We start from the raw sequence: 55587 nt of genomic DNA on the forward strand, positions 1-55587 counted from the left end.
GCTCAGGGTGGTGATGAGCGGGGTTTTGCCACTGTTTGGCGGGCCTTGCAGCCTGCCGTTCTCCGGTATCTGCGGGTTGTCGTCGGTGATGCCGCCGAGGATGTCGCTTCCGAGACCTGGTTGCAGGCCGCCCGGGATCTGCATCGGTTCTCCGGTGATTTCGGGGCTTTCCGGGGGTGGCTCTTCCGGATCGCCCGGCATCGCGGGATCGATGAGCGGCGGCGGCTGGGCCGTCGTCCTGAGGATCCGGCCGGGTCGGTGAATGCCGAGCTCCGGGCCCGGGATGCCGCCGCCGAGGCGTTCGAGGGTTCCGATACGCGGTGGGCGCTGGGGCTGATCGCCTCGCTGCCCGCTGATCAGGCCGAGGCCGTCATGTTGCGGGTGGTCGCCGGGCTGGATGTCGCCACCACGGCCAAGGTTCTCGGGAAGCGGTCCGGTGCCGTGCGGATCGCCACGATGCGGGGGTTGCGGCGGCTGGCCGCGCATCCGCAGGTGCAGGCGCGTAATGCGCCGGTGGCCGGTTCGCCGGTTGATCCGGCTCTGCCGGAGGGGGTGTAACGCGGTGGGGACATGGAGCGCTCTTCGGTCTGCGATGTCGATGAGGCGAGCCCGCCGGATCGGTCTCTCCGAGGCTGATCGGCTTGTAGCCGGTGCACGGCCGGACCCTGGCATGGAGGGTCTGGCCGAGCTGCTCGACGCCGCCAGGGCTTCCACCCCCGGGGAGGATCTGGCCGGCGAGCGGGCGGCTGTGGCCGGTTTTCTCGCCGCCCGGCAGCGTGCTGTACCGACCGCGCCGCCGAGGAGGGACCGTGCGGTCAGGACGTTCGCGATGAAGGTGGCTCTCGGATTCGCTGTCCTGGCTTTCGGTGGCACCGCCTTGGCGGCGCGGGCGGGCAGTCTGCCTCCGTCGGTGCAGGAACGCGCGCACGACATCTTCTCGGACGTGGGGGTGCCGGCTCCGGACCCGTCGACGCAGCCCACTGCTGGTGGCGGGACCACGTCAGCCGTACCGTCTCCGCTGCCGAAGCCGTCGCGCAGCGTGACTTCCTCGCCTGCCGTGACCGCTGTCCTGGATCTCTGCCGGGTCTGGGATGCCGCCCGGCAGGAGCCGCCCGGTAAGGCCGTGCCGGCGCCGGCCCGGCGGGCGCTGGCCGCGGCGGCCGGCGGGATGCCGAAGATCGACGATTTCTGCGCCGAGCTGCTCGGCAAGCCGGCCGTTACGAGCAAACCCTCTGACACCGGTACGCCCACAGAGAAGCCGAAGCCGACGCCGCCGTCCCCGGGTAAGCCTTCGGTCCCGCCCAGCCACCCCGGTAAGGGGCACGGCAAGCCCTCAGGTCCGGCCAAATGAATGCCCCTGCGGCGTTCCTTACTTGATCACTTCGACGCCGGCGAAGGTGCGCTTGCCGCGGCGCAGGACCAGGAAACGGCCCTGCAGCAGGGCCGACTCCGGGACGGTGGCCTCGGGGTCGGTGAGGCGCTCGTTGTTCAGGTACGCGCCGCCCTCGGCGATCGTGCGGCGCGCCTCTCCCCCGCTCTTGACCAGGCCGGACGTCTGGAGCAGGGCCGTCACGGTCGGGAGCTCACCGCGTACCTCCGTCAGGCCGGCCTCGGACAGCGCGGCCCGCAGCGTGTCCGCCGAGAGCTCCTCCAGCGATCCCCGGCCGAACAGCGCCTGGCTGGCGGTGACCGCCTGCCGGGCCTCCTCCTCGCCGTGCACCAGCGCGGTGATCTCGAAGGCCAGCTCGCGCTGGGCCAGCCGGGCCTGCGGCCGCTCGGCGGTCGCCTTCTCCAGCTCCTCGATCTCCTCGCGGCTCTTGAAGCTGAAGTAGCGCAGGTACTGCGAAATGTCCCGGTCGTCGGCGTTGACCCAGAACTGGTAGAACGCGTACGGCGAGGTCATCGTGGGGTCGAGCCAGGTGGCGCCGCCCTCGCTCTTGCCGAACTTGGTGCCGTCGGCCTTGAGGACCAGCGGGGTGGTGAAGGCGTGCACCGGGCCGGCGCCGCGGCGGCGGACGAAGTCGACCCCGGCGGTGATGTTGCCCCACTGGTCGGAGCCGCCGAACTGCAGCGAGCAGCCGTGCCGGCGGTGCAGCTCGTGGAAGTCGTTGGCCTGCAGCAGCTGGTAGCTGAACTCGGTGAAGCTGATGCCGGTCTCCAGGCGGTTCTTCACCACGTCGCGGGCCAGCATCTTGTTGACCGGGAAGTGCTTGCCGACGTCGCGCAGGAAGTCGATCACCGACAGGTCGCCGGTCCAGTCCAGGTTGTTGACCATGGTGGCGGCGTTCTCACCCTCGTACGTGACGAACGGGGCGAGCTGGTCGCGGATGCGCAGCACCCAGCCGGCGGTCACCTCGCGCGGGTTGAGCACGCGCTCGGCGGACTTGCCGCCCGGGTCGCCGATCTGGCCGGTCGCGCCGCCGACCAGCAGCAACGGGCGGTGCCCGGCCAGCTGGAGGCGGCGGGCGGTGACGACCTGCATGAGGTTGCCGACGTGCAGGGAGGCGGCGGTCGGGTCGAAGCCGACGTAGAACGTGATCGAGCCGCCGTCGAGGTGCTTGCGCAGCTCCTCGGGGTCGGTGGAGTCCTGGATCAGTCCGCGCCACTGCATGTCGTCAACGAGAGTCACCGGGAAATTGTCCCGCATCGGGCCGGGCCGCTCACACCGGGTTTCGGGATGCCGCGGGCGCGGCCGGGTGCGAGGCTGGGGCGATGAGTCGCCTGGGTTCCGCCGCACCACCCGTCGAGCTGTCCAAGAAGCAGGCCAAGGAGCGGCTGGAGACCGCCCAGCAGCGGCTGCTGCGCCTGCGGTTGCTGCTCGGCGGCCAGATCGGCAACAAGAAGATCGGACCGCCGCTCTGTGTCCTCTTCGAGGGCTGGGATGCCTCCGGCAAGGGCGGGGCGATCAAACGGCTGGTCGCGCCGCTGGACCCGCGGCACGTCCGGGTGTCGCAGTTCGCCGCGCCGACCTACGACGAGAAGCGGCACCACTTCCTCTGGCGCTTCTGGCCCAAGCTGCCCGGCTGGGGTGGCATGACGGTGCTGGACCGCTCCTGGTACGGCCGTGTCCTGGTCGAACGCGTCGAAGGCTTCGCCACCACGAAACAGTGGACCCGCGCGTACGACGAGATCGCCGAGTTCGAACGGACGCTGACCGCCGAGGGCGCGATCCTCATCAAGTTCTGGATGCACGTCTCGGAGGACGAGCAGCTGCGCCGGTTCGAGGATCGGGCCGGCGACCCGTTGCGCCGGTGGAAGCTCACGGACGAGGACTGGCGCAACCGGGACCGTCGCGCCGACTACGAGGTCGCGGTGGCGGAGATGCTCGACAAGACGGACAGGTCGCGGGCGCGCTGGCACGTCATCGCCGGTGACGACAAGCACTACGCCCGCTTGGCCGTCGTGGAGCGGGTCTGCAAGACCGTCGAGAAGGCGCTCACCCGGCACGGCTACGACATCCACGACGCCGACTGAGCCCGGCGCTGACTGAGCACGGGCGCGGCAACGGGGCAGAGCGATTTGCCGATCTCTTGTATGGTGCCCCGTCGTGAAGACCATCTTGCGCGCACTCGGCGCGGCTTTCGTCAGCGCCGCCGTGCTGGCAGTTCCCTCCGTGGCTCAGGCGGCCGACGAAACGCCGCTGTTCGGCGCGCTGACCGAACGCGACGCCAACGGACATTCCGTCACCTACCCGATCCGCGCGGGCGAGACCATCCCGGTCGTGCTGGGCGTGACCAACCGCGGCACCGCGCCTTCGCCGGGCGTCGTGGTCAACATCCGGGTGTTCAACGAGCTGCACCTGCCCCGGGCCTTCACCAACTGCTGGTACTACACCGACAGCAACCTCGACGGCGCCTGGTGCGAGTTCGACGGGGAGCTGCCCGTCGGCGGCACCTACGCGCTCTCGCCGTTCCAGGTCTCCGCCGACGCGGACGCGAAGGCCTTCAGCGGCAGTGTCGTCTTCCAGTGGTTCCCGAAGGACTGGGTGGACAAGAACGGCGGCATCAAGGAGTCGGCCGAGGAGCACGGCGGCCCGGGCACGACGCCGGTGGCGGGCACCGGGGGCAAGCTGGCCCTCGAGCCCAAGGAGCTGCCCGTGCCGGCGCGGACCGAGCGGGTCGGTTTCGCGTACGTCAAGCTGACGGCCCCGGCGACGACGCCGCCGACCACCGCACCGACCACCGCGCCCACCTCGGCGCCGACCGCCACCCCGACCGGCACGGACGCCGCCCCGGCCACCACCCCGCCGGCCGACGGCGGCAGCGGCGGCGGACTGCCGGTGACCGGCATCAACGCTGTCGCGATCGCGGGTGTCGGCGGTCTGCTGCTCGTGGCCGGTGTGGTCGCCTTCCTGTTCACCCGCCGCCGCAACAAGTTCACCGCCTGAGCGGTCAGGCGGCCGGGGCGTAGGCGGGTAGCCCCAGCGCCGTACGGATGGACGCCTGCACCTCGTCGGCGGAGGGGCGGGCGTCCACGTCGTGCACGACCTCCTTGCGGCCGAACAGCTCCAGCACCGGCCGGGTCTTCTCGTGGTAGTCGCGCAGCCGGGCCGCGAGAGCCTCCGGGGTGTCGTCCGCGCGGGTGATCAGCTCGGTGCCGCAGATGTCGCAGCGACCCTCCACCTCGGGCCGGTCGGCGATCAGGTTGTAGTCCATCCCGCAGCCCGGGCAGAGCCGGCGGCTGAGCACCCGGCGGCGGACCTCGTCGTCGGGCAGCTCCAGGTGGATGACGCCGTCGATGTCGTAGCTCTCCATGAAGAACTCGGCCTGCCGGCCGTTGCGCGGGAACCCGTCGATGACGAAGCCGAAGTTCCAGTCGTGCTGGTCCAGGCGGTCGCGGACCACGGACTCCACCATGTCGTCGCCGACCAGCTCGCCGGCGTTCATGGCCCGTCGCACCTGGGCGCCGAGCTTGGTGTGGCGCTGCACGTGCCAGCGGAAGATGTCGCCGACGCTGATGTGCACCAGGTCCAGGTCCTTGCTGAGCAGCTCGGCCTGGGTGCCCTTGCCGCTGCCCTGCACGCCCATGATCACGTACTTGCGCATGGTGTCGTCCTCTCTCAGTCCGCGGCGCCCACGCGGAGCGGGCCGGGGGCCTTGCGTCCGTCGAGCGCGGACGGGTCGATGCTCCACCCGTCGGCGACCCGCAGCACGTCCTGTTCGGAGACCAGCACCGTGCTCTCCTCGTCCACGCTCTCCTCGCCCAAGAAGCTGGCCGGCAGCCCGGCGGCTCGCTCGGCCGGGTCGGGGTCGCCGTGCCACGAGGTGACGTCGCCCGTCTGTCCGACGTAGCCGAACGTGCGGACCAGCTCGCCGTCGACGGCCCGTTGCCAGCGGTGCGACTCGGTCACCCGGTGGGTGGCGTAGAACTGCACCTCGGTGTGCAGGCGCGCGGAGAGCTCCACGACGTCCACCACGGTGTCGGGGCGCAGCAGGTAGCGGCCGGCTGCGAGCACCCAGGACGTGTCCCGGGCGCCCGGCAGCGCGGGCGTCACCGCGACGCGGTCGTCGCTCAGGTGCGCCAGGTCGATGCCGGCGCGCCAGGACACCTCGCCGAGGTCGCGCAGGCCGAGCGCGGCGAGCACCTGCTCCGGGTCGCCGTCGCGCACGGCGAGCCACGCCTGCTTACCGCCGAAACCGACCATAACGTCCGTATCCATGTTCACCACGGTAGTGGTCAACTCACCGGGGTGACCGGTTATGCCCAGCCGTGATCGCTGCGCAGCACACCGGCGACGCGGTCGAAGCGGACGCGGTCCAGCACCGCGCCCTCGCGGCGGATGCCGTCCTCGTCGACCTCGAGGACCCGGTCGAGGCGGATCCAGCTGGGCCGCGAGTCGCGGTCCCAGTCACCGGGGCCGAGGGCGAGCCAGTTGCGCTGGCCGTCGCGCTCGGTCTGGCTGGAGAGCATCAGGCCGAGCAGGGTACGGCCGTTGCGCCCGACCACGAGCACCGGCCGGTCCTTGCCCTGCGACGGGTCGTCCTCGTACTTCACCCAGGTCCACACGATCTCGCCCGGATCGGCGTCGCCGTCGAGGTTCGGCGAATACTCGAGGTGGCGCCCGCGCTGGGCGGTGGGGACCTGCCGCGGCGGGGCGGGGTGCGCGGTGCCCTGCGGGGCCGGGGTACGGCGGCCCGCGACCCGGCGCAGCGTGCTGGTGATGCCGTTGAGGAGTCTGCTCACCCGCGCACTGTATCGACAGGCCCTACGCTGACGGCATGACTCCCGGCGTGGACGCGTGGCAGCCGTACTCGCCGCAGGAGCTGGCCGACCGGCTGGCCGGGCTGCCCGTCACCTGGGCTGTGGCCGGCGGGTGGGCGGTTGATCTGTTCCTCGGCCGGGTCACCCGCGACCATCACGACATCGAGCTGGTCCTGCCCGCGTCGGACTTTGGGCAGCTCACCCCGCTGTTCCCGGGCTGGGAGTTCCACGTGCCGCAGTCCGGGACCCTGACGCCCGCCGACCCGGTGAGCCTGGCCGCCGAGTTCCAGACCTGGGCCCTGGACCCGGCGATCGGGAGGTGGCGCTTCGACGTGTTCCGGGAGCCGCACGACGGGGACACCTGGATCTGCCGGCGCGACGAACGGATCCGCCGCCCGTACGCGGAGGTTGTGCAGCGCACGCCGGACGGGATCCCCTTCGTCGTCCCGGAGGTGGTCCTGTTGTTCAAGGCGAAGGCCGCCCGGGACAAGGACGAGCAGGACCTGGCCGCGGTGCTGCCGGAGCTGTCGGCCGGCCGCCGGGCCTGGCTGGACGCGGCGCTGGCCCTGGCCCATCCGGACCATCCCTGGCGGGCCCGGCTGGCTCACTCCGCCGAGCGGTAGGCGACCTCGGGGTCGAGCAGTGCTGCCCAGGACGGGTGCCACGCCGGCTCCCGCGCCTGCACCTCGGCCCGCAGGTTGCTGCGCCACGGACCCGAGATGCCGTTGTCCTCCCACCAGTCCGGCCACGAGTCGTAGCGGCGTTCCACCGTCACCCCGTGCGCGGTCGTCTCGACGAACAGGAACAGCCAGCGCCCCGAGGCGTCAGCGGCCTCGGCCGACCGCAGCCGGCGGACCAGATCACTCAGCTCCCCGAACGCGCCGAACCTGCCCTCACCGGGCCGGTCGGCCGGGGCACCCTCGCCGGGCTGGGCGGCGAGGCTGCTGTCGTCGGCGTACACCCGCAGCGTGCAGCGGCCGTCACCGCCCGGCGCGCGGCTGCGCATCCAGGTGACCAGGGCGCCCAGCTCGCCGGTGGGCACCGGCTCGGGCCGTTCGCGTTCGGGCTCGGTGTGCATGGCGGCCCAGATCAGCCGGTCGTGCTCGTGGTCGCTGAGCTTGCGGACCCGCCGCCGGGCCGGTCGCCGGCCCGCGGGTGTCTGCGGCACCGAGGTGCCCGGCGCCACGCCACCGCGCACGGCGACGGCCAGGCCCGCGGCGGCGTCCAGGGCCGGATCGGCGAGCCGGGCGAGCAGGCCGGCCAGGGCGGTCCCGTCCAGCTCACGGCGGGTGCCGACCGTCAGCAGCCGTACGGCGGCAGCCCGCACGTCAGCCCGCTCGTCGGCGGTGTCGAGGTCGTGCTGCCCCCACTCGAAGACCACGTCGACCAGCGCGGCCACCGTGGCGTCCGCGTCCAGCACGGCGCCGGCCGTCGCAGCGAGCCCGTCCTGTACGCCGTCCGGATACTCGGCCCGGCGCCAGCCGCCGCCGTCGTGCCAGAGCACGTAACCGAGCTGGTCCTCGGCGGCGTACGGCACCAGGTCGTCCCAGGGCAGCCAGTCGGGCGCACCGGCGAGCAGGTCCAGCGGTGGGTCGGTGTGGGTGGTGGCGCTGTACTCGTGGTCGCAGCCGTACAGGACGGCGCGGCCGCCCTCGATCAGCGCCAGGTGGGCCCAGTTGCCCCCGCCGTCGTCGTGGTGCGCGCCGGTGTCACCCACCGACCAGACGTCGTCCCACCCGATGGCGCTCAGCGCGGCGGCCAGCGTGACCCAGCGGGTCCACACTTGGCCGGGCTCGGGCAGGTCAACGGGGATGATCACGACCACAGGCTATTGCCCCCTCGGACTTTGCTCCTGTCGGAAAGTTGCCACCTGCACCGCCAGCCATTGATGACTGACCCCAGGTCAGGCACGCTCCTCTGTGTAGTGCCCAGATCGCTCAACGTGAGCAGGATCGCCCGGAAGGTGCGTGCGTCGATGCTGCTGCCGCGGACCGAGCACCTCCCGGCCCGCCCGGCCTGGGACTGCCAGGTCTGCGCCGACCCGTGGCCCTGCCCGCAGGCCAGGACCGACCTCGCCGAGCAGTACGCCCGCTTCCCGGCCGGCCTGGCCATCTACATGGCCTCGGTGATGTACGACGCGATCGGCGACCTCACCACCGTCGGCGAACCGACCCCGGCCGACCTCTACGAACGCTTCCTGGCCTGGGTCGGTTAGCCGAGGCTGAGGGCCATGCCGAGGGAGATGGGGGCGGTGTCGACGAAGCCGTGGCGGGCGTACAGGCGGCGGCCCGGCGCGTCGGCGAGCAGGTTGACGTAGGCGTCCGGCGGGGCCACCTGCTTGATCCGGGCCAGCAGCGCCGTCAGCACCACGTCGCCGAGGCCGCGGCGCTGGTGGTCGGGCAGGACCGCCATGTCGACGATGTGGAAGTACCAGCCGCCGTCGCCGATGATCCGGCCCATGCCGGCCGCCGTACCGGTTTGCGTGTGCACGATGTGGCAGGCGTACCAGCTGCCCGGCAGCGCCGCGACCGCCTGCTCCCGGGTCTTGGGCGACAGTCCGCTGTCGCGCCGCAGCGTCAGGTACGCCTCGACCGGTGGCGGCCCTTCGACCAGCTGATAGCCCTGCGGCAGCTCCCTGTTCATGTCCCGATCCTCGCAGAGGCGATGATCTCCGGCATGACCTCCGGCCGGCACGTGCCCTTCGACAGCCTCTGCAACTTCCGCGACCTGGGCGGCTACGCGACCAGCGACGGGCGGACCACCCGCTGGCGCACGCTCTACCGCGCTGATTCCCTCGGCCGGCTGGCCGGGGAGGACGACCTGCGGCGCTTCCGGGAGCTGGGCGTCGGCACGGTCATCGACCTGCGCTATCCGTGGGAGATCGCCGCGGCCGGCCGGCTGCCCGCCACCGACGGGGTGACCTGACTCAACCTGAGCATCGAGCATCGCCCCTACGACCAGTCGCAGATCGATCCGGACCTCGACCCGTGGCGCTATCTGGCCGACCGGTACGCCGAGGTGGCCGCCGACGGCACCGCCGAGCTGCGGCAGGCCATCGAGACCATCGCCGCCGCCGACGCGCCGCTGGTGTTCCACTGCGCCTCGGGCAAGGACCGCACCGGGCTGCTCGCCGCGCTGGTGCTGGCGCTGCTGGACGTGCCGGTCGAGACGATCGCCGCCGATTTCGCCCTCACCGAGCTGGCCACGCCGCGGCTGCGGGAGCGGTGGCTGGCCGAGCATCCGGGCCGGGAGCTGCGCTGGCCCGGCTACGGCCGGGCGCCGGCCGAGCTCATCCGGATGGTCCTGGCCGAGCTCACCGCCGGGCACGGTTCGGTGCACCGGTACGCGGCCGAGCGGCTGGAGCTCGACGACAGCGTGGTGGCCGCCCTGCGTACCCGGCTTCTTATGTCTTCGTGAGTCGATCCTTAAGCGCTCCTGAGGTGGCCCCCGCGCGGGGCCGGCGGGCCGCATAGTCGCTTGTGTTGCCGTCCCCCACCCGGCTTCCTGCCGCGCCCGCGCGGCCGCGACCCGCTACTCCCGAGGTGACCGTCCGTGCCGATGCCCGCTGCCCAGAGATTCCGGTACACCCTGGTGGCGGGAGCCACCGCCGTGGTGATCGGGGTGGGTTTCACGGTCGTCGGCTTCAACCGGCAGGCCGCACCCCCGGCAACCCGTACCGCCGCGGACGTCCCCCTGGTCGTGGCCGACCCGGCCGGTGAGCCGGACACCGGCACCGATCTGCTGGACGAGACGATCCTGCCCAGCTCGGCGACCCCGTCACCGTCCCCGTCGGTGACGAGCGCCACCCCGGTGACCAAGGCGCCGACCAAGGCCGCGAAGAAGCCGGCGACGCCCTCGAAGCGCCGGACGACCGCGCCGGCGGACAAGCCGAAGCCGAAGAATGCCCCGGCGACCAGCGGCTCGATCCTGGACCAGGTGCTGGACCACATCAACGCGGCCCGCGGCGACGAGGGGCTGGCGGCGTTGTCGCTGGACAGCTCGCTGTCGAAGGCGGCGGCCCTGCACAACCAGCGGATGATCGACGGCTGCGGGCTCAACCACCAGTGCTCGGGCGAGGGCGGCATCGGCGACCGGTTCAGCGCGCAGGGTGTGCAGTGGCGTTCGGCGGGCGAGAACATCGGCTTCGGCTTCGCGGGCTCCGCGGACTCGGAGATCGTCAAGGCGGCCAACGGGCTGTGCGACAGCATGCTGGCCGAGGTGCCGCCGGCCGACGGGCACCGTAAGAACCTGCTCAGCAAGGACTTCAAGCGGATCGGGCTCAGCGTCGTCCGCGAGTCGGGCGGCAAGGTGTGGCTGACCCAGGACTTCGTCGGATGACCGGCCGGTGGCCCAGCGGCCCGGCCCGGCGCCGCCGCCTGCGGGACATGTTCGGCCCGACGCGCCCGTTCGGCCCGAACCGGCCGGGCGGGCAGTGCGGCCCGGTCAAGCGCACCCGGCCGGCCGGCCCTCGGCGCCCGGCCAGCTGACCCTCCGCCACCAACCCCGTACGGGGTTGCGGACGCCCGGCATACTCGGCGCGGCAGTGACAGACACGCCTGCCGCCGCCGACGGATCCCGCGCCCAGCCCTGCGGTTCCACTGTCTACAGTGGAGCCATTTTTGCGTCCGATCGGCGGTGCGGGCGGCATTTCACCACGGGGGAAACACCATGCCGGCCATGTCTCGTCGTACGGCGCTGAGCCTGCTCGCGCTCACCGCCGTCAGCACATCGGGTTCCTGCGGTACGGCCGGTGCACAGCCGGCCCACCACGACAGCAGAGGAAAAGGACGGGCCGCCAACCCGGTGGTCCTGGAGAACATGCTCGACGGGGACAGCGGGTGGCAGCTGGCCGGCGTACGGAGCTCGGGCGACGTCACGCGCCAGGTCCAGGGGTACGCGTCCCGCACGTCGGTCAACGTCGGCGAGTCGCTCGACTTCCACGTCTCGGTGGCCGGTGACCGGGCGTTCACCGTCTCGATCTACCGGCTCGGCCACTACGGCGGCGCGGGTGGCCGGCGCCTGCTGACCAGCGGCAGCCTGCGCGGCACCGAGATGCCCACGCCCCCCGCCGACCCCGACACGGGCCTGATCGAGTGTGACTGGCCCGTCTCCTGGACGTTGGCCGTCCCGGCCGACTGGACCTCCGGATACTTCCTGGCGGTGTTCGACACCGACGACGGCTTCCGCAGCTGCACACCGTTCGTGGTGCGCGACGACGGGCGCAAGGCCGACTTCGTCGTCGTGGTGCCGTTCAGCACCTACCAGGCGTACAACTTCTGGCCGGCCGACGGGCGGACCGCGAAGAACCTCTACAAGGGCTACGTCCGGCCCGGCAAGGTCGGCGGCATCCCGGAGCGCGCCTTCCAGGTGTCCTTCGACCGCCCCTACTCCGGCGGCGGGATGCCCAGCTGGTCCGACCTGGACATCGCCGCCGCCCGCTGGCTCGAGGCCACCGGCTTCGACGTGGCGTACGCCTCCAGCCTGGACCTGCACGAGCAGCGCATCCCGGCCGGCAAGCACGCCGCATTGATCTTCCCCGGCCACGACGAGTACTGGTCGAAAGCCATGCGCGACAGCACGGAGAGCGCCGTCGACGGTGGCACGCACCTGGCGTTCCTGGCAGCGAACAACATCTACTGGCACGTGCGGTTCGACCCCGCGCGGGACGGGCGCCGCAACCGGGTGGTGACCTGCTACAAGGACACCCCGGACCCGGGAGCGGACGGGAACGGGCCGACCTGCAACTGGCGCAAGATCGGCAAGAAGCACAGCCACGCCGAGCAACGGCTGCTGGGCGTGCAGTACAACGGGATGCTGGCCGACCCGCTGCCGCTGGTGATCAGCAAGAGCAGGCACTGGTTCTGGGCGGGCACCGGGGTCCGCGACGGCGACACCGTCCCCGGGCTCGTGGCGGTCGAGGCCGACGGCTGGAACCCGAAGATCAAGCTGTCCCGCCGGGCGAACCAGACACTGCTGTCCGAGACCCCGTACGAGGACCGGCTCGGCCGCGGGGCGCGGGTGCAGAACACCAGCCTCTACGAGACCGCCCGCGGCACGCTGGTCTTCGCGGCGGGGACGTTCCATTGGAACCTCGCCCTGGTCGACTCGGCGTACACCGACGTACGGATCCAGCGGGCGACGCGGAACCTGCTCACCCGCATGCTGGTCGGCTCGCGGGCCTAGGGGATGTCTCGCGGGGACCGGCCGGCGTAGCGGCCGCTGGGCCGGAAGCGGCTCGGCTCGTCGGCGTACTCCTCCAGGGCGTGGGCGAGCCAGCCGGCGGTCCGGGCGACGGCGAAGATCGCCTCCCCGGCGTCGGCGGGCATGCCGGTGGCCTGGGTGAAGGCGGCCAGGGCGAAGTCGACGTTCGGCGCGGCGCCGGAGTGCCGGGCCATGGCCGCCCGGACCGCCTGCGCGTCCGCGGTGGCCGGCGACTCCCCCAGCAGACCGAGCAGGACCACCGCGCGGGGGTCGCCGGCCGGGTAGAGCTGCTGACCGAAGCCCGGGACCCAGCCGTCCGCGCGCAGCCGGTCGGCGATCGTGCCGACCGGATCACCCGAGCGCGTCGCCTCGGTCAGCAGCCGGACCACGAGGTCGCTGGCCCCGCCGTGCAGCGGGCCGTCGAGGGCGGCCAGGCCGGCCTGGACGACGGCGTACGGGTGCGCCCGGGTCGAGGCGGCCACCCGGGCCGCGAAGGTGGAGGCGGCCAGGTCGTGATCGGCCAGCAGGACCAGGGCGGCGTTCAGGGTGACGAGGTCGGCCGGGGTCGGCGGGCGCTGACTCAGCCGCGCCCACAGAACACCGGCGAGGTCCGGGCTTTGCGAGGGCTGCGATTGCACGGGCAGCGCCGCGACCATGGTGGCGATGATCGTGCGGCCGCGGGCGATCACCGCGGCCGGCGTGGTGTCGAAGCGCAACCGGTCCGCGGCGGCGATCGCGGCGACCGTCACCCGGAGCCGGTCGGCCGCCCGCGCGTTCGCCGGCAGGGGCGCCGTCACCGCCTCGGCCAGCGCCAGCAGCTCGGGGTCGGGCTCCATCGGGACGTGCTCCAGCCGCCCGGTCCACAGCAGGGTGGCCACCGACTCGAAGGACGTCGTGGTGGCGAGCTCGCGAGCGCGGTGGCCGCGGTAGAAGAGGTCGTCGCCGGTGATCAGGGTGATGCCGGTGTGGATGGCCGGGGCGTCCGGCGCGGCCGCGGGACGCCGGCGCCGGGCGGCGAAGGCCGTGACCTCGGGCTCGGCGAACAGGCTCTCCTTGCCGTCGGCGTTGCGGTGGCTGCCGAGCAGGCCCCGGCTCACGTACGCGTAGACCGTCGCCTTCTTGACGCCCAGCCGGCGCGCCACTTCCTCGGTCGTCAGCAGCCGGTCTCCACCCATGTGGTCATCTTCTCATGTTGACTGGATCAATGTTGACATGCGGATCGGCGGGACCGACATTGAGGTGATGCTGACCGTGAAACCTGGACTGGCCGACGTCGTCGCGTTCGACACCCGCATCGCCGAACCCGACCGCACCGGCGGCTCCCTGCGCTACCGCGGGGTCGACATCGAGACGCTGGTCGGGCGAGCGGGCTTCGCCGACGTGTGGGGCCTGCTGGTCGACGGCGACTTCGCCCGGCCGCTGCCCGCCGCGGAGCCCTACGACCTCCCGGTCCGGACCGGCAGCCTGCGGGTGGACCTGCAGGCGGCGACCTCCATGGTGGCCGCCCGGCACGGACTACAGCCCTTGATCGACATCGACGACGACCGGGCGCGGGAAGACCTCGCCCTCACCTCGGCCACGATGCTGTCGTTCGTGGCGCAGGCCGCCCGCGGTCCGGAACTACCCGCGGTGCCGCAGGAGCAGGTCGACGCGGGCCGCACCGCCGCCGAGCAGTTCATGATCCGGTGGCACGGCGAGGCGGACCCGCGCCGGGTCGAGGCCGTCGACCGGTACTGGGTCTGCGCGGCGGAGCACGGGATGAATGCCTCGACCTTCACGGCGCGCGTGGTCGCCAGCACCGGGGCCGACGTGGCCGCCTGCCTGTCCGCGGCGGTCGCCTCCCTGTCGGGGCCACTGCACGGCGGCGCCCCGTCGCGGGCGCTGGGCATGGTCGAGGCCGTGGAGCAGAGCGGCGACCCCCGCGGCTACGTCAAGGAGGTGCTGGACAGCGGGAAACGTCTGATGGGCTTCGGGCACCCGGTCTACCGGGCCGAGGACCCCCGGGCCCGCATCCTGCGTGCGGCCGCCCGGGAGCTGGGGGCACCACGGTACGAGGTCGCGCTCGCCCTGGAAGAGGCCGCGCTGGCCGAGCTGCGCGAGCGCAAACCGGACCGGGTGCTGGAGACGAACGTCGAGTACTGGGCGGCGATCGTGCTCGACTTCGCCGGCGTACCGGCCGAGCTGTTCACGCCGCTGTTCGCGTGCGCCCGGACGGCCGGCTGGAGCGCGCACATCATCGAGCAGAAGCACCTCGGCAAGATCATCCGGCCGTCCGCGGACTACGTCGGCGAGACCGACCGGGAACCGTCCGCCCTCGCCGGCTGGGAGCGTCTCGGCGCCACCCGCTAGCGTCTGGCGGGTGAACGACTACTCCTGGCTGCGGATCCCCGCGGCCGACGTGGACCGGGCGGCGCGGGAGCTGCTCGGGTGGCGGCTCACCGCCAACGGGGTCACCGCCCGGCTCACCGAGGTCGAGGCCTACAGCGGCCTCGGCCAGGACCCGGCCAGCCACGCCCACCGGGGCATGACCGCGCGCAACGAGGTGATGTTCGGCCCGGCCGGAATGCTGTACGTCTACCAGATCTACGGCATGCACTTCTGCGCCAACGTGGTCTGCGGCGAGGAGGGGGTCGCTTCCGCCGTACTGCTGCGGGCCGGGGAGGTCGTCGCCGGGCTGGAGACCGCCCGGTCCCGGCGCCCGGCGGCCAAGCACGACCGCGATCTGGCCGCCGGGCCCGCCAAGCTGATGCAGGTGCTGGCCCTCGACCGGCGGGCCAACGCGACGTCCGTCGTGGACGGCACCGGCCCGGCAACCCTGACCCCGCCCGACGAGCCGGTGCCGGCGGCCGAGGTGGTCGCCGGCCCCCGGGTCGGGGTCACCTCCGCGCACGACGTGCCGTGGCGGTTCTGGATCAAGGGCGATCCCACGGTGAGCGGCTACCGCCGGCACACGCCCCGGCAGCGCGCCCGGAGCTGACGGTCAGTTCCGCTCCGGCTGGGCGAAACGCAGCAGGTTGCCGTACGGGTCGATCAGCTGCATCGTCGGTCCGCCCGGCGCGTCCACGTCGACGCCCGGCGGCTGGGCCGCCTCCGGACGGGACAGCAGCTCGTCGCGCAGCGCGTGGACGTCGGCGACCGGGAACCAGACGACGCCGTGCGGGCTGCCGTCGCCGTGGTGCTCGGACAGGTGCAGCACGGCCTCGGACCGCGAGACCTGCACGTACCACGGCATCCCGGGCTCGAACTGGTGCCGCCAGTCCACGGCGAAGCCGAGGTATCCGACGTAGAACCGCAACGCCACCTCGACCGACATCACCCGCAGCACCGGCACGCCGGGCGCGATCTCGGGCCGGGCCGGCCCTCCGCTGATGGTCATAGTGCATCGTCCCCTTCCCGGATGTGTGCCCGGGCCGCGCCGATGCACGGACCGGCAACGATGAGTGCGCCGACCGCCAGCGCCGCGAGAGCCTCCCCGCCGGTCGGCACCTCGGACGGCAGCCGGGGGTCGACGAGCCCGCCCGGATCGAGCACCACGATGACCGCGTCGCCGAGTTCGGCCGCCGGCCGGTCCTCGGGCCAGGACAGCAGCCGCCCGGCGACCGGCTCACCGGCGCGCAGCAGCGTGTAAGTGGCGGGACCGCGGCTGCTGCGGTGGACCTCGGCCACGGTGCCGACGGTCCGCACCCCGCGCATGTCCAGCACCACGGCCCAGAAGGCGGCCGCCGCCAGGAACATCAGCAGGGCGCTGAGGAACCAGGCGACCAGGAGCCAGACCGCGCGGGCGTTGACGTACGGCCACGGCCACGCGATGTAGAAGACGACAGGGCTCACCGCCCACACCAGGGTCCCCACCACCGGGACCAGGTCGGGGCGCACCCACGTGGTGGCGACGACCGTGTCGAGCGCGGCCACCGCCAGGAAGACCAGCAGGTACACGCCCGATCGGCCCAGCACGGCTGCGGCTCTTCGCACGGCAGCACCGTACCCGGTGGAATAAGCGCGATCCGGCCCCCGGCGGGCGGCCCGGCCGTTAGCGTTCCCGGTGGTGATCTCGCGTCGGATGTTGCTGCTGCTCGACGTCATGTGTGTGGCCGGCGTCGGCTGGGCCGGCGTGCTCATCGGCGCCCTGCTCGGCGGGGACCGGCTCGTGTCGACCACCGTGGCCGTGGTGGTCGCCGGGGTGCTCGTGCTGCCGGGCTTCACCGCCGGGATCCTCACCAACCGGCGGATCGTGCGGGGCCGGCAGCCGCAGAGCGGGTGGGTACGGTCGGTGTGGTCGCCGCCCGAGCTGCCGCGATGGGGGCTCACCCTCACCGGCCTGGTGTTCTTCGCGTTCTGGCTCGCCGGGATCAGTGCCGTCGCCGGGATGAGCCAGGAGATCCCGGCCGGGGACAGCGCCGCCGCGCAACGCCAGGTCGACCACCAGCAGCGGTTCGCGCTCGGAGTGCTCGGCGGGGTCGGGACCGGCGGCACCGCGCTGGCCGCCGCGTCACTGCTGCGGGTACGCCGCACAGCCCGCACCGGCGAGCGGCAGACGGCAGCGCGCTGAGGCGTCGAGACCGGCGCCGTCCCACGTATTGACAACTGGTTATATCTGCGTGCTTCTATGAGACACGCGATTTGACATCGTTGTCACCACGAAGGGACGGCTTCCCCCATGCTCCGTACCCTCGCCACGGCGGTCATCCTCGCCGCCGCGGCCCTCTCGGTCCCGTCGGCCGCGCAAGCGGCCGCCGATCCCGACCTCACCCAGTACGTCAATCCGTTCGTCGGCACCGACGACAGCAACTCCCCCAACCCGGTCGGCGGCGGCGCCGGCGGCAGCACCTTCCCCGGCGCCACCGTGCCGTTCGGGATGGTGCAGTTCAGCCCGGACACCCCCACCGCCTCACCGTCGGGCTACCGCGACCGGGACCGCACCGTCGAGTCGTTCAGCCTCACCCACTTCAACGGGGCCGGCTGTCCCAACAACGAGGACATCCCGATCCTGCCGGTCACCGGCGCGCTCGGCGCCTCCCCCGGATCCAGCTGGACCAGCTATGCGTCCGCCTACACCAAGAGCAACGAGAGCGCCGAGCCCGGCTACTACCGCAACCGCCTCGACAAGTACGGCGTGGACGCGGAGCTCAGCGCGACCAAGCGCACCGGCGCGCTGAAGCTCACCTACCCGGCCAGCACCACCGCCCGGGTGCTGATCAACGCCAGCCGCTCGGCCACCGGCGACCGCGACGGCAACGTCACGATCACCGGCAACCGGGTCTGGGGTGAGCACACCGCCGGCGGCTTCTGCGGCGGCAAGACGTTCAAGATGTACTACTCGATCCAGTTCGACCGCACGCCCACCGGCTTCGGCACCTTCAAGGGCGCCACGGTGACCGCCGGATCGTCGACGACCAGCGGCACCAGCACCGGCGCCTACGTCACCTTCGACACCACGGCGAACGCCGTCGTCAACGCCACCGTCGGCATCTCCTTCGTGAGCGTGGCCAACGCGCAGAACAACGCCACCGCCGAGGCGGCACCCTTCGCCACCGTGCGCGCCAACGCCGACGCCGCCTGGAACACCGCCCTGAACCGCGTGCAGGTGACCGGCGGCGCCGCCACAGACCTGCAGAAGTTCTACACCGCGCTCTACCACGTGCTGCAGAACCCGAACCTGTCCAGCGACACCAACGGCGAGTACCGCGGCTTCGACAACGCGGTGCACACGGCGAGCCACCCCGTCTACCAGAACTACTCCGGGTGGGACATCTACCGCTCCTGGGCGGCCCTGGTCGCCCTGACAGCGCCGGACGTGATGACCGACATCGTCAAGTCCATGGTGCTCGACGGTCAGCAGGGCGGACTGCTGCCGAAGTGGTCCCATCAGACCGTCGAGGACTTCGTCATGCCCGGCGACCCCGGCCCGATCATCGTGGCCAGCGCCTACGCGTTCGGCGTGCGCGGCTTCGACACGGCGGCGGCACTGGCACTGATGAAGAAGAGCGGCAGCGGCGGCTCGACCCAGGGCGTGGTGCTGCGCGGCAACCAGGCCACCTACCAGGCCAACCGCTTCATCCCGGGCAACCCCTCGGAGACCCTGGAGTACGCGGCCAGCGACTTCGCGATCGCCCAGTTCGCCGGCGCGCTCGGCGACGGCGCCGGGCACGACACGTACGCGGCCCGCTCGCAGTACTGGCGCAGCCTGTTCAACGGCGAGTCGTCCTATCTGCACACCCGCGACGGCGGCGGGGGCTGGTCGGCGAACCTGAACCCGGCCCAGGAGAGCCCGTACGTGGAGGGCAACGCCGCCCAGTACACCTGGATGGTCCCGCACAACATGGGCGCGCTGATCACCCTGATGGGCGGCCCCGGCACCGCGGTGCAACGCCTCGACCACCACTTCACCGAGCTCAACGGCGGGCTGAGCCGGCCGTACTTCTACATCGGCAACGAGCCCGAGCACAACGTGCCGTGGACGTACAACGCCGCCCGCAAGCCGGCCGGCACGAGCGACGCCGTCCGGCGGGTGATGGCCGATTCGTTCACCACCGGCGCCGGCGGCCTGCCGGGCAACGACGACCTGGGTGCGACCTCGGCCTGGTACGTCTGGTCGGCGCTGGGCCTCTACCCGGTCACACCGGGCGCGGACACCCTCGCCGCGCACGGTGCGCTGTTCCCGAGCGTGCTGATCCGGCGCGGCCCGGGCGACATCACCATCACCGGCGGCAGCGCGGCCAACCGGTACGTGCAGTCGCTGGCGGTCGACGGGAGCACGACCAGCCACAACTACCTGCGCTACGGCGACCTCGCGGACGGCGGGACGGTCACCTTCACCATGGGCGGCAGTCCGTCGAGCTGGGGCACGGGCGCTGCCGACGTACCGCCGAGCTTTGCCGCCGGGGCGACCCAGCCGCCGGCGGAACCGGATCTCGGGGCGAACCTGGCCCTGGGCCGGCCGGTGACCGGCTCGGCGGCCTGCGCCGCGAGCGAGGCCGCCGGCAAGGCGGTCGACGGCGCGCTGGCCGGCAACAGCAAATGGTGTACGTCCACCGCGCCGCGTCAGCTCCAGGTCGACCTCGGCTCGGCCCGCACGGTGTCGTCGTTCGTCGTCAAGCACGCCGGTCTGGGCGGCGAGAACACCACCTGGAACACCGGCGCGTTCACGATCGCGACCAGCACCGACGGCACCACCTTCACCCCCGCGGTGACCGTCACCGGCTCGCGGAGCAGCCGGACCTACACCCCGATCACCGCCCGCAGCGCCCGCTACGTGCGGTTCGAGACCAGCCAGCCGGCCACCGACAGCAGCGCGGCGGCCCGGATCTACGAGCTCGAGGTGTACGGCAGCAGCAGCGCCCCGCCCGACCTGGCGCTGAACCGGCCGGCGACGGCCGACTCGTCCTGCGGCGCGAACGAGGGCCCGGCCAAGGCCTTCAACGGCAGCTGGCTGGGCGGCTGGAACGACAAGTGGTGTTCCCAGGGCTCGACCCGGTGGGTGCAGACCGACCTGGGCACCCGGCAGCGCGTCGGCTCGGTGCTGATCCGGCACGCGGGCGCGGGCGGCGAGCTGCCGGCCTGGAACACGCGTGACTTCGACATCCAGACCTCGGATGACGGGTCCGCGTGGACCACCCGCGCGCAGGTCCGTGGCAACGCGGCCGACTCGACGACCACGGCGGTCGGCGTCGACGCCCGCTACGTGCGGGTGGCGGTGGTGACGCCGACGTCCGACGGCAGCGCCGCGGCCCGCCTCTACGAGGTGCTGGTGACCGCCTGAGACCCCCGGGGTGGGGGCCGGGTCCCGCGACCCCCACCCCGGGCCGGGCCGATCAGGAGGTGACGGCGTCGATCAGGTCGCCGACCGGGCGGTCGGGCAGGGCCTTGGCGACATCGGCGATCGCGACGATGCCGACCAGCTGGTGGCCGTCGATCACCGGCAGCCGGCGCACCTTGTGCTCGGACATCGTGCGCAGGATCTCGGCGGCGTCGTCGTCCGCGCCGATCGTGACGGGCTTGCCCTGGGCCAGCTCACCGGCCGTGCAGTCGGCCGGGTTGCGGTCCTTGGCCACGACCTTCACGACGATGTCGCGGTCGGTGATCATGCCCTTGAGGCGGTTGTCCTCGCCGCAGATGGGCAGCGAGCCGACGTCGAGGTCGGCCATCTTGCGGGCGGCCTCGGCCAGGTTCTCCTTCTCACCGATGCAGGTCACGTCGGGGGTCATGATCTCGCGTGCGGTGGTCATCGGGGTTCTCCCTTCGCTCGGTGGACACCTGTCGCGTACCCGGCTCAGACCGTGGCAATCGTGTATGCCACCTCGTCGACGAGTTCGCGGGCCAGAAATCCGGTGCGCCCGAACCGCGGGGCCAGGCGCTGACCGCTGACGGCGTGCGCGAACGCGCCCCAGCACGCCGCCTGGGCCGGCTCGGCACCGCGGCCCAGCAGGCCCGCCACGATCCCCGCGCGGACGTCACCGCTGCCCGAGGTGCCCAGGCCCACGTCGCCGCTCTCCTCCCGCCAGCGGCCGCCGTCCGCGGTGGCGATGTGCCCGAACAGGCTGACCGTCGCCTGGTAGCGCTGGGCCAGGTTGGCAGCCTCGGCGGCGAGGTCGTCGCCCGGCTCGCGCCCGAGCAGCCGTTCGGCCTCGGTCACGTTCGGCGTCAGCACCACCCGCGCGGACCGGCCGGCCAGCAGGTCCTGCTCCTTGCTCAGGGCGCCGAGCGCGTATGCGTCCAGCACCATCGCCGTGTCCTTGCCGACCGCGTCGAGCACGGCGTGCAACAGCCGCGACGTGAGGTCGATGTCGTCGAGGCCGGGACCGACCGCGACGACGTCGGCGTCCGCCGCGAGCTGCTCCAGCTCGTCCTGGGTCTCGCCCAGGCCGACGACCTTGGCCTCGGGCACGGCGATGCTCAGCGCGCTCACCGTGGACGGCTCGACCGCGAGCTGCAGGCGCCCGGCCCCGGCCCGCAGCGCCGCGACACCGGCCAGCAGCACGGCGCCCGGCGTCGACCGCGACCCGCCGACGACCAGGACGGTGCCGCGGGCCTCCTTGCCGCCCTGCGGATCGGGCAGCGGCCAGTCGCGCAGCACCTGCGGCGTGATGACCCGTTCGGCGTCAGACGGGCTCGGCATTGACTTCCTCCTGCCGGGTGGGTGGTGCACCTTCCTGGTGCAGGTGGGCCACGGAGTTGAACAGTTCCGGGCGCAGCCCGTCGTCACCGCGGCGCCAGGTGCTGATCGAGCAGTTCGCGACGGTGGTGGCGTGCGCGACCTCCATCAGCTCGGCCTCGCTCAGCGACTCGGCCAGGTAGCGCACGAGCAGCACGGTCGCCTCGTGACCGAACAGCAGGACCCGCCCACCGGGATGGTCCTGACGCAGCTCACGCAGCAGGGCGCGCAGGCGCAGCAGCACGTCGGCCCAGGACTCCCCGCCGGGTGGCCGGTAGTAGAACTTGCCGTGCCGGGCGCGGCGGGCGTACTCCTCGGGCAGCCGGGCCTGCACGCCGCGGCCGGTGAGCAGATCCAGCACGCCCAGCTCCCGGTCGCGCAGCCGCTCGTCGACCACCGCGGGGATGCCGGTGCCGGCCAGCGCCAGCTCGGCGGTCTGCCGGGTCCGCAGGTACGGCGAGACGATCGCCACCCGCGGCCGCTCGTCACGCCCCAGCCCGCTCAGCCAGCTGCCCACCGCCTCGGCCTGCTCGCGGCCGGTGCCGGACAGCGGCACGTCGGCATCGCGTTCCGGGATGTCGATGGCCTCCAGCCCGCCGGTCTCGGCGTCCTGCGCGATCACGTTTCCGGTGCTCTGGCCATGACGGATGACGCCCAGCCACTGCAGTTGCTCCATGGCCGACCTCTTACCCGGACGGCGTGAGGACTACCACCAACAATGAAGCCGGCCCCGGCCGTCGCGTCCAGCAGCCCTGGCCCGTTAGGAGGGAGGCAAGGTCCACGGCGCGGACCTCGCCCTGGCTACCGGAGGTATCGTGACTGACAACCAGATCAAGGCGCGGGTCAAAGCGGTGCTCAACGGCACGTCCGCGGACACCGCGACCTCGGAACACCCGCTGGTCGTGCCCGGCGGCCCGCTGCACCCGGACCACGCCCTGCAGGTGCTGACCCTGGCGCAGCGCACGGCCGAGGAACACGTCGCGATAGCCAAACGCCAGGCGGACAAGATCCGCTCCGACGCGCAGGCCGCCTCCGACCAGTCGGCCCGCGACGCCCAGGTGCACGCGCACAACGTGCGCTGCGAGGCGGACAAGGTGCTGGCCGAGGCGCGCGCCACGTCGGAGCAGGCCGCCCGCGACGCCCGGCTGCGGGCCGACGACGCCAAGCGCACCGCCGACCAGATCCTGGCCCAGGCCAAGGACGAGGCCGCGGCCGTCATCGGCGACGCCCAGGGCCACGCCGAGCAGCTCAAACTCCAGGCCCAGCAGCGCTACGAGGACTCGGTCGGCAGCCTGATCGCCAAGCGCGAGGCGCTGCAGCAGCAGATAGAGGCGCTGGAGCACTTCGACCGCGAGTACCGGGCCCGGCTCACCACCTTCATGCAGGGCCAGCTGCGCGCCCTCTGGGTCGACCGGCCGCAGGTGGGCACCGACCTGCAGGCCCCGGTGATCGGCGTCGGCGGGCCGGAGACCACACCGGCCGAGGACGGCGACACCGCGGGCGAGACGGGCGAGCGCGCCGAGGAGACCGAGCCCGCCGGCGAGACGCGGGACGCGGACTGACCCGAAGTCCTTCAGACCCGCTCGTCGTTACCGATGAGCGGGTTCATGATCGCAGGACAGCGCACGCCCGTGGTCGCCGGCGGCGCGCTGCTCGCGGTCAGCCTGGGCAACTTCGCCGCCGGGCTGCTGGGCGCCGGGCTGCACCCGGTGACCGGGTGGCTGCCGCTGCCGGTGATGGCGGTGCTGGCCGCGTACGCGTCCTGGCAGGTCGGCCGGCGCACCGAGCTGGCCGCGCCGACCCGCCGGTTCTGGCGGCACTTCGCGGCCTGTGTCGGCGTGCTGACCGTGACCCTGGTGCTGCACGCCCGCGACGCGCTCACCGGCCCGGCGCCGCACCAGCGGATCAGCCTGCCGACCACGGCTCTGTACCTGCTCTTGCTGCTGGCCCTGGTCTGGGCGCTGATGCGGTTGCCGGCCGAGGCGCGCTCGCGCGGTGACTGGGCGCGCTTCGGCTTCGACGCCGGCATCATCCTCATCACCAGCGGCATCCTGGTCTGGCACTTCGTGCTGATCCACGCGGAGGGCTGGGTCGCGCACACCGGCTCGGCGGCGCCACTGCTGGGCATCGTCATGATCGCCTCGGTGTCGCTGATCGCTTTTGTCAAGGTGGCCTTCACCGGCGCCGGTGGACTGGATCGGGGGGCCGTGCATCTGCTGTCGTTCGGCACCGCGCTGGCCGCCGCGACCGGCTCGCTGATGCCGTTCCTGGACGAGCGGCCCGAGCTGAACTCGACCTTCCTGGCCGTGCCGATCGCCTGCTTCTGCGCGCAGCTCGCCGCCGGCCGGCAGCTGCGGGCCCGGGTCGTGGCGCCCGTCGCGCGGCGCGGCCGGCAGCGGGTGAGCGTGGTGCCGTACCTGGCGGTGGCCGGCATGGACGCGATGTTGCTGGGCACCGACATCCCCAGCGCCGAGGGGCGAATCGTCGCCGTCGGGACGGTGGCGATCACCGCCCTGGTGGTGGTGCGGCAGGTCACCGCGTTGCGGGAGAACAGCCGGCTGCTCGCCACGGTCGACAGCAACCTCAGCCAGCTGCGGGCGTACCAGGAGCAACTGGCCCACCAGGTACGGCACGACTCGCTCACCGAGATCGCCAACCGGGCCAGCTTCGAGGAACAGGTCACCGCCCGGCTCGCCACCGGCGGCTTCGTCGTGGCGCTGCTCGACCTCGACGACTTCAAGACCGTCAACGACCGGCTCGGCCACGGCACCGGCGACGCCCTGCTCAAGGCGGTCAGCCGCCGCCTGCTCGGCCTGCTGCGGGCCGGGGACACGGTGGCCCGCCTCGGCGGTGACGAGTTCACGCTGCTGCTGCCCGGCCTGACCGACACCGAGGCGGCCGCCCTGCTGCGGCGGGTGATCACCGAGGTACAGGAACCGCTGCTCATCGACGGTCACGAGATGACGCCACGGATCAGCATCGGGGTCACCGCGGCCCGGCCCGGCGACACCCCGGGCGAGCTGCTGCGCCGCGCCGACGTCGCCATGTACGCGGCCAAGAACGCCGGCGGGGGCCGCTCGGCCTGGTTCGACCCGGCGATGGACGAGCGGGCCGACCGCGACGCCCGGCTCGGCGCGGACCTGCGCCAGGCCGTCGCCCGCGGCGAGCTGTCGGTGGTCTACCAGCCGATCGTCGAGCTGCCGGACGGCCGCACGGCCGGGGTCGAGGCGCTGGTGCGCTGGCAGCACGCGGTGCACGGGCAGGTGTCGCCCGCGGTGTTCATCCCGCTGGCCGAGCGCAGCGGCGCGATCATCGAGCTCGGCCGGTGGATCCTGGAGCAGGTGGTGGCCCAGGTCGCTGACTGGGACCGCACGCTAGGCGCGGACGCGCCCCGCCGGGTCAGCGTCAACGTCTCACCCCGGGAGCTGCACGAGCCCGGCTTCGTGGCCGGGGTCGCCGCGCTGCTGGCCCGGGCCGGGGTCGACCCGGCCCGGTTCACCGCCGAGATCACCGAGACCGCGGTGCTGGGCACCGGCCCCGGCCTGGAGGCGGTCCGGGCCCTGCACGAGCTCGGCCTGCGGGTGGCGCTGGACGACTTCGGCACCGGGCAGTCGTCGCTGAGCCTGCTGGTGGACTGCCCGGTGCACGTCCTCAAGGTCGACAAGTCGTTCGTCGACGGGGTCACCGCCGGCACCGCCCAGGCCGTCATCGTGGACAGCCTTATCGCCATCACCACCGGCCTGCGGATCGAGGCCGTCGCCGAGGGCGTGGAGACCGCGGCGCAGGCCCGCCGGCTGTACGCGGCCGGCTACCGCTACGCCCAGGGCTTCCACTTCGCCCGTCCGATGACCGGCGACGACATCACCCAGCTGCTCACCCCGGTGCCGCTCGGCGCATGAACCGGTCAGCCCCGGCGATCCTTCTCGATTCGCGTCCGATCGTTCTCGTCTTGCGAAGGCCGATCTGTGGACTCGTGGCGAAGCACGGCGGGAGGCTCCTGTCATGACACTGACCCGACGCGCTCTGTTGAGCGGCACGGCCGCGGCGGCGGCCCTCGGGCTGACCGGGTGCAGCGGCGTGACGCCGGGGCGCGACACCAGCGGGTCGCTCGACTACTGGAACCTGTTCGGCGGCGGTGACGGCGTCCGGATGACCCAGATGCTCGACGGTTTCCGGACCGCCAATCCCCGCGTCACGCTCAGCGCGGTCACCCTGGCCTGGGGCAATCCGTACTACACGAAGCTGGCGCTGGCCACGCTCGGCGACAAGCCGCCGGACGTCGCCATCTCGCACCTGACCCGGATGAAGACGCTGGTCAGCTCGGACCTGCTGGAGGAACTGCGGCCCGCGGACCTGGCCCGGCACGGCATCAGCGCCGACCTGTTCACCGAACGGGCCTGGCAGGCGGGGCTGGTCGACGGCAAGGCGTACGCGATCCCGCTCGACACCCACCCGTTCGTGATGTTCTACAACACCGACATCTGCTCCAAGGCGGGACTGCTCGACTCCGCCGGGGCGCTGACCCCGCTGGACACCCCGGAGAAGTTCACCGAGGCGATGCGCAAGGCCAAGGAGGCCTCCGGCGCGTACGGCGGGGTCGTGGCGATCAACAACGACACCTCGACCCCCTGGCGGATCTTCCAGTCGCTCTACAGCCAGCTCGGCGGCGAGGTCCTGGCCGACGAGGGCCGCCGGGTGGTGCTCGATGAGGCCAGGGCGAGCCAGGTGCTGACCTTCCTGCAGTCGCTGACCAAGTCCGGCCTGTTCCCCGCCAGCAGCGACTACCAGGGTTCCATCGCCACGTTCGCCAACGGCCAGGCCGGCTTCTACTTCCAGGGCGAGTGGGAGATCTCCACCTTCCAGACCGCCAAGATGCCGTTCTCCATGACGCTGTTCCCCAATGTCTTCGGCGGCAACAAGTACGCCGTGCAGGCCGACTCGCACACCCTGGTCGTCCCTCGCCGGCCGGACCAGAGCCAGGCCGGCCTCGATCGCTCGCTGCTGCTGGTGCGCTCGATGCTGGACCAGAGCAAGACCTGGGCCGAGGGCGGGCACGTGCCGGCCTGGCTGCCGTTCCGCGACAGCGCCGAGTACCAGGCGATGACGCCGCAGTCGAACTACTCCGCGGCCGCCGACGCCGCCGTCTACGACCCGGAGGGCTGGTACTCCGGCTCCGGCTCCAACTTCGAGATCGTCATGGGCTCCGCCGTCGCCACCGTCCTGGGCGGCCAGCAGTCCCCGGCCGACGCGATCGCCCAGATACGCGGCCAGCTGCAGAACCTGTCCACGACCGCGTCGCCCATCTGAGGGGGTGCCTGGTGACCACCGAGACCGTCGTACGCCCCCGCCCCGCGACCGAGGACGGGGCCCCGCCGGAGCAACGTCCCGGCACCGGCCTGCCCGCACTGGGTTTCCTGGCGCCGTTCCTGATCCTGTACCTCGCGTTCATCATCGGACCGACCATCTACGGCCTGGTGATGAGCTTCTTCGACACCAGCCTGGTCAAGCCCGGGCTGTCCGGCTTCGCGGGCTTCGGCAACTACGCCGAGGCGTTGCAGAGCAGCGACTTCTGGTCGTCGCTGTGGCACACGGTGTGGTTCACCGTGCTGACCACGCCGCCGCTGATCGTGCTCGCGTTCGTCTTCGCCCTGCTGGCCGACCGGGCCAGCCGCGGCCGGTGGTTCTTCCGGCTGGCGTTCTTCGCGCCGTTCATCCTGCCCTCGGCCGTGGTCGCGCTGATCTGGATCTTCATCTACACCCCGGGGCTGGGGCTGATCGAGACCGGCCTGCTGAAGATCGGCATCACCTCGCCGAACTGGCTGGGCGACCCGAACTGGGCCATGCCGTCGCTGGCGATGACCACCATCTGGTGGACGCTCGGGTTCAACTTCGTGCTCTACCTGGCCGGCCTGCAGGAGATCCCGCGGGACCTCTACGAGGCCTCGGCCATGGACGGCGCCTCGCCCTGGCAGCAGATCCGCAAGATCACCATCCCGATGCTCGGGCGCACCACCACGCTGGTGGCCGTGCTGCAGGTGATCGCCTCGCTCAAGGTCTTCGACCAGATGTACATCATGACCTCGGGCGGGCCGAACTTCGCCACCCGCTCGATCCTCGAGTACGTCTACGACGAGGGTTTCACCAACTTCCGGGTCGGCTACGCCGCGGCCGTGTCGATGCTGTTCTTCCTGGTCGTGCTCCTGGTCTCCGCCGTCTGGTTCACCATCGTCCGCCGCCAGGAGAAGGGGGTCTGACCCATGACGGATCTCGCTCAGCGGGCGGAGACACGCGTCAAGCTCTTCAACCGCATCTGCTTCGGCGTGCTGATCGCCTTCGCCCTGCTCTGGCTGGTGCCGCTGGCCTGGGCGCTGGACACCGCGCTCAAGCCCAACGCCGAGACCACCAGGACCACGTGGGCCATCGCCGACCCGACCCTCGACGCGTTCAGCCGGGTGCTGCGCGACACCGACATCCTCACCTGGTTCGGCTCCAGCCTGTTCATCTCGACGCTGACGGCGGTGGGCACCGTGCTGGTGGCCAGCCTGGCCGCGTACGCGTTGTCCCGGATGCGGTTCCGCTACCGCAACGTGGTGTTCTGGCTGGTGCTGGTCGGCATCATGATCCCCGGCCAGGTGCTGATCGTGCCCTGGTTCCGCGAGTTCGACGCGCTGGGCCTGCTCAACACGTGGTGGGCGGTGAGCCTGCCGCAGATCCCGACCGCGATCGCCGTGTTCATCTTCAAGCAGTTCTTCGACGGCCTGCCGCGCGAGCTGGAGGAGGTCGCACGCATGGACGGCGCCGGCTACCTGCGGATCTACCGGAAGATCATCATGCCGCTGGCCCGCCCCGCGGTCGCGGCCGTGGCCATCTTCACCTTCGTCACCTCGTGGAACGACCTGCTGTGGCCGCTGCTGGTGCTGAGCAACCCGGACATCATGACCGTGCCGGTCGGCCTGGCCACGGTGCAGGGGGCCTTCGGCATCCGGTACGCGGACACGATGGCGTCGGCTATTCTCGGCGCGATCCCGCTCGTCGCCGTGTTCCTGCTGTTCCAGCGCCATATCGTCGAGGGCATCGCCGGCAGCGGCCTGAAAGGTTGAGCATGCTTTCCGCCACCATGACCGTCGACCCCGCGTTCCGGGTGGGCGAGGTGGACCCGCGGCTGTACGGCTCGTTCGTCGAGCACATGGGCCGCTGCGTCTACACCGGCATCTACGAGCCCGGGCACCCGAGCGCCGACGATAACGGCTTCCGGCAGGACACCGCGGACCTGGTCCGCGAGCTCGGTGTCCCGCTGGTGCGCTACCCCGGCGGCAACTTCGTCTCGGGTTACCGCTGGGAGGACGGCATCGGCCCGGTCGGCGAGCGGCCCACCCGCCTCGACCTGGCCTGGCGCTCGCTGGAGTCCAACCACGTCGGGGTCGGCGAGTTCCTGACCTGGGCGCGGACCGTCGGCGTGGAGCCGATGATGGCGGTCAACCTGGGCACCCGGGGCATCGACGCGGCCCGGTCCCTGGTGGAGTACTGCAACCTGCCCGGCGGCACGTACTGGTCGGACCTGCGCGGCGGGCAGCCGTACGGGATCAAGACCTGGTGCCTGGGCAACGAGATGGACGGCCCGTGGCAGATCGGCCACAAGACCGCGGACGAGTACGCCCGGCTGGCGCTGGAGACGGCCAAGGCGATGCGCCTGGTCGACCCGACGATCGAGCTCGTCGCCTGCGGCAGCTCGGGCCGGCAGATGCCGACGTTCGGCAGCTGGGAGGCGACCGTGCTGGCCGAGACCTACGACGCCGTCGACTACGTCTCGATGCACGCCTACTACCAGCAGCACGGTGACGACCGGGACAGCTTCCTGGCCAGCGCCACCGACATGGACCAGTTCATCGACGAGCTCGTCGCGACGGCCGACCACGTACGCGCGGTCGGCCGGCACCGCAAGCGGATCAACGTCTCCTTCGACGAGTGGAACGTCTGGTACCAGAGCCGCTTCGCCGGCGAGCAGAACCTTGACGTCGAGCACGCGCCCCGGCTGATCGAGGACGTCTACTCGGTCAGCGACGCGGTCGTGGTCGGCAACCTGCTGATCAGCCTGCTGCGCCACGCCGACCGGGTGAAGATCGGCTGCCAGGCGCAGCTGGTCAACGTCATCGCCACCATCATGACCGAGCCGGGCGGCACGGCGTGGCGGCAGGCGAGCTTCCACCCGTACGCGCTGACGACCCGCTACGGGCGCGGCACCGTGTTGCAGCCGGCCATCACGGCACCGACGCACGAGACGGCCCGGCACGGTGAGGTCCCGCTGCTGGACGCGGTCGCCGTGCAGACGGATGAGGGCGTGGTGCTCTTCGCGGTGAACAGGTCGCAGACCGAGCCGATGACCCTGGACGTGGACCTGCGCGCCGTGCCCGGCCTGACCACCGCCACCCACACGGTGCTCGCGGACGACGACCCGGACGCGGTCAACACCGCCCAGCAGCCCGACCGGGTGCAGCCGCGCGACCTGAGCGAGCCCAAACTGGACGGTGGCCGGCTGCGGGCCGAGCTCCCGGCCCTGTCCTGGAACATGATCAGGCTGAGCTAGCCGATCAGGGTCGCATCCTCGAAGACCAGCGGCGCCCACTGCGGGGCGCCGGCGCGGCCGTGTTTGGGATCGACGCCGACGAAGCGGGCGCCGCCGATCCTGGTGAACGTGTGCCGGGCCGTCCAGTCCACGGTGCTGCGCTGCCGGATCCGCTCGCCGCACAGCCAGGCCCGATGGCGGAAGTCGACGATGCTCGAGTGGCCGTGCAGCTGGCTGAACGGGGGCGGCTCGGCGGCATGCAGCCAGGACTCGTACACGTCCGGGCCGGCCTCCGCCCAGAGCGGGCCGCGGTCGTGCCACAGCAGCTGGTCGGGCCGGGTGTTGAGCAGGTCCGCGGCGGTCCCGGCGGTGACCGGCGCGCCGAGCTCCTGCCAGGCACCGACGGTCAGCGCGGCGTGGGTGAGCAGGAACTCCTCGCCCTCGGCGGTGCGCAGCGCGGTGGCCACCCGCAGCTGGTCGCGCAGCCACCAGCCGCGCAGCAGGGCGGCGTCGCTCTCGGCGAGCGGCTCCGGCCAGAACACGTCACCGCCGAGGTACTGCGACTCGTGGTTGCCGATGAGCTGGATCCAGCGGGCGGGCGCGTCCGCGAGCCGCTCGGCGACGAAGGCCAGCACGCCGGAGCTGTCCGGCCCCCGGTCGACCAGGTCCCCGACCTGAACGATCACGGTGTCCTCGTCGCGGGTCAGCCCGCCGACCGCGTCCGCCAGGTGCCGCGCACACCCGCCGACGTCCCCGACCACCACGACCCGCGTCATCGGTCACCTCCGTGCCGACGACGATAACCAGGGCCTGCGTGATCAATGGACCCCGTCCGGCACAATCAGGTCCTGATACCCGCTCGAGACCCCACCGGAGCTGCTCCTTCATGTCGTCATGGCCGATCTGGACCGTGGGTGTCGTGCTGCTGCTCGGGGCGGGTTTCGCGGCGGTCGCGGTGCCCCGGCTGCGGGCCGGGGAGCTGCACCGGCGTACGGAATGGTCGGCCGCCCGGGCCGCGATCGGCACCGCCACCGTCAGCCGCGACGCCTGCCCGGTCCCGGTTGCTGAAGCCGAGCAGCTGCTGAGCCGGGCCGAGCTGATCGCCGCGGGCCGCGGCGGGCGCGCGGCAGCCCGGACGGCGGCCGAGTGCGCGCGGCAGGCCGACGCGTTGTGGCGGGAGGCCGCGCGTGGCTGACCACTTCCTGCGACGGCGGCCGGAGTGGCTGCGCTGGGCGGTGCTCGGCGTCGCCGCCGGCATCCTGGTGATCTTCCTGGGCGCCCAGCGGCAGAGCATCGACGTCAGTTACGGCGCGTCCCCGTCGACCGCGCAGCGCATCGACCAGCAGCCGCCTGGTTCGGCGAGCGTGCCCTCGGTCGAGGAGATGAGCGCGCTGATCCGGGCGAAGCCGGTGGTCCGGCTGCCCGGTGCCGTCGCGTCCTGGGACGAGGCGGCGGTCCGGGCCGCGGCCGGCGGCGCCGAGGTACGCATCCTGGTCGCGCCGCCCGGGCTGGACAAGGCAGCGCAGGACCGGGTCCGCGACGTCGAGGAGGCCACCGTCCGGATCATCGGCACCCAGGTCAGCGGCGGGCTCTACCGGTCCACCGGCAGCACGGCGGCCGACTGGCGGTCCCAGTTCGCCACCGGTGACGTGACGACGCTCCTGGTCGGTCTGGTCGCTGAGCTGAACGACCAGCCGGCGCCCGCGGAGACCGACCGGTTGGCCCGGCGCGAGCCGAGCCCCGCGGAGCTGCGGGCCGTTACCGCCGACCTGCGGCGCACGGGGGTGCACGTCGCTGCGGGCGCGACCCTGACCGACGTGCCGGCGACTGCCGCGGCGGCGGCTTTCCCGGGCCGCAAAGCGTTGTACGTGGCCCTGCCCCAGCAGCCGGCCGGAAAGCCGGTCCCCCGCTACGGGCCGTCGCTCGCGGCGAGCTTCCCGGACACCCCGATCGTGGTGATGTACGGATCGTGGATCGAGTACGACGGTCCGGACGCGGCCGGGTTCGCCGAGCTGACCACGGCCACGTACTACGGCCGGTTCGGTGATCTGCTCAGCCGGTCGGCGTACCCGCAGCGGGCGGTGCTGGCCACGTACCTGGACCGGGTCGCCGACGTGCGCTACTCGGGGCTGTTCGACCGGCCCCTGCCGTACCGTCCGCTCGACCCGGTCCGGGTCGCCCTGCCCGCCCTGCCGTGGTTGTTCACCGCCTGCGTCGTCGCCTTCCTGCTGCTGTCGGCGCGGTCCGTGCGCCGGCCCGCCCCGAGCCTGAGCACGCCGAGTCTGGGCACCCCGGCCCGGTTGGCCGGCCTGACCGGGCTGGCCGTCGAGATGTCGGCGCTCACCTCGCGGGCCAGTGACCCGGCGCTGACCCGCGGCATCACCAAGCTGCTGGCAGCCCGCGACGCGCTCGCCGGGAACCTGCCGGATCCGCACGTCCGCGAACTGCTCGACGACGCCGAGGCCGAGCTCGACGAGGCGGCCCGGCTGCTGCCCTTCGACGGCTACCGTCCCGGCGACTACCTGCGACGGAGGCCGGCGTGAGCAGACGAGTCACGCCGTTCGGCCTCGCCGTGGTGGCCTGCCTGATCCTGGCCGGCTGGGCGCTGTGGTCCGGCGGCATCCTGGACGGGGCGATCGCCCGGCAGGTCCGCTCGTCGTCGGTCTACGCCGCCCCCGGCATCGACCTGGACCGCCCGGCCGCGCAGCGGGTGATCGGCAACCGCCGGCTGGTCGTGATCATGCTGGCGCCCGGCACGGACGACCTGCGGCAGGGCTGCGACGCCGCCCGGCAGGCGGCCAAGGGCACGCTGGTGCTGGTGCTCAGCCGGCAGGACGACGAGTACGACACGTACGGCTGCGCCCTGCTGCCCGGCGTCGACGACGAGAACTTCGGCAAGGCCGCGGTGGCCGAGACGACGATCGGCTCGGGCATCGACGGGTTCGCCGACCGGCCGCTGGAAGCGCTGAAGGTGGTGGCCGTCAACTACGACGGGCTGGTCAAGGCCGGGGTGGTGCCCGACGGCGCGCGGACCATCAGCCCGTCGCTGCCGCGCTATCTGATCGCGGCGGCGGCGATCGCGGCGGTCCTGCTGGGCGCGGCCGGGCTGTACGTCGCCGGGCGCCGGGCCGGGCGGCTCGCGGTCGCCGAGCATGAGCGCCGGGCCGCGGCCGTCGACGCCGGGAACGCCACCAGCGCCGCTGCGGCGGTCCTCGCGCAGCAGATCGTCGAGCTGGACGGGCGTTCGCCGCGGGGGCGGCGCAAGACCTTCGACAACCAGTACCGGCGGCTCGCCGGTGACTATGCCGAGCTGCTCGGCGAGCTCGCGGCCGGGACGGGTTCCGCGGCGCTGGACCGGCGGATCGAGGCACTCAGCAAGCGGTGCCGGGAGCTGGCCGCCCGAACGACCTAGGCCTCTCCGGCTGCTCACGCGGCCGGCTCGGTCCCCGGCCGGGTCGCACCAGCCCGGCTCAGCCGGCTCGGTCCCCCCGGCCGGGTCGCGCCAGCTCGGCTCAGCTGGCTCGGTCCCGGGCTGTGTCGCACCAGCCAAGTTCGGCGGCCAGGCCGCGGGCGGTCTCGACGAGCTCGATCGCCCACCGGGACGGATGGTGGGCCCGCCACAGCATCGACCACGGATAGCTCGGCACCGACGGGTCGAGCGGGCGCCAGACCAGCTCGGCCGACACGCCCGCCGTCGACTCCGGGGTGCAGAGCACGCAGCGGCCCTGCAACACCAGGTCCACGGCCGCCCGCAGCGTCTGCACGCTGCCGGTGAACAGGGTCGGGAAGAAGCCCGCGGACCGGCACACCTCCGCGACGAAACCGTTGAACTCGGGCGCCTGGTCCTCGTCGGCGAGCAGCAGCGTCTCGCCGCGCAGGTCGCTGACCGGGACGTGGGTCAGGGCGGCGTACGGGTGCCCGGCCGGGACCAGCACGCCCAGCGGATCGAGCCGGAAGATCTCCGCGGCGATCTCCGGGGCCGCCCCCGGCAGCCGCCCGATGCCCACGTCGAGCCGGCCGTCGGCGAGCAGCCGGCACTGCTCCGGTACGCCCGCGAGCACCTGGTGGATCTCCAGCTCGGGGTGGCGGGCCTGCACCGCGCGCAGCACCGGGCGTACGGCGTCGTAGCCCTCGTCGAGCACTCCGACCCGCAGCGTCGGCGCGGCGAGCGCCATGCCCTGGGCCAGTACGGCGGCCCGGTCGACGTGCTCGACGATCTGCCGGGCCTCGATCAGGAAGCGGGCGCCGGCCGGGGTGAGGGCGACGTGCCGGGTGGTCCGGTCGACCAGCAGCACCCCGACCGCGCGTTCGAGGCGTTGCACCTGGGCGCTGAGCGCCGAGGGGACGATGTGCTCGCGGGCGGCGGCCCGGCCGAAGTGCAGTTCCTCGGCGAGGGTGACGAAATAGCGCAGCTGGCGCAGCTCGATGCGGTTGCCGCCGACTGTGTCGGAGACGGCGCGGAGAGCGGAGTGCCGGGGCAGGGTGCTCATGGTGCGACCTCCTCGATGACCCCGCTCATCCCATCGATACGTCCTTCGCAGTGTTATCGCTAACATTCACGTAGTCAAGGCGTAACAGAGTGGCAACATGACCCTCGGCAGGCCGTTGTTAGCGGTCACATGGGGAACTCTGTCGTTCCAATAGTTGATATAGTCGACCAAGTTAGTAGACAAGGCAGGGATTCTCGCCGAAACTCGACCGATGGATCTCACCCTGGCGTTCGCCGGACTTGGCGTCGGCATCGTGGTCGGACTCACCGGCATGGGCGGCGGCGCCCTGATGACCCCCATCCTGGTCCTGGTCTTCGGCGTCCCGCCGGTCGCCGCGGTCTCCAGCGACCTGGCGGCCAGCGCGGTGATGAAGCCGTTCGGCGGCTGGGTGCACGCCCGCCGCGGCACGGTGAACTGGCGCCTCGTCGCCTGGCTCTGCGCCGGCAGCATCCCCAGCGCCTTCCTCGGCGTCCTGCTGCTGCGCCTGCTCGGCGACGACGAGACCGTGCAGCACACGATCAAGATCGCCCTCGGCGGCGCACTGCTGCTGGCCGCCGGCGGCATGCTGCTCAAGGCCTGGGTGACGAGGAATCAGCGCGGCGACGGCCCGGCCGAGCCGATCACGGTACGGCCGATCCCCACCCTGCTGGTCGGCGTCGGCGGCGGCCTGATCGTGGGCCTGACCTCGGTCGGCTCCGGCTCCCTGATCATCGTGGCCCTGCTGGCGCTGTACCCGAAGCTGCGCGCCAACGACCTGGTCGGCACCGACCTGATCCAGGCCATCCCGCTGGTGATCTCGGCGGCGGTGGGCCACGCCCTCTTCGGCGACCTGAAACTGGACATCGCGGGCGCGGTCCTGATCGGCTCGATCCCGGGTGTGCTGCTGGGCGCGCGGATCTCGTCGCGGGCGCCGGGCGGCATCGTGCGGGCGGCGCTGGTGATCGTCCTGCTGGCGAGTGCGCTGAAGCTGCTGGACGTACCGACCGCGGCGGTGGGCGTGATCACCGGGACGGCGGTTCTCTTCGCGCTCGGACTGGGGATCTGGCGGCGGAACCGCCGGCCGGCCGCCACCGTGCCGAGCCAGAGCGGGGCGACGGAGGACGAGCACCAGGAGAGTGTGAGCGCCCGCTGAGCGGGGTCAGATCGCGTATTTGCGGAGCAGGTCGTTGATCATGCTCAGGTGCGCGACCGTGTTGTCCGGGAGCGGATCGGGGTTGAAGTGCATGACCGCGTTGCGGACCGTGCGAATAGTGTTGATCCTGGCCACGAACGTCGCCCGGTCCAGCGGCAGGCCCAGCTTTGCCCACAGGGCCGGATTCTCCAGCACCCGCTGGTAGTCCCCCATGGCCATGTCGTCGTGCGACTTGATCCGATTACCGGACGGATCGCAGGTGGCGACCACCTCAGCCAGGGTGATCTTGCGGATGATGACCCGGCGCAGCAGCCGGTCGAGATCGCCGATGAGGATGAACGGGTTCGCCATCTCGCCGTAGCGACCCGCGACGTCCGCAGCCGTGACGATGCCGGCGATCTCGTTCGATTCGTTGCGGACGAACAGGAAGCCGCGACGACGTAGCTCGTCGAGAACGGTCAGCAGGTCCGACCGGTAGCTGACATCACGCGCCGGCACGATGGCATCGGCCAGCACGGCGTGTGGATCGTCGAGCAGCGCCTGGGCGATCGACTGCCAGGTCACCGCGCCGCGCAGGTTGTGCTTGCCGGACAGCACCGCGAGCTGGGAGTAGTCGTTGAGCAGGAGTTTCGTCTTGGCTTCCTCGAGGGTCGCGGTCGGCTTCACCGACTCGGCCCCGGCGAGCGCCGACGCGAGATTGCCCACCATCAGGCCGATGTAGCGCGACTCGGCTTCGTCCTCGTCGTCCGCCGGCGTGACCGCGGCCTCCACCGCTTCGTCGGTCTCCTGATCCGCCTCCTGCGCCGCGGTGATGATCGTGACCCGGGTCTCCAGCGTCACGCTGCGGAAGTTCGGCCGGGTGGCGAGGCCGTGGTTGGCCAGGTCGGCCTCGATACGGACGATCTGGTCACCCCGGTCCCTGACTCCCCAGAAGGAGAGCAGCTCGCGGACCGAGATGCGCTCCGGTGCGTCGCCCTCCGCGCGTACCCGGGCCGTCCGCAGCCACTCGTGCACCTGCGCCGGTGATCCCACCTCGTCGTCGGAGACCTCGGCCTCCTCGACAGTGTCGGCCACGGCCTGGTCGAGCAGGTCCTGGCGCAGCGCGTCCAGGGAGGCGCCGGTCGACTCGAGCACCCAGGCGTGCCAGCCGTCCACCGCGCGCATGTTCGCGGCCACCATGGCGGCGCGCGACGGCGAGCGGTACTCGTCGCCGTCCGCCAGGCGCAGCCGCCCGGACTCCAGGACCTCGGCGACGTAGGTCTGGCCCATCCGCGGCCGGCTGAAGCGGACTCGCTCGCCGGGCTTGAGCAGCCCGGCGGCGATGAGATCGGCCAGGGTCACCCGCCGCCCGTCCAGCAGATGCATGGTACGGCCCGCCTCATCGGTCATCAGGGCCGCAGACCTTCATACTTCCGGCGGGCACCAGCAGCTTGATCCACCAACCGGCCTTGGATCTGAGCAACCTTGAGCGAGGACGGCATGTCCAGGTTGAGGTATCTGCCCAGAGCAAGCAGGTCATTCTTGACCAACTTCTTACCGTTCAATCGCACAGCAGCCAGATAGGCCAAGCCGTCGTTGGTCGTCTCCTGCTTACGCAGGCCTTCCACGATCTCGGCGTAATCGCCGGTCGTGTCCTGCTGAATCCGGGGTTGCGGGGCCTGTCGCGTCGGGCGGCTGCTCGCAACGGGAGCGGTCGGCGCCGGCTCAACCTCGCCGCCCACCGTGAGCGGGAGGCGGCCGTCGGCGATGCCCGCAAGCTGGTCGGTCGGCAAGCGGAGCAGGAAACCGGTCACCTGGTGCACGAGCTTGAGCAGGCTGTGCAGGTCAGCGCTCACGAGCGGGGCCCTCCGGAAGCGATGGCCGCGACGAACTCCTCCGAGAGCGCCCGTAGTTCGCGGCTCACGGGATCGTTCAGCGGGGCGGTGAGTACGGCGGGCACGCCGTCGCGCCCCGCCTCGGCGAAGTAGGTCGGGCTGTTGCGAATGGTCGCCTCGAAAACCGGCACCTCGCCGACCGCGCGGACCTCGTCGATCTGCATGCGCTGGCTGCCGATCGGCTTACCGGCGTAGACCTGCGTCATGGTGAACGCCACACCGGCGATGCGCGGGTCGATACGCTCGCCGGCTGCGCCGGCGCCCGGCGCGTGGCCGACATAGTCGTTGTATTCCTCGACGAGTTTGGCGACGCTGTGCTTGAGATATCCGATTCCCAGGGTGGACAGGTAATCGGGTTTGGCCGGCACCAGCAGGTAATCGCTGGCCACGATGGCGGTCTTGGTCACCAGCCCGAAATTCGGCGGGCAGTCGATCAGCACGATGTCGTAGCCGCCGAAGGCCGGGGACCGCAACGCCTCGGCGAGACAGCCGTGCAGGCGCAGAAACTTGCGCTTGTTCTCAGCCAGGGTGACACCGCCACCGAGCCGCGCGGCCATGTGCAGGTCGACGTCGATGAGGGCGAGGTGCGAGGAGATCAGGTCGAGCTGGCCGGCGCTGTCCTTGAGCACCTCGTTCACCCGCTCCGGCGTGAGGATCAGCTCGTCGAGCCGGATGCTCTGACCGGGCATGTCCCCGTCGTACCAGCGCTGAATGGTCCGGGTGTCCCGCAGGTCGGCGTTCCACTCCTCGACGGAGAAGAACGAAAACGTCAGGTTCGTCTGCGGATCAAGATCGATCATCAGGACGCGGTAGCCGCCACTGGCGATCTCGGCGGCGAGATTGGCGGTGAGCGTGGTTTTTCCCACGCCACCCTTGTAATTCATCACGGACACCACGTGCACGAGTGACCCCCAGGATCCTGCGCCGGAAATCCAGTCCACCATCGATTTCCGGTGCCGGGCAAACCTGCGGTAGCCGCGCGGAAGACATTCAGTAGGAGCGATGAACGCGCGCTCCGGCCCGGCGGGACACCGGCCGGACCTCCGGCGGAGAGGTCGGCGGCTGTCCTTACTCGTACTCGGAGCGTTGGTCCGTGACGATGCCGATGGCCAGGATGACAGCGGCGATCACCACCGGCCACAGGACCGCGCCCGTGAAGCTGCCGACGGCGCTCTCCGCCCGGGCCCGGCGTTGATGCCACTGACCGAGCAGGATGCAGACGACCACGCCCGAGGCGACGGCCAGCCAGGCGACGGCGACGTGCCGCACCACCGCGGCGAGGAGCAGCAACGTCAGCCAGACGACCAAAGATTGCCCGAGGCCGTGAGCGAAACGATCTCTGCGCACTCCGCCACCGTAGCGGGGACGGCTCGGCCCGCGATGCGGCGGCACCTGCGGGGTGCCGCCGCGCTACAGCGGACCGCCTACCGCGGCACCACGCTCTCGATGGACCACTCGCGCCAGCCGTCCAGCTTGTCCGAGGCGGTCTGGAGCTGGTCCGCCACCGGCCCCGGGCCCGTCGAGCCCGCCGTCGTCCGGGCCGCCAGGGCCGAGCGGACGCTCAGCACCTCGCGCACCGACGGATCAAGGTGTTCGCTGACCGTCTTCAGGTCCTCGTCCGAGACGTCCTCCAGCTCACACTCGCGGGCCGCGCACAGCGCCACCAGGCGGCCGGTGATCTCGTGGGCGTCGCGGAACGGGACGTGCTTGCGGACCAGCCAGTCCGCCACCTCGGTGGCCAGGGAGAAGCCGATCGGGGCGGCTGCGGCGAGGCGGTCCACCCGTACCGTCATGGTCGAGATCATTCCGGCCAGCGCGGGGAGCAGCAGCTGGAGCGTGTCGATCGCGTCGAAGGCCGGCTCCTTGTCCTCCTGCATGTCGCGGTCGTAGGTCAGCGGCAGGCCCTTGAGCATGGTCAGCACCGCGACCAGGCCGCCGATGAGCCGGCCCGCCTTGCCGCGGGCCAGCTCCGCGATGTCCGCGTTCTTCTTCTGCGGCATGATCGACGAGCCGGTGGCGAACGCGTCGTCGAGGATCACCCAGCCGAACTCCTGCGAGGTCCAGAGGACCACCTCCTCGCCGAGGCGGGACAGGTGCACGCCGATCAGGCCGGTGATGAAGAGGAACTCGGCGACGAAGTCGCGGTCCGACACCGCGTCCATCGAGTTCTGGGCCGGGGCCTTGAAACCGAGCTCCTTGGCCACCGCGCCCGGGTCCAGCGGCAGCGACGAGCCGGCCAGGGCGCCCGAGCCCAGCGGCGAGATCGCCGTCCGGGCGTCCCAGTCGCGCAGCCGGTCGAGGTCACGCAGCAGCGGCTGGACGTGGGCCAGCAGCCAGTGGCCGAAGCTCACCGGCTGGGCGTGCTGCAGGTGGGTCATGCCCGGCGCCGGCGTGTCGAGGTGCCGGCCGGCCTGCTCCAGCAGCGCGTCGGCCAGCTCGACCACCGCGGCGGCCACCCCGCGGGCGTGGTCGCGCAGGTACATCCGCAGGTCGGTGGCGACCTGGTCGTTGCGGGAACGGCCCGCGCGCAGCTTGCCGCCCAGGGTGCCGAGGCGTTCCAGCAGGCCGCGTTCCAGGGCGGTGTGCACGTCCTCGTCCTCGACGGTCGGGCGGAAATCCCCCGCCGCGCACGCCGACTCCAGGTCGTCCAGCGCGGCCAGCATCTGGCCGAGCTCGTCCGCGTCGAGCAGGCCCGCGCCGGCCAGGACGCGGGCGTGGGCCCGCGAGGCCGCGATGTCGTACGGGGCCAGGCGCCAGTCGAAATGCACGCTCACGCTCAGCCGGGCCAGGGCCTCCGCCGGTCCGCCGGCGAAACGGCCACCCCACAGCCTGGTCGGACCTTCGGTCTCCGGCACGCGCTCACTCCTTCAATTCGGTTCGGGTGACCCACGATAGGGTCCGTCCCATGACGCTCGACCTGCACGATGATGTTGTCTCATTGACCCGCGCGCTCTGCGACATCCCCTCGGTCAGCGGCGACGAGGGCAATCTCGCCGACGCCGTGGAGGCCTCCCTGCGCAAGCTGGGACACCTCGAGGTGCTGCGCGACGGCGACGCCCTGGTGGCTCGCACGAACCTGGGCCGGGACAAGCGGATCGTGCTCGCCGGGCACCTGGACACCGTACCGATCAAGGACAATCTTCCCACCTGGACCACCGGCGAGGGCGACGCCCAGCTCCTGCACGGGCGCGGCACCTGCGACATGAAGGCCGGCCTGGCCACCCAGCTGCGCATCGCCGCGACCGTCACCGAGCCGCGCCACGACCTCACCTTCGTCTGCTACGACAACGAGGAGGTCGCCTCGGTCAGGAACGGGCTCGGCCGGCTCGTGCGCAACCACCCCGACTGGCTGGCCGGTGACTTCGCCATCCTGGGCGAGCCCTCCAACAGCGGTGTCGAGGGCGGCTGCCAGGGCACGATGCGGGTGCGGATCACCCTGCGGGGCAAGGCCGCGCACACCGCCCGGGCCTGGCGCGGGATCAACGCCATCCACGCCGCCGCCCCCGTGCTGGCCATCCTCAACGCCTACGAGCCGCGGCGCCCGTTCGTCGACGGCCTGCAGTACCACGAGGGCCTCAACGCCGTGAACATCCAGGGCGGCATCGCCGGCAACGTGCTGCCCGACCAGTGCGTCATCGACATCAACCACCGGTTCGCGCCGGATCGCAGCATCGACGAGGCCTACGCGTACCTGCAGGAGGTCTTCGCCGGCTACGAGCTGGAGATCCGCGACCAGGCGCCGGGCGCGCGCCCGGGCCTGGACCAGCCGGCGGCGGCCGAGTTCCTGGCCGTGGTCGGCAAGGAGCCGGCGCCGAAATTCGGCTGGACGGACGTGGCCCGCTTCGCCGAACTCGGCATCCCGGCCGTCAACTACGCACCGGGCGACCCGCTGCTGGCCCACACCGACGAGGAGTACGTCCCCGTCGCGGAAATCCGCGAATGCGAGCGAGTGCTGGCCGCCTGGTTGAGGTAGCTTCATTTCTCCGGCGAACCCGCATTCTTGGCAATGGCTCCCGGGATCGCGTACATGTGGGCGAAGGCGCGGGCCTGCTCGCCGGTCCACAGCGACGAGCCGTAGCCGTAGACGACGCCCTGCCGGGTCGCCGCGTCCAGCAGGCTGTACGGGCTGCGGCTGCCCAGCGGGATCACGTTGCCCTTGTGCAGCCGGATCCGCACCTCGCCGGTGACCCGGGTCTGGCTGGAGTCGAGGAACGCCCGGAAGTCGTCCAGGATCGGGTCGTAGTAGACGGCCTCGTGCAGCAGGTCCCCGTACGTGTTGCCGAGCTGGAGCTTGGTGGCCTGCTGCCGGTTGCTCAGGGTGAGGCGCTCCAGCTCGCGGTGCGCCGCGATCAGGGTGAGCATGCCGGGGGCCTCGAAGCCGACCCGGGCCAGGTTGCCCACCATGGTGGAGCCCATGTGGATGCCGCGGCCGACGCCGTGCTCGGCGGCCAGGGTGTTCAGTGAGCGCAGGATGGCGTAGTTCGGCGCGCCCTGGCCGGTGCCCTCGATCGGGGTGCCGTCGAGCGTGGTCGCCGACGTGACCTCGCCCTTGTCGAAAGCCAGGATCAGTTCGATGCCGTCCGCGGGAGCGTCGTTGATGGACTTCGTGCTCTCCCAGGCCTCCTCGGGCAGGTAGTCCCAGGAGCCGTAGGTCTCCTTGCCGCCGATCGAGGTGCCGATCAGACCCTCGTTGATCGAGTACGTGGTGACCTTGTCGCTGGTCTCGAAGCCGTGCTGGCGCAGGAAGTCGCGCTCGAACTCGCGGGTCAGCCGCTCGTCGCGGATCGGGGTGATGATCTCCAGTTGCGGGGCCAGCGCGCGGATCACCGAGTCGTAGCGCACGTGGTCGGCGCCCGCGCCGGTGGAGCCGTGCGCGATCGCGTCGGCGCCGTTGTCCAGCGCGCACTGCACGACCTTCTCCGCCTGGACCAGCCGCTCCGCGCCGACGCAGGACGGGTAGCCGCCGTTGCGCAGGTAGTTCGCCTTGATCGCGTACGTGACCACGCGCGCGTACAGCTCCTCGCGGGCGTCGATGACGAAGTGCCGCGCCGAGCCCAGCTCCTCCGCGCGGGCCCGGACGACGTCACCCTCGCCGCTGTGCAGGCCACCGGTGTCGACGTTGGCGGTGAGCACCTCCCAGCCCTGCTCGCGCAGGGAGACCAGGGCGTACGAGGTGTCGAGGCCACCGGAGAAGGCGAGGACGATCTTGCGCTTGGACATCAGGATTTCCTTATCAGGACGCGGGGATCTCGAGGATGGGCACGTACGTCCGGCCCTCCTGGACGAGGTGGCCGGGGGCGAGCACGTAGTACGTGCACTCGCGGGCCTCGATGGCCTTCTGCATGGCCCGCTGCCGCTCGTAGTCGAACGGGTCGAGCAGGAACGACGGCTCCGGCTCGGGCCCGGTGACCGGCACGGTGAAGTCGTTCTCGTAGACGAACGAGCCGGGCGAGGTGTGGAACGGCACGGTCGCCACCATGATGCGCAGCCGGCCGAAACGGGTGTGCACCCGCAGGGCGCTGTTGTCGTACTGAGTGACGCCGTCGAGCTTCTGCGCCTGGTACGCCGACAGCGCCAGCGCCTTGAGCGCCTTGCCCAGCCCGACGCTGGTCCACAGCGACCACAGCGACCAGCCGACCCAGGTGCCCGGGGCCGCACTGGGCGCGGCGCAGTAGCCGGCGATCGGGATCGGGCCGTTGTAGTCGCTCTGCTTGGCCTTGTCGAACACCGCCCGCATGTGGCGCTTGGCGTCCGCGTCGAAGGCGCTGGTCTCCAGCACCTCGGTGAACGACGACTGCGGCAGCGCGGCGATGACCGCGGCCGAGGGCATCAGGATCAGGTCGACCATCACCCACTGCGGCATCGGGATGCCCCGGTCGCCGAACGCGATGCCGTTCATCACGTTGAACAGGTTGAGGAACGCGCCGGTGTCCCAGCCCTTGTCCTCGGTGGTGTCGGTGAAGTCGAGCCAGCTCAGCTTGTGGCCGTACGGGGCCTCGTTGAGGAACGGCCGCAGCGACTCGTTGGACGCCAGGTAGAACTCCAGCCCGTGGTTCAGGAGCTTCTGCATGTTGTCGGCGAAGCCGGGGAAGTGTGCCTCGACGGCGGTCATGGTTGGCTCCCTTCGGGGTCGGCACGGCTCCAGGCCGTGAGCTTCTCGGCGAGCGCGGCGCCCGGCCCGGCGCCGGAGTCGCGGGCCACCACCAGGATGGTGTCGTCGCCGGCGATGGTGCCGACGACGTCGGGCAGGCCCGAGCGGTCCAGGGCGCTGGCCAGGAACTGCGCCGCGCCCGGCGGCACCCGCAGCACCACCAGGTTGCCGCTGACGTCGACCGAGTTGAGCAGTTCACGCAGCAGCCGGATCAGCCGGGCCGGGGCCTGCTCGACCGGGCGCAGGGCGGGCAGCCCGTCCTCGGGGATGACGTAGACCCCGCCGACCTTGACCGCCCGCAGCTCCTCCAGGTCGCGCGACAGCGTCGCCTGGGTGACCTGGACGCCGTCGACGGCGAGCAGGTCGGCCAGTTCGGTCTGCGACCGCACGGCCTTGTCCCGCACCAGCTCGACGATCCGCGCGTGCCGCGCCGCCCGCGTCCCCGGCCCCGTCATGACTGCTGGTCCAGCAACCAGGTCAGCAGGGCCTTCTGGGCGTGCAGGCGGTTCTCGGCCTGGTCGAAGACCGCGCTCTGGGCGCCGTCCATCACCTCGTCGGTGATCTCCTCGCCGCGGTGCGCCGGCAGGCAGTGCAGCACGATCGCGTCGGGCGCGGCCGCGGCCAGCAGGTCCTTGTTGATCTGGTACGGCCGGAACGGCGTGTGCCGGTCGATCCCGTCGTCCTCCATGCCCATCGACGTCCACGCGTCGGTGGCCAGCACGTGCGCGCCGGTGGCCGCTTCGCGTGGGTCTCGCAGTACGGCGACGGAACCGCCGGTGCCCGCCGCGATCTCCGCCGCCCGGGCCACCACGGCCGGGTCCGGGTCGAAACCCTCCGGACCGGCGACCCGCACGTGCAGGCCCGCGGTCGCGCCGGCCAGCAGGTACGAGTGGGCCATGTTGTTGGCGGAGTCGCCCACGTAGGTCAGTGTGCGCCCGGCCGTGGCGCCCAGCCGCTCGCGGATCGTCTGCAGGTCGGCCAGCAGCTGGCAGGGGTGGAAGCCGTCGGTGAGCGCGTTGACCACCGGCACGTGCACGTCGGAGGCCAGCTCGGCCAGCCGCTCGTCGCCGGAGGTGCGGAACACGATCGCGGACACGTACCGGGAGACGACCCGGCCCGCGTCCAGCAGCGACTCGCCGCGGCCGAAGTGGGTGGCCTGGGTGTCCACCACGATGGCGTTGCCGCCCAGCTCGGGGATGCCGGTCTCGAACGACAGCCGGGTGCGCAGGCTGACCTTGTCGAAGAAGACGGCGACCGACCGCGGGCCCTCCAGCGGCCGGTACGCGAACCGGTCGGCCTTCATCGCGGCGGCCAGATCGAGCACCGCGCTCTGCTCGGCGGGCGACAGATCGTCATCGCGCAAGAAGTGGCGGGTCATTTGACGGCCTCCCCGAGCGCCGCGACGAACGCCTCGGCCTGCTCGGTGGTCAGGATCAGCGGCGGGGCGAGCCGGATCACGTCGGGCTGGATCGGGTTCACCAGGAAGCCCGCGTCCTGCAAGGACTTCGCCACCTCGGCGGAGACCGGCGCGGTGAGCTCGATGCCGAGCAGCAGCCCGGCGCCCCGGACCCCGGCGATCGCCGGACTGTGCAGACCCTCGACTCCGCGCCGGATCAGCTCGCCGACCCGCTTGACGTGATCGAGCAGGCCCTCGCCGGCGATGGTCCGGATGACGGCCAGGCCGGCCGCGCAGCTGACCGGATTGCCGCCGAAGGTGGTGCCGTGCGAGCCGGGCCCGAACAGCTCCCCGGCTTTGCCGAAGGCGATGCAGGCGCCCAGCGGCAGGCCGCCGCCGAGCCCCTTGGCCAGCGTCACGACGTCGGGCTCGACGCCCTCGCTCTGGTGGTGGAACCAGTGCCCGGTGCGCCCGATGCCGGTCTGCACCTCGTCGAGCACCAGCAGCGTGCCGGTGGCGGTGCAGATCTCCCGGGCCGCGGCCAGGTAACCGGGCGGCGGCACGACCACGCCCATCTCACCCTGGATCGGTTCGAGGATGAGCATGGCGGTCTGCGTCGTGACGGCCGCGCGCAGGGCTTCGGCATCGCCGTACGGGACGTGGGTGACCTCTCCCGGCAGCGGCCGGAACGGCTCACGCTTGCCGGGCTGACCGGTCAGGGCGAGCGCCCCCATCGTGCGGCCGTGGAAGCCCCCCTCGGTGGCGACCACGTGGGTGCGACCGGTGAGCCGGGACAGCTTGAACGCGGCCTCGTTGGCCTCCGCGCCCGAGTTGCTGAAGATGACCCGGCCGGGGCGCCCGGCCAGGGCCAGCAGCAGCTCGGCCAGGGCCAGCGGCGGCTCGGCGATGTAGAGGTTGGAGACGTGGCCCAGGGTGGCGACCTGCTGGGAGACCGCGGCGACGATGGCCGGGTGGGCGTGGCCCAGGGCGTTCACCGCGATGCCGCCGAGCAGGTCGACGTAGGACTTGCCGTCCTCGCCGACCACGACGGCGCCGGAGCCGCTGATCAGGCCCAGCGACGGCGTGCCGTAGTTGTTCATCATGCTCTGCGACCACCGGTCGCGGAATGTGGTCATGACGGAACCACCATCGTGCCGAATCCTTCCGAGGTGAACACTTCGAGCAGCGTCGAGTGCGGCACGCGGCCGTCGACCACGTGCGCCGCGGGGACGCCGCCCTGCACCGCCCGCAGGCACGCCTCCATCTTCGGCACCATGCCGGACTGAAGGCTGGGCAGCAGCTTCTCCAGGGCGTCGGTGTCGATCTGCGAGGTGAGCGAGGAGGTGTCGGGCCAGTTGGTGTAGAGGCCGGGCACGTCGGTGAGCACGACCAGCTTGCGGGCGCCGAGCGCGACGGCGAGGGCGGCCGCGGCGGTGTCGGCGTTGACGTTGTGCACCAGGCCGTCGGCGTCGGGCGCGACGGTGGCGACGACCGGGATGCGCCCGGCGGCGATCAGGTCGTCCACGGCCGAGGTGTCGACCTGCGCGACGTCGCCGACCTGGCCGATGTCGACCGGCTCACCGTCGACCACCGCGTGGCGGCGTACGGCGGTGAACAGCCGGGCGTCCTCACCGGACAGACCGACGGCGAACGGGCCGTGCTCGTTGATCAGGCCGACCAGCTCGCGGCCGACCTGGCCGACCAGCACCATCCGCACGACGTCCATCGCCTCGGGGGTGGTGACCCGCAGGCCGCCACGGAACTCGCTCTCGATGCCGAGCTTGCCGAGCATCGACGAGATCTGCGGGCCGCCGCCGTGCACCACGACCGGCTTGATGCCGGCGTAGCGCAGGAAGACCATGTCGGCGGCGAAGGCCCGCTGCAGCTCGGGGTCGATCATCGCGTTGCCGCCGTACTTGATGACGACGGTGGTGCCGTGGAAGCGTTCCAGCCAGGGCAGGGCCTCGATCAGGATGGCGGCCTTGTCGGAAGCGTTCACGAGCTGTACGCCGAGTTCTCGTGCACGTACGCGTGCGACAGGTCGGTGGTGCGGATCGTCGCGCTCATCTCACCCTCGTGCAGGTGCACGGTGATGGTCACGTCCCGGCCGCTGAGGTCCACCTTGGACCGGTCCTCGGCGGCGGCCCCGCCCCGGCACACCCACACGCCGTTGACGGCGACGTCGATGCGGTCCGGCGCGAACGCCGCGGCCGTGGTGCCGACCGCGGCCAGGATCCGGCCCCAGTTCGGGTCGTTGCCGAACAGCGCGGTCTTGACCAGGTTGTTGCGGGCGACCGTACGCCCGACCTCGACCGCGTCGGCCTCACTGGCCGCGCCCAGCACCTCGATGGCGATGTGCTTGGTGGCGCCCTCGGCGTCGTCGATCAGTTGACGGGCCAGGTCGTCGCAGACGGCGGTGACCGCGGCGGTCAGCTCCTCCTGCGTCGGCTGGACGTCGGAGGCGCCGCTGGCCAGCAGCAGCACGGTGTCGTTGGTGGACATGCAGCCGTCGGCGTCGATCCGGTCGAAGGTCAGCCGGGTGGCCTCGCGCAGGGCGGTGTCCAGCGCCTCGGAGCCGGCGACCGCGTCGGTGGTGAGCACGACCAGCATGGTGGCCAGGGCGGGGGCGAGCATGCCGGCGCCCTTGGCGATGCCGCCGACCGACCAGCCCTCGCCGTGCGCGACCGCGTTCTTGGCCACGGTGTCTGTGGTCATGATGGCGCTCGCGGCGGCCGGGCCGCCGTCCGGCTTCAGCGCCTTGACCGCGGCGGTCACGCCGGGCAGCAGCTTGTCCATGGGCAGCAGCTCGCCGATCAGGCCGGTCGAGCAGACCGCGATGTCCCCGGCGCCGACCAGCAGCGGCTTCGGCCCGCCGCGCAGCACGGCGGCGGTGTGCTCGGCGGTGGCGTGGGTGTCCCGGAAGCCCTGCGTGCCGGTGCAGGCGTTGGCGCCGCCGGAGTTGAGCACGACGGCCCGGACGACACCACCCTTGAGCACCTGCTGGCTCCACATCACGGGTGCGGCCTTGACCCGGTTGGCGGTGAAGACGCCGGCCACGGTGGCGTCGGGCCCGTCGTTGACGACGACCGCCACGTCGGGACCGCCGCCGGTCTTCAGCCCCGCGGCGACACCGCTGGCCCGGAACCCCTTGGGGGTGGTGATCGTCACGGAGCGACTCCGAATACCGTCAGGCCCGCGGTCTCCGGCAGGCCGAGCATGAGGTTGGCGCACTGCACGGCCTGGCCCGCGGCGCCCTTGCCGAGATTGTCCAGAGCACTGACGACGACGATCCGGCCGGAGTCGACGTCGAGAGTGGCCTGCAGGTGACAGGAGTTGGATCCGGCCGTGGCCGCGGTGTGCGGCCAGGTGCCGGCGGGCAGGACGTGCACGAACGGCTCGTCGGCGTAGGCGGCCTGGAGCACGGCCCGCGGGTCGGCGTCCCCGAGCGGCCTGGCCGTGACCGTGGCGAGAATGCCCCGCGGCATCGGCGCGAGCACCGGGGTCATCGACAGCGAGGTCGCGCCGGTGGCCTGCTTGATCTCGGGGACGTGCTGGTGCGCGCCGACCTTGTAGGGCGACAGGTCACCCATCACCTCGCTGGCGAGCAGGTTGACCTTGGCGGACCGGCCGGCCCCGGACGTGCCGGAGGAGGCGACCACCACGACGTCGGCGGGATCGGCGGCCCCGGCGGCGATCAGCGGGGCCAGGGCGAGGGCGATGGTGGCCGCGTAGCAGCCGGTGTTGGCCACCCGGTCGCTGGCGGCGATGGCGGCCCGGTGCCCGGGCAGCTCCGGCAGGCCGTAGGTCCAGGTGCCGGCGTGCGTGCCGCCGTAGTAGCGGCCCCAGGCGTCGGCGTCGTGCAGCCGGAAGTCGGCGCCCAGATCGACGATCTTGACCCCGGCGGGCAGCTGCGCGGCCAGCGCCGCCGACTGCCCGTGCGGCAGAGCCAGGAAGACCAGATCAGCGTCGGCCAGGGTCTCCGCGTCGGTCACCCCGAGGACCAGATCCAGGCCCGCGAGCTGCGGGTGTACGGCGGCCACGGGCGTTCCCGCCTGACTGTGCGCCGTGGCGGCGACGAGGTCGAACTCGGGGTGCCCGGCGATCAGGCGCAGCAGCTCGCCCCCGGCGTACCCACTCGCCCCGGCGACAGCGACCCTGATTCCCATACTTACCTCCGCATGACTATGCAGAGGACGGTATCAACGCGCAGAGCCAGGAAGCAACCTCGATAGGTGGCGCCCTCACCCGATCAGGTGCAGCCGGAACGCCGCGTCGCGCACGAGCAGCACGCCGATGATCGCCAGAATCCAGCCCAGCGCCCCGTCCAGGTGCCGCGACATCCACGCGCTGACCAGCTGCAACGGCTTCTCGATCCGGCGGCCCAGCGCGGTACGCACCCCGAGCAGCAGCAGCGCGGGCAGCACCATCACAACGACGTACCCGGTGAGCAGCGCCACTCGGACGGGCGCGCCAATATCCGCCGCCGTCAGCAATCCGATGGCCGCGAGGTACGGCACCATGGACAGCACCTCGATGCCCGCCGCGGCGACGCCCAGCCCGGCCATCGCCCGCGGGGAGGCCTCGGCGGTCGACAGCCGGGTCCGCCAGCGCGTCGCCGGGTCCGTCCCACCGCGGCGGGCGCGACGCCGGCGCACGCGCTTGGGCTCGAAGTAGAAGCTGAGCAGGAACAGGGCGACACCCACGACGAGCTGGACCCAGCCGACGACCTCGTTGCCGTCGAGCAGAACTCTAGGTGCCGCCCACGAAGGTCTGCTGCCCCACGGACGCGTGGTCCGGTGGGTGGTCCGGGTCAGCCGTTATCGTGCCCCGGTGAGGTCCAGTGTGCGGGTACGTCATGTCCTGGCCGTCGGTGTGGTCCTGGCCGCGCTCGCCGGCTGCGGCTCCGCCGATCCTGCCGGTCCGCCGGCCGGCGGGCCTCCACCCGGCGGCTCACCACCGCCCGGCGGCCCTCCGCCCGGCGGTCCTCCCCCGCCCGGGATGCCGCCGCCGCCGGACCGGGCGACCGCCGAGGCCTACGTCGCCGATTTGCGGCAGATCGACGCGGCCATCGTCGGGGACGGCGACATCCGCCGGCTCGTCGACCGGGGCCTGAACCAGTGCGCCAGCGTCAAGGAGTGGCCGGACGACCAGGCCAAGCTGGTGGCGCTGACCAACCAGCGCTTCACCGCCCCGGACCATCCCGACGGCTTCGGCGAGGCCACCGCCGCCCGGATCCTCGAGGTCGTGCGCAAGCGGATCTGCCCCGCCTACTGAACAGCGGTGAACGGGCGCCGGTGGACGGGCAGCGACCTGGGCGGGTATGACTTCAGCCATGGCTGACAAGGAACTGGTCCGCATCCGGGAGACCGCCCTGGCGTACGCCGAGGCCGTCCGCACCACCCAGCGTTTCTTCGACCGCGTCGAGGACCTCGACGACCCGTCCGTGCAGGCCGAGTACGCGAACCTGGCCCAGCGCGAGAAGGAGGCCGCCGGGGCCCGCCTGGACGCCATCGACGCGGCCGGGATCGAGGTCCCGAGCGTGGACAGCAGCGACAACGACGCCTGACCGTACGCACGGGTTCACGTCGGTAGCTCCGGTTCCGGTACTGATTGACCGAAGATACGACCCCTGGGGTCGCCGGTACCGGTTCCGGGCTGTGCGACACTTCCGGACGCTTACCGATGTGTTGCGTTTCGGAGGAAACCTCGTGGCCGCTGCGGACCCGTACCGTGATCCCTCGCTGCCCGTCGAGCAGCGGGTCGAGGATCTGCTCGGCCGGATGACCCTGGCCGAGAAGGTCGGCCAGATGTTGCAGCTCGACGCGCGCGGCGACCTCAAGGACGCGGTCAGCACCCGGCTCGCCGGCTCGATCCTGCACGCCTCCCCGCAGCGCATGCTGGAGGCGATCGACCTGGCCGCCGGCACCCGCCTCGGCATTCCGCTGATCACTGCCGAGGACTGCATCCACGGGCACGGCTTCTGGCCCGGCGCGACGGTCTTCCCGACCCAGCTCGCCATGGCCGCCAGCTGGGACGCGGGCCTGGTCGAGCGGGTGGCCCGGACCACCGCGATCGAGGTCTCCGCGACGGGCATCCACTGGACCTTCTCCCCGGTGCTGTGCGTCACCCGGGACCTGCGCTGGGGCCGGGTGGACGAAACTTTCGGCGAGGACCCGTACCTGATCGGTGAGCTCGGCGCCGCGATGGTCCGCGGCTACCAGGGCGACGGCCTGACCGACCCGACCGCCGTGCTGGCCTCGGCCAAGCACTTCGCCGGCTACTCCGAGACCCAGGGCGGGCGCGACGCCAGCGAGGCCGACCTGAGCCCGCGCAAGCTGCGTTCCTGGTTCCTGCCGCCGTTCGAGCGGGTCGCCCGCGAGGGCTGCGCCACCTTCATGCTCGGCTACCAGTCGATGGACGGCGTGCCCATCACCCTCAACCGGTGGCTGCTCAACGACGTGCTCAAGCAGGAGTGGGGCTTCACCGGCACGCTGGTCACCGACTGGGACAACGTCGGCCGGATGGTCTGGGAACAGAAGGTCTGCGCCGACCTGGTCGACGCCGCCGCGCAGGCCGTCCGGGCGGGCAACGACCTGGTGATGACCACCCCGGGCTTCTTCGAGGGCGCGCAGACCGCCGTCGAGCAGGGCCGGATCAGCGAGGACGAGATCGACGCGGCGGTCCGGCGGATCCTGCGGCTCAAGTTCGAGTTCGGCCTCTTCGAGAACCCGCGGGCCCCTGACGCCGTACGGCAGGCGGCCGTGATCGGGCACCGCGACCACGCCGCGCTCAACCTCGAGATCGCCCGCCGCTCGCTGGTGCTGCTGCGCAACGACGGCACGCTGCCGCTGGCCGGCGGCCTGATCGCCGACGCGGACGGGCGCGCCTCGGGGGCCACCGGCGCGCGGACCGTCGCGGTCATCGGCCCCAACGCGGACGCCCCGCAGTCGCAGCTGGGTGACTGGGCCGGCGCCTCCGGCCAGGTCGACTGGATGCCCGACGGCCAGCCCCGCGAGTTGATCGAGACGGTGCTCGACGGCTTCCGCCAAGTCGCCCCGGCCGGCTGGACGATCACCACCGCGCTCGGGGCCGAGATCGAGCGGCTGGTGCCGGACCCGGCCGGTGCGACGTACCCGGACGGGCAGCCGCGGCCGCCGATCTCCGAGCCCGCCACCGCCGACCCCGCGCTCATCGCCGAGGCGGTGGCCGCCGCGCGCGCCGCCGACTACGCGGTCGTGGTGGTCGGCGACACCGTCGCGCTGACCGGCGAGAGCAAGTCCACCGCGACGCTGGAGCTGCAGGGCGGGCAGATCGCGCTGCTGGACGCGCTCGCCGAGCTCGACACCCCGGTGGTCCTGGTACTGCTGAACTCCAAGCCGGCCGCGCTGCCGCCGTCCGCGCTGGCCTCGGCCGCGATCGTGCAGGCTTTCAACCCCGGCATGCGCGGCGGCCGGGCGCTGGCCGAGCTGCTGTTCGGGCTGGTCGAGCCGACCGGGCGGATGCCGCTGTCGGCGGCCCGGCACGTGGGCCAGCAGCCGGTCTACTACAACCAGATCCGCGGGCAGCACGGCACCCGCTACGCGGACCTGACCCAGGACCCGCTGTTCGCCTTCGGCGAGGGCCTGAGCTACACCACCATCGAGTACGCCGACCTGAAAATCGCCCAGCCGCAGGTGAGCGCCGACGGCACGGTACGGGCGAGAGTCCGGCTCACCAACACGGGGACCCGGCCGGCGCTGGAGACCGTGCAGGCCTACATCAGCGACCTCGTCACCAGTGTCACCTGGGCGGCGCGGGAGCTGAAGACGTACCGGCAGGTGCTGGTGCCCGCGGGCGAGAGTGTCACGGTCGACATCGAGCTGGCCGCGGCCGACTGCTCGCTGGTCACCGCGGACGCCCGCCGGGTGGTCGAGCCCGGCGACTTCGACCTGCTGGTGGGGCCCAGCTCGCGCCCGGAGAGCCTGCTCATCGCCCGCTTCAGCATCGGCTGACGGCCTGGCGGAGTGGTTCTATGCTGCCGTGATGGCAGCGTGTCCCGAGCTGACCGTCGCGCGCCGCCCGCGGCGCGTCGAGGGTTTCTTCGGGGTAACCCCGAGGGCGCAGGTTTGACCACCGCAGCGCATCGCCGGCGCGCCACTGCGCTTCGCGCAGCTAGGCGCAGGCACGACCGGGCATCGTCGGGGCACGCTGCCACCACGGTCGGGCGGGACGCGACGGCGCTCGCCGATGCTCTGCTGACCACGTCGTGGCGGCGGGTGGCGATGCTCAGGGCAGCTTGGGTGGTCTTCGGGCGGCGAGCGCGCTGGGTCCGGCCGGCGGTGGACGCGGTGCTCCGGGCGTACCGGGAAGCCCCGGCCGACCGGCCGCGTGAGCTGGCCGGCTTCCTCGCCGCGAGCGGACGTCTGGGCGCGCACCGCACGGTCGTGCGGCACCGCCTGGTCGCGCCGACCCGGACCATCCGGATGCGCTGGCCGACACCCCGGATCGACGACCTGGGCGCCCTGGCCGATTTCCTGTCGCTCGACGGCGACATGATGGACTGGTTCGCCGACCGGCGGGAGATCAACCGGTACGCCCGCGACGAACGGCTGCGCCACTACCGCTACACCTGGCTGCCGCACCGGCTGATCGAAGCGCCCAAGCCGATGCTGCGCGACCTGCAGCGGCGGCTGCTCGCCGAGGTCCTCGCCGAGATACCGGTGCACGAGCGGGTCCACGGGTTCGTGCCCGGGCGCGGCGTGCACACCTTCGCGGCCTCGCACGCCGGGCAGGAGGTGCTGGTCAGCCTGGATCTGCGGGCGTTCTTCTCCAGCATCACGGCCGCCCGGGTGTACGCGGTTTTCCGCCAGGCCGGCTATCCCGAGCCGGTGGCGCACACGCTGACCGCGCTGACCACCACCCGTACGCCGGCGCACGTGCTGCGCGGTGCTACCGACCCGACGCGGGCGGCGTTGCTGCGCCGGCCGCATCTGCCGCAGGGCGCGCCGACCTCCCCCGCGCTGGCCAACCTGTGCGCGTTCCGGCTGGACCGGCGGCTGACCGGCCTGGCCGACCGCTTCGGCCTGCACTACTCCCGCTACGCGGACGACCTGGCCTTCTCCGGCACGCTGGGCGACCGCCGGGTCCGCGACCTGATCGCGTACGTGCGCACCGTCGTCGCCGAGGAGGGGTTCCGGACACATCCGGACAAGACCCGGGTGCGCCGGCAGGGAGATCGTCAGCTGCTGGCCGGCCTGGTGGTCAACGCGCGACCGGCCGTGGCCCGCGAGGACTACGACCGGCTCCGGGCAATACTGCAAAACGCCGGCCGGCACGGGCTGGCCGCCGCCAACCGGGAAGGGCATCTGGATTTCGCCGCACACCTCGCCGGCCGCGTCGCCTGGATGGCCCACCGCCACCCCACCCGGGCCGCGAAGCTGCACGACCTGCTCCGGGCGGCGATGGCCGCTCCCGCTGCACCGCCCGCGCCGGTAAGCTGACGGCGACCCCGGGAGAGTGAGTGAAGCGGCCTACGATCGCCGATGTCGCGCGGCACGCCGGCGTCTCGAAAGGCGCGGTGTCGTACGCGCTCAACGGCCAGCCAGGAGTCTCGGACAGCACCCGCGAGCGCATCCTCGCCGTCGCCCGGGACATCGGATTCAGCCCCAGCAACGCGGCCCGGGCGCTGTCCCGGGCGAGCGCGAACGCCGTCGGCCTGGCCCCGTGCCGGCCGGCCAAGATCCTCGGCGTCGAGCCGTGGTTCATGGGCCTGATCAGCGGCTTCGAGCAGGAGCTGGCAGCCCGGTCCTACGCGCTGACCCTGCAGGTGGTCTCCACCCCCGAGGAGGAGGTCGAGGTCTACCGGCGCTGGTGGGGTGAGCGGCGCATCGACGGTGTGATCCTCACCGACCTGCGCGAGGACGACATCCGCATCCCCGTCCTGCAGGAGCTCGAGCTGCCGGCCGTGATGCTGGGCGGCCCGGCCGACACCGGCACGATCCCGCAGCTGTGGTCCGACGACACCGGCTCGATGACCGAGGCCGTGCGCTACCTCGCCGCGCTGGGCCATCGCCGGATCGCCCGGGTGAGCGGGCTCACCAGCCTGCTGCACACGCACGAGCGGACCCGCGCGTTCGTCGAGGCGTGCGCGGCGCTCGGCCTGCACGACGCGGTCACCGCGCAGGCCGACTACACCGGTGAGGAGGGCGGCCGGGCCACCCGGCGCCTGCTGATCCGCGCCGACCGGCCCACCGCGATCATCTACGACAACGACGTGATGGCGGTGGCCGGCCTGGCCGCGGCCCAGGAGATGGGCCTGTCCGTGCCCGCCGACCTGTCCATCGTGGCCTGGGACGACTCGCTGCTGTGCAGCCTGGTGCACCCGGCACTGACCACCCTGAGCCGGGACATCCCCGGGTACGGCGCCCAGGCGGCCCGGCAGCTGCTCAA

The 55587-nt window shown here is 72.1% G+C and carries 56 protein-coding genes and 1 pseudogene (2 of these 57 cut by a window edge); 29 read left to right on the top strand and 28 right to left on the bottom strand.

Features of this window, described 5'->3' with window-relative positions; translation table 11 throughout:
* A protein-coding gene (locus tag ACQP2Y_RS33185; RefSeq protein WP_433719704.1) for an RNA polymerase sigma factor crosses the window boundary here: on the top strand, positions 1–558 show its 3' portion. 39 nt of this gene lie to the left of the window's left edge; 558 of the gene's 597 nt are visible here — the last part of the coding sequence; its start codon lies beyond the left edge, outside the window; the stop codon is at positions 556–558.
* Positions 559–670: 112 nt separating this feature from the next.
* Positions 671–1351: a hypothetical protein gene (locus ACQP2Y_RS33190; RefSeq protein ID WP_433719706.1), complete on the top strand. Its 681-nt coding sequence runs from the start codon at positions 671–673 to the stop codon at positions 1349–1351.
* A gap of 18 nt (positions 1352–1369) precedes the next feature.
* Here the strand turns inward: ACQP2Y_RS33190 and tyrS are convergent, their stop codons facing one another.
* On the bottom strand, positions 1370–2647 hold the full coding sequence (gene tyrS / locus ACQP2Y_RS33195; RefSeq protein WP_433719709.1) for a tyrosine--tRNA ligase: 1278 nt from the start codon (positions 2645–2647) through the stop codon (positions 1370–1372).
* A gap of 65 nt (positions 2648–2712) precedes the next feature.
* Here tyrS and ACQP2Y_RS33200 point away from each other — a divergent pair, with 65 nt between their 5' ends.
* Both ACQP2Y_RS33200 and ACQP2Y_RS33205 read left to right on the top strand, forming a co-directional pair.
* Positions 2713–3474, top strand: coding sequence for a polyphosphate kinase 2 family protein (locus ACQP2Y_RS33200; protein ID WP_433719712.1), 762 nt, complete (start codon positions 2713–2715; stop codon positions 3472–3474).
* A gap of 73 nt (positions 3475–3547) precedes the next feature.
* Positions 3548–4387: an LPXTG cell wall anchor domain-containing protein gene (locus ACQP2Y_RS33205; protein WP_433719715.1), complete on the top strand. Its 840-nt coding sequence runs from the start codon at positions 3548–3550 to the stop codon at positions 4385–4387.
* A gap of 4 nt (positions 4388–4391) precedes the next feature.
* Here the strand turns inward: ACQP2Y_RS33205 and ACQP2Y_RS33210 are convergent, their stop codons facing one another.
* Genes ACQP2Y_RS33210 through ACQP2Y_RS33220 form a run of 3 tightly spaced genes read right to left on the bottom strand, consistent with a single transcriptional unit; the run spans position 4392 to position 6183 of the window.
* The gene (locus ACQP2Y_RS33210) at positions 4392–5045 is read right to left on the bottom strand and encodes an adenylate kinase family protein (RefSeq protein ID WP_433719718.1); all 654 of its coding nucleotides are present in this window, start codon (positions 5043–5045) and stop codon (positions 4392–4394) included.
* Between the two features lie 14 nt (positions 5046–5059).
* Positions 5060–5659: a hypothetical protein gene (locus ACQP2Y_RS33215; RefSeq protein WP_433719721.1), complete on the bottom strand. Its 600-nt coding sequence runs from the start codon at positions 5657–5659 to the stop codon at positions 5060–5062.
* 38 nt (positions 5660–5697) lie between these two features.
* The gene (locus ACQP2Y_RS33220; protein WP_433719724.1) at positions 5698–6183 is read right to left on the bottom strand and encodes a type II toxin-antitoxin system PemK/MazF family toxin; all 486 of its coding nucleotides are present in this window, start codon (positions 6181–6183) and stop codon (positions 5698–5700) included.
* Positions 6184–6218: 35 nt separating this feature from the next.
* On the opposite strand from ACQP2Y_RS33220, the gene ACQP2Y_RS33225 reads away from it, so the two are divergent.
* On the top strand, positions 6219–6824 hold the full coding sequence (locus ACQP2Y_RS33225) for a nucleotidyltransferase domain-containing protein (protein WP_433719727.1): 606 nt from the start codon (positions 6219–6221) through the stop codon (positions 6822–6824).
* Here ACQP2Y_RS33225 and ACQP2Y_RS33230 read toward each other — a convergent pair.
* The gene (locus tag ACQP2Y_RS33230) at positions 6806–8020 is read right to left on the bottom strand and encodes a hypothetical protein (RefSeq protein ID WP_433719730.1); all 1215 of its coding nucleotides are present in this window, start codon (positions 8018–8020) and stop codon (positions 6806–6808) included. The genes ACQP2Y_RS33225 and ACQP2Y_RS33230 overlap by 19 nt on opposite strands.
* A 156-nt stretch (positions 8021–8176) precedes the next feature.
* Between ACQP2Y_RS33230 and ACQP2Y_RS33235 the strand changes: the two genes are divergently transcribed.
* A complete protein-coding gene (locus tag ACQP2Y_RS33235) occupies positions 8177–8416 on the top strand; it encodes a hypothetical protein (RefSeq protein ID WP_433719732.1) in 240 nt (79 codons plus the stop codon).
* On the opposite strand, the gene ACQP2Y_RS33240 is transcribed toward ACQP2Y_RS33235, so the two are convergent.
* The gene (locus tag ACQP2Y_RS33240) at positions 8413–8844 is read right to left on the bottom strand and encodes a GNAT family N-acetyltransferase (RefSeq protein WP_433719735.1); all 432 of its coding nucleotides are present in this window, start codon (positions 8842–8844) and stop codon (positions 8413–8415) included. The two genes, ACQP2Y_RS33235 and ACQP2Y_RS33240, sit on opposite strands and share 4 nt — an antisense overlap.
* A 33-nt stretch (positions 8845–8877) precedes the next feature.
* Between ACQP2Y_RS33240 and ACQP2Y_RS33245 the strand changes: the two are divergent.
* The 3 genes and pseudogenes from ACQP2Y_RS33245 to ACQP2Y_RS33255 all read left to right on the top strand — a co-directional run bounded on the left by ACQP2Y_RS33245 (position 8878) and on the right by ACQP2Y_RS33255 (position 12384).
* Positions 8878–9618: pseudogene (locus ACQP2Y_RS33245) on the top strand (tyrosine-protein phosphatase).
* Between the two features lie 141 nt (positions 9619–9759).
* Positions 9760–10539 (top strand): CAP domain-containing protein, encoded by a 780-nt coding sequence (locus ACQP2Y_RS33250; RefSeq protein ID WP_433732167.1) that lies wholly within the window; start codon positions 9760–9762, stop codon positions 10537–10539.
* 339 nt (positions 10540–10878) lie between these two features.
* The gene (locus ACQP2Y_RS33255) at positions 10879–12384 is read left to right on the top strand and encodes a N,N-dimethylformamidase beta subunit family domain-containing protein (protein ID WP_433719738.1); all 1506 of its coding nucleotides are present in this window, start codon (positions 10879–10881) and stop codon (positions 12382–12384) included.
* Here the strand turns inward: ACQP2Y_RS33255 and ACQP2Y_RS33260 are convergent.
* Complete coding sequence (locus ACQP2Y_RS33260) at positions 12381–13577, bottom strand: citrate synthase family protein (RefSeq protein ID WP_433719741.1); 1197 nt, start codon at positions 13575–13577, stop codon at positions 12381–12383. The genes ACQP2Y_RS33255 and ACQP2Y_RS33260 overlap by 4 nt on opposite strands.
* A gap of 67 nt (positions 13578–13644) precedes the next feature.
* Here ACQP2Y_RS33260 and ACQP2Y_RS33265 point away from each other — a divergent pair, with 67 nt between their 5' ends.
* Both ACQP2Y_RS33265 and ACQP2Y_RS33270 read left to right on the top strand, forming a co-directional pair.
* Complete coding sequence (locus ACQP2Y_RS33265; protein ID WP_433719743.1) at positions 13645–14751, top strand: citrate synthase 2; 1107 nt, start codon at positions 13645–13647, stop codon at positions 14749–14751.
* Positions 14752–14761: 10 nt separating this feature from the next.
* Positions 14762–15379, top strand: coding sequence for a DNA-3-methyladenine glycosylase (locus ACQP2Y_RS33270; protein WP_433719746.1), 618 nt, complete (start codon positions 14762–14764; stop codon positions 15377–15379).
* A gap of 3 nt (positions 15380–15382) precedes the next feature.
* Here ACQP2Y_RS33270 and ACQP2Y_RS33275 read toward each other — a convergent pair whose 3' ends face one another.
* Together ACQP2Y_RS33275 and ACQP2Y_RS33280 are read right to left on the bottom strand one after the other, a co-directional pair.
* Positions 15383–15778, bottom strand: coding sequence for a glyoxalase superfamily protein (locus ACQP2Y_RS33275; protein ID WP_433719748.1), 396 nt, complete (start codon positions 15776–15778; stop codon positions 15383–15385).
* Entirely contained in the window at positions 15775–16374 is a 600-nt protein-coding gene (locus ACQP2Y_RS33280) for a hypothetical protein (protein WP_433719750.1), read from the bottom strand. Before ACQP2Y_RS33280 ends, ACQP2Y_RS33275 begins: the two co-directional genes overlap by 4 nt.
* A 73-nt stretch (positions 16375–16447) precedes the next feature.
* Between ACQP2Y_RS33280 and ACQP2Y_RS33285 the strand changes: the two genes are divergently transcribed.
* Both ACQP2Y_RS33285 and ACQP2Y_RS33290 read left to right on the top strand, forming a co-directional pair.
* Positions 16448–16951 (top strand): hypothetical protein, encoded by a 504-nt coding sequence (locus ACQP2Y_RS33285; protein ID WP_433719752.1) that lies wholly within the window; start codon positions 16448–16450, stop codon positions 16949–16951.
* A gap of 108 nt (positions 16952–17059) precedes the next feature.
* Positions 17060–20161 (top strand): GH92 family glycosyl hydrolase, encoded by a 3102-nt coding sequence (locus ACQP2Y_RS33290; RefSeq protein WP_433719754.1) that lies wholly within the window; start codon positions 17060–17062, stop codon positions 20159–20161.
* Between the two features lie 52 nt (positions 20162–20213).
* Here the strand turns inward: ACQP2Y_RS33290 and ACQP2Y_RS33295 are convergent, their stop codons facing one another.
* The 3 genes from ACQP2Y_RS33295 to ACQP2Y_RS33305 are packed head-to-tail and all read right to left on the bottom strand — an operon-like array spanning position 20214 to position 22229.
* Entirely contained in the window at positions 20214–20627 is a 414-nt protein-coding gene (locus ACQP2Y_RS33295; RefSeq protein WP_360829891.1) for a CBS domain-containing protein, read from the bottom strand.
* A gap of 44 nt (positions 20628–20671) precedes the next feature.
* Positions 20672–21517 (bottom strand): NAD(P)H-hydrate dehydratase, encoded by an 846-nt coding sequence (locus tag ACQP2Y_RS33300; protein ID WP_433719757.1) that lies wholly within the window; start codon positions 21515–21517, stop codon positions 20672–20674.
* A complete protein-coding gene (locus ACQP2Y_RS33305) occupies positions 21501–22229 on the bottom strand; it encodes a histidine phosphatase family protein (RefSeq protein ID WP_433719760.1) in 729 nt (242 codons plus the stop codon). The genes ACQP2Y_RS33300 and ACQP2Y_RS33305 overlap by 17 nt, the downstream gene beginning before the upstream one ends.
* A 139-nt stretch (positions 22230–22368) precedes the next feature.
* On the opposite strand from ACQP2Y_RS33305, the gene ACQP2Y_RS33310 reads away from it, so the two are divergent.
* From ACQP2Y_RS33310 to ACQP2Y_RS33335, 6 genes are all read left to right on the top strand, one after another.
* Entirely contained in the window at positions 22369–23115 is a 747-nt protein-coding gene (locus ACQP2Y_RS33310; RefSeq protein WP_433719762.1) for a hypothetical protein, read from the top strand.
* Positions 23116–23160: 45 nt separating this feature from the next.
* Entirely contained in the window at positions 23161–25452 is a 2292-nt protein-coding gene (locus tag ACQP2Y_RS33315; protein WP_433719765.1) for a putative bifunctional diguanylate cyclase/phosphodiesterase, read from the top strand.
* A gap of 103 nt (positions 25453–25555) precedes the next feature.
* Positions 25556–26860: an extracellular solute-binding protein gene (locus ACQP2Y_RS33320; RefSeq protein WP_433719767.1), complete on the top strand. Its 1305-nt coding sequence runs from the start codon at positions 25556–25558 to the stop codon at positions 26858–26860.
* Between the two features lie 11 nt (positions 26861–26871).
* Positions 26872–27807 carry a carbohydrate ABC transporter permease gene (locus ACQP2Y_RS33325; RefSeq protein ID WP_433719770.1) on the top strand — a complete coding sequence of 312 codons (936 nt, stop codon included), beginning with the start codon at positions 26872–26874 and terminating at the stop codon, positions 27805–27807.
* A 3-nt stretch (positions 27808–27810) separates the two neighbouring features.
* Entirely contained in the window at positions 27811–28653 is an 843-nt protein-coding gene (locus ACQP2Y_RS33330) for a carbohydrate ABC transporter permease (protein ID WP_433719773.1), read from the top strand.
* A gap of 2 nt (positions 28654–28655) precedes the next feature.
* Positions 28656–30137 carry an alpha-N-arabinofuranosidase gene (locus ACQP2Y_RS33335; protein ID WP_433719776.1) on the top strand — a complete coding sequence of 494 codons (1482 nt, stop codon included), beginning with the start codon at positions 28656–28658 and terminating at the stop codon, positions 30135–30137.
* Here the strand turns inward: ACQP2Y_RS33335 and ACQP2Y_RS33340 are convergent.
* Entirely contained in the window at positions 30134–30892 is a 759-nt protein-coding gene (locus ACQP2Y_RS33340; RefSeq protein WP_433719779.1) for a metallophosphoesterase, read from the bottom strand. The two genes, ACQP2Y_RS33335 and ACQP2Y_RS33340, sit on opposite strands and share 4 nt — an antisense overlap.
* A 110-nt stretch (positions 30893–31002) precedes the next feature.
* Between ACQP2Y_RS33340 and ACQP2Y_RS33345 the strand changes: the two genes are divergently transcribed.
* Genes ACQP2Y_RS33345 through ACQP2Y_RS33355 form a run of 3 tightly spaced genes read left to right on the top strand, consistent with a single transcriptional unit; the run spans position 31003 to position 33528 of the window.
* Positions 31003–31311, top strand: a complete 309-nt coding sequence (locus ACQP2Y_RS33345) for a DUF6403 family protein (protein WP_433719782.1) — start codon at positions 31003–31005, stop codon at positions 31309–31311.
* Positions 31304–32659: a hypothetical protein gene (locus ACQP2Y_RS33350; RefSeq protein WP_433719785.1), complete on the top strand. Its 1356-nt coding sequence runs from the start codon at positions 31304–31306 to the stop codon at positions 32657–32659. Before ACQP2Y_RS33345 ends, ACQP2Y_RS33350 begins: the two co-directional genes overlap by 8 nt.
* Positions 32656–33528, top strand: a complete 873-nt coding sequence (locus tag ACQP2Y_RS33355; RefSeq protein ID WP_433719787.1) for a hypothetical protein — start codon at positions 32656–32658, stop codon at positions 33526–33528. Before ACQP2Y_RS33350 ends, ACQP2Y_RS33355 begins: the two co-directional genes overlap by 4 nt.
* A gap of 100 nt (positions 33529–33628) precedes the next feature.
* On the opposite strand, the gene ACQP2Y_RS33360 is transcribed toward ACQP2Y_RS33355, so the two are convergent.
* The gene (locus ACQP2Y_RS33360) at positions 33629–34606 is read right to left on the bottom strand and encodes a LysR family transcriptional regulator (RefSeq protein WP_433719790.1); all 978 of its coding nucleotides are present in this window, start codon (positions 34604–34606) and stop codon (positions 33629–33631) included.
* Between the two features lie 211 nt (positions 34607–34817).
* Between ACQP2Y_RS33360 and ACQP2Y_RS33365 the strand changes: the two genes are divergently transcribed.
* Entirely contained in the window at positions 34818–35738 is a 921-nt protein-coding gene (locus tag ACQP2Y_RS33365; protein ID WP_433719793.1) for a sulfite exporter TauE/SafE family protein, read from the top strand.
* Positions 35739–35744: 6 nt separating this feature from the next.
* Here the strand turns inward: ACQP2Y_RS33365 and ACQP2Y_RS33370 are convergent, their stop codons facing one another.
* From ACQP2Y_RS33370 to argH, 5 genes are all read right to left on the bottom strand, one after another.
* Positions 35745–37127 (bottom strand): CBS domain-containing protein, encoded by a 1383-nt coding sequence (locus tag ACQP2Y_RS33370; RefSeq protein WP_433719796.1) that lies wholly within the window; start codon positions 37125–37127, stop codon positions 35745–35747.
* Positions 37127–37573, bottom strand: coding sequence for a hypothetical protein (locus tag ACQP2Y_RS33375; protein WP_433719799.1), 447 nt, complete (start codon positions 37571–37573; stop codon positions 37127–37129). Before ACQP2Y_RS33375 ends, ACQP2Y_RS33370 begins: the two co-directional genes overlap by 1 nt.
* Positions 37570–38496, bottom strand: coding sequence for a ParA family protein (locus tag ACQP2Y_RS33380; RefSeq protein ID WP_433719801.1), 927 nt, complete (start codon positions 38494–38496; stop codon positions 37570–37572). Before ACQP2Y_RS33380 ends, ACQP2Y_RS33375 begins: the two co-directional genes overlap by 4 nt.
* 184 nt (positions 38497–38680) lie before the next feature.
* Positions 38681–38959, bottom strand: a complete 279-nt coding sequence (locus tag ACQP2Y_RS33385; RefSeq protein WP_433719804.1) for a hypothetical protein — start codon at positions 38957–38959, stop codon at positions 38681–38683.
* Positions 38960–39036: 77 nt separating this feature from the next.
* A complete protein-coding gene (argH, locus tag ACQP2Y_RS33390; RefSeq protein ID WP_433719807.1) occupies positions 39037–40467 on the bottom strand; it encodes an argininosuccinate lyase in 1431 nt (476 codons plus the stop codon).
* Between the two features lie 50 nt (positions 40468–40517).
* Between argH and dapE the strand changes: the two genes are divergently transcribed.
* The gene (dapE, locus tag ACQP2Y_RS33395; protein ID WP_433719810.1) at positions 40518–41585 is read left to right on the top strand and encodes a succinyl-diaminopimelate desuccinylase; all 1068 of its coding nucleotides are present in this window, start codon (positions 40518–40520) and stop codon (positions 41583–41585) included.
* A gap of 2 nt (positions 41586–41587) precedes the next feature.
* On the opposite strand, the gene ACQP2Y_RS33400 is transcribed toward dapE, so the two are convergent.
* The 9 genes from ACQP2Y_RS33400 to ACQP2Y_RS33440 form a co-directional block, all read right to left on the bottom strand.
* Positions 41588–42832: an argininosuccinate synthase gene (locus tag ACQP2Y_RS33400; protein ID WP_433719813.1), complete on the bottom strand. Its 1245-nt coding sequence runs from the start codon at positions 42830–42832 to the stop codon at positions 41588–41590.
* 13 nt (positions 42833–42845) lie between these two features.
* The gene (locus ACQP2Y_RS33405) at positions 42846–43724 is read right to left on the bottom strand and encodes a hypothetical protein (RefSeq protein WP_360817584.1); all 879 of its coding nucleotides are present in this window, start codon (positions 43722–43724) and stop codon (positions 42846–42848) included.
* Positions 43721–44218: an arginine repressor gene (locus tag ACQP2Y_RS33410; protein WP_433719817.1), complete on the bottom strand. Its 498-nt coding sequence runs from the start codon at positions 44216–44218 to the stop codon at positions 43721–43723. Before ACQP2Y_RS33410 ends, ACQP2Y_RS33405 begins: the two co-directional genes overlap by 4 nt.
* Positions 44215–45141, bottom strand: coding sequence for an ornithine carbamoyltransferase (argF, locus tag ACQP2Y_RS33415; protein ID WP_433719819.1), 927 nt, complete (start codon positions 45139–45141; stop codon positions 44215–44217). Before argF ends, ACQP2Y_RS33410 begins: the two co-directional genes overlap by 4 nt.
* Entirely contained in the window at positions 45138–46295 is a 1158-nt protein-coding gene (locus ACQP2Y_RS33420; RefSeq protein WP_433719822.1) for an acetylornithine transaminase, read from the bottom strand. Before ACQP2Y_RS33420 ends, argF begins: the two co-directional genes overlap by 4 nt.
* On the bottom strand, positions 46292–47158 hold the full coding sequence (gene argB / locus ACQP2Y_RS33425; protein ID WP_433719824.1) for an acetylglutamate kinase: 867 nt from the start codon (positions 47156–47158) through the stop codon (positions 46292–46294). Before argB ends, ACQP2Y_RS33420 begins: the two co-directional genes overlap by 4 nt.
* Positions 47155–48327, bottom strand: coding sequence for a bifunctional glutamate N-acetyltransferase/amino-acid acetyltransferase ArgJ (gene argJ, locus ACQP2Y_RS33430; RefSeq protein WP_360556283.1), 1173 nt, complete (start codon positions 48325–48327; stop codon positions 47155–47157). The genes argB and argJ overlap by 4 nt, the downstream gene beginning before the upstream one ends.
* The gene (gene argC / locus ACQP2Y_RS33435) at positions 48324–49325 is read right to left on the bottom strand and encodes an N-acetyl-gamma-glutamyl-phosphate reductase (protein ID WP_433719828.1); all 1002 of its coding nucleotides are present in this window, start codon (positions 49323–49325) and stop codon (positions 48324–48326) included. The genes argJ and argC overlap by 4 nt, the downstream gene beginning before the upstream one ends.
* A 75-nt stretch (positions 49326–49400) precedes the next feature.
* On the bottom strand, positions 49401–49862 hold the full coding sequence (locus tag ACQP2Y_RS33440; protein ID WP_433719830.1) for a GAP family protein: 462 nt from the start codon (positions 49860–49862) through the stop codon (positions 49401–49403).
* A gap of 127 nt (positions 49863–49989) precedes the next feature.
* On the opposite strand from ACQP2Y_RS33440, the gene ACQP2Y_RS33445 reads away from it, so the two are divergent.
* The 5 genes from ACQP2Y_RS33445 to ACQP2Y_RS33465 all read left to right on the top strand — a co-directional run.
* A complete protein-coding gene (locus ACQP2Y_RS33445) occupies positions 49990–50433 on the top strand; it encodes a hypothetical protein (RefSeq protein WP_433719833.1) in 444 nt (147 codons plus the stop codon).
* A 58-nt stretch (positions 50434–50491) separates the two neighbouring features.
* Positions 50492–50725: a hypothetical protein gene (locus ACQP2Y_RS33450; RefSeq protein WP_360831219.1), complete on the top strand. Its 234-nt coding sequence runs from the start codon at positions 50492–50494 to the stop codon at positions 50723–50725.
* Positions 50726–50867: 142 nt separating this feature from the next.
* Positions 50868–53150: a glycoside hydrolase family 3 N-terminal domain-containing protein gene (locus ACQP2Y_RS33455; protein ID WP_433719836.1), complete on the top strand. Its 2283-nt coding sequence runs from the start codon at positions 50868–50870 to the stop codon at positions 53148–53150.
* Between the two features lie 270 nt (positions 53151–53420).
* Positions 53421–54638: a reverse transcriptase family protein gene (locus ACQP2Y_RS33460; protein ID WP_433719839.1), complete on the top strand. Its 1218-nt coding sequence runs from the start codon at positions 53421–53423 to the stop codon at positions 54636–54638.
* A 20-nt stretch (positions 54639–54658) separates the two neighbouring features.
* On the top strand, positions 54659–55587 hold the 5' portion of the coding sequence (locus ACQP2Y_RS33465; protein WP_433719841.1) for a LacI family DNA-binding transcriptional regulator. 85 nt of this gene lie beyond the right edge of the window; the window shows 929 of its 1014 coding nt (coding positions 1–929); its start codon is at positions 54659–54661; its stop codon lies beyond the right edge, outside the window.

Source organism: Actinoplanes sp. CA-051413 (genome assembly GCF_050955795.1).
GTDB lineage: Bacteria > Actinomycetota > Actinomycetes > Mycobacteriales > Micromonosporaceae > Actinoplanes.

Bases quoted from the DNA above. Each gene is read 5' to 3' on its own strand.
- ACQP2Y_RS33260 (WP_433719741.1), bottom strand. From the start codon at position 13,577: ATGGGTGGAGACCGGCTGCTGACGACCGAGGAAGTGGCGCGCCGGCTG.
- argC (WP_433719828.1), bottom strand. From the start codon at position 49,325: ATGGGAATCAGGGTCGCTGTCGCCGGGGCGAGTGGGTACGCCGGGGGC.
- ACQP2Y_RS33360 (WP_433719790.1), bottom strand. From the start codon at position 34,606: ATGAGCACCCTGCCCCGGCACTCCGCTCTCCGCGCCGTCTCCGACACA.
- ACQP2Y_RS33255 (WP_433719738.1), top strand. From the start codon at position 10,879: ATGTCTCGTCGTACGGCGCTGAGCCTGCTCGCGCTCACCGCCGTCAGC.
- ACQP2Y_RS33365 (WP_433719793.1), top strand. From the start codon at position 34,818: ATGGATCTCACCCTGGCGTTCGCCGGACTTGGCGTCGGCATCGTGGTC.
- ACQP2Y_RS33200 (WP_433719712.1), top strand. From the start codon at position 2,713: ATGAGTCGCCTGGGTTCCGCCGCACCACCCGTCGAGCTGTCCAAGAAG.
- ACQP2Y_RS33380 (WP_433719801.1), bottom strand. From the start codon at position 38,496: ATGAATTACAAGGGTGGCGTGGGAAAAACCACGCTCACCGCCAATCTC.
- argF (WP_433719819.1), bottom strand. From the start codon at position 45,141: ATGACCCGCCACTTCTTGCGCGATGACGATCTGTCGCCCGCCGAGCAG.
- ACQP2Y_RS33330 (WP_433719773.1), top strand. From the start codon at position 27,811: ATGACGGATCTCGCTCAGCGGGCGGAGACACGCGTCAAGCTCTTCAAC.
- ACQP2Y_RS33240 (WP_433719735.1), bottom strand. From the start codon at position 8,844: ATGAACAGGGAGCTGCCGCAGGGCTATCAGCTGGTCGAAGGGCCGCCA.
- ACQP2Y_RS33405 (WP_360817584.1), bottom strand. From the start codon at position 43,724: ATGACCGCCGTCGAGGCACACTTCCCCGGCTTCGCCGACAACATGCAG.
- ACQP2Y_RS33335 (WP_433719776.1), top strand. From the start codon at position 28,656: ATGCTTTCCGCCACCATGACCGTCGACCCCGCGTTCCGGGTGGGCGAG.
- ACQP2Y_RS33420 (WP_433719822.1), bottom strand. From the start codon at position 46,295: ATGACCACATTCCGCGACCGGTGGTCGCAGAGCATGATGAACAACTAC.
- ACQP2Y_RS33320 (WP_433719767.1), top strand. From the start codon at position 25,556: ATGACACTGACCCGACGCGCTCTGTTGAGCGGCACGGCCGCGGCGGCG.
- ACQP2Y_RS33210 (WP_433719718.1), bottom strand. From the start codon at position 5,045: ATGCGCAAGTACGTGATCATGGGCGTGCAGGGCAGCGGCAAGGGCACC.
- ACQP2Y_RS33250 (WP_433732167.1), top strand. From the start codon at position 9,760: ATGCCCGCTGCCCAGAGATTCCGGTACACCCTGGTGGCGGGAGCCACC.
- ACQP2Y_RS33300 (WP_433719757.1), bottom strand. From the start codon at position 21,517: ATGCCGAGCCCGTCTGACGCCGAACGGGTCATCACGCCGCAGGTGCTG.
- ACQP2Y_RS33265 (WP_433719743.1), top strand. From the start codon at position 13,645: ATGCTGACCGTGAAACCTGGACTGGCCGACGTCGTCGCGTTCGACACC.
- dapE (WP_433719810.1), top strand. From the start codon at position 40,518: ATGACGCTCGACCTGCACGATGATGTTGTCTCATTGACCCGCGCGCTC.
- ACQP2Y_RS33345 (WP_433719782.1), top strand. From the start codon at position 31,003: ATGTCGTCATGGCCGATCTGGACCGTGGGTGTCGTGCTGCTGCTCGGG.
- ACQP2Y_RS33295 (WP_360829891.1), bottom strand. From the start codon at position 20,627: ATGACCACCGCACGCGAGATCATGACCCCCGACGTGACCTGCATCGGT.
- ACQP2Y_RS33370 (WP_433719796.1), bottom strand. From the start codon at position 37,127: ATGACCGATGAGGCGGGCCGTACCATGCATCTGCTGGACGGGCGGCGG.
- ACQP2Y_RS33460 (WP_433719839.1), top strand. From the start codon at position 53,421: ATGCTCAGGGCAGCTTGGGTGGTCTTCGGGCGGCGAGCGCGCTGGGTC.
- ACQP2Y_RS33225 (WP_433719727.1), top strand. From the start codon at position 6,219: ATGACTCCCGGCGTGGACGCGTGGCAGCCGTACTCGCCGCAGGAGCTG.
- tyrS (WP_433719709.1), bottom strand. From the start codon at position 2,647: ATGCGGGACAATTTCCCGGTGACTCTCGTTGACGACATGCAGTGGCGC.
- ACQP2Y_RS33450 (WP_360831219.1), top strand. From the start codon at position 50,492: ATGGCTGACAAGGAACTGGTCCGCATCCGGGAGACCGCCCTGGCGTAC.
- ACQP2Y_RS33215 (WP_433719721.1), bottom strand. From the start codon at position 5,659: ATGGATACGGACGTTATGGTCGGTTTCGGCGGTAAGCAGGCGTGGCTC.
- ACQP2Y_RS33235 (WP_433719732.1), top strand. From the start codon at position 8,177: ATGCTGCTGCCGCGGACCGAGCACCTCCCGGCCCGCCCGGCCTGGGAC.
- ACQP2Y_RS33305 (WP_433719760.1), bottom strand. From the start codon at position 22,229: ATGGAGCAACTGCAGTGGCTGGGCGTCATCCGTCATGGCCAGAGCACC.
- ACQP2Y_RS33410 (WP_433719817.1), bottom strand. From the start codon at position 44,218: ATGACGGGGCCGGGGACGCGGGCGGCGCGGCACGCGCGGATCGTCGAG.
- ACQP2Y_RS33400 (WP_433719813.1), bottom strand. From the start codon at position 42,832: ATGTCCAAGCGCAAGATCGTCCTCGCCTTCTCCGGTGGCCTCGACACC.
- ACQP2Y_RS33315 (WP_433719765.1), top strand. From the start codon at position 23,161: ATGATCGCAGGACAGCGCACGCCCGTGGTCGCCGGCGGCGCGCTGCTC.
- ACQP2Y_RS33290 (WP_433719754.1), top strand. From the start codon at position 17,060: ATGCTCCGTACCCTCGCCACGGCGGTCATCCTCGCCGCCGCGGCCCTC.
- ACQP2Y_RS33340 (WP_433719779.1), bottom strand. From the start codon at position 30,892: ATGACGCGGGTCGTGGTGGTCGGGGACGTCGGCGGGTGTGCGCGGCAC.
- ACQP2Y_RS33275 (WP_433719748.1), bottom strand. From the start codon at position 15,778: ATGACCATCAGCGGAGGGCCGGCCCGGCCCGAGATCGCGCCCGGCGTG.
- ACQP2Y_RS33190 (WP_433719706.1), top strand. From the start codon at position 671: ATGGAGGGTCTGGCCGAGCTGCTCGACGCCGCCAGGGCTTCCACCCCC.